Source organism: Rhizobium zaerense (assembly GCF_051810725.1).
Taxonomy (GTDB): Bacteria; Pseudomonadota; Alphaproteobacteria; order Rhizobiales; family Rhizobiaceae; genus Rhizobium; species Rhizobium leguminosarum_I.
In genome coordinates this window covers 168,402-226,072 of the sequence record NZ_JBPWQY020000002.1, presented here as the reverse complement: position 1 = coordinate 226,072, position 57,671 = coordinate 168,402, and the positions used below count along the sequence as shown (strand labels likewise).

44 protein-coding genes, 2 pseudogenes and 1 riboswitch (2 of these 47 cut by a window edge) are annotated in these 57,671 nt (G+C 61.8%); of the genes and pseudogenes, 24 read left to right on the top strand and 22 right to left on the bottom strand.

All coding sequences use genetic code 11. The annotated features are described in order from the left end of the window. The 7 genes and pseudogenes from ACS4RR_RS25455 to ACS4RR_RS25425 form a co-directional block, all read left to right on the top strand. Positions 1-1,882 carry the end of a DUF4082 domain-containing protein gene (locus ACS4RR_RS25455; RefSeq protein WP_456190183.1) on the top strand. It extends 3,056 nt beyond the left edge of the window, so 1,882 of the gene's 4,938 nt are visible here — the last part of the coding sequence; its start codon lies beyond the left edge, outside the window; its stop codon occupies positions 1,880-1,882. Positions 1,883-1,904: 22 nt separating this feature from the next. Beyond that, positions 1,905-3,125, top strand: coding sequence for a GTP-binding protein (locus ACS4RR_RS25450; protein WP_456190182.1), 1,221 nt, complete (start codon positions 1,905-1,907; stop codon positions 3,123-3,125). Between the two features lie 67 nt (positions 3,126-3,192). Beyond that, complete coding sequence (locus ACS4RR_RS25445; protein ID WP_018067994.1) at positions 3,193-3,501, top strand: hypothetical protein; 309 nt, start codon at positions 3,193-3,195, stop codon at positions 3,499-3,501. Positions 3,502-3,543: 42 nt separating this feature from the next. Next, positions 3,544-5,688 carry a peptidase domain-containing ABC transporter gene (locus ACS4RR_RS25440; protein ID WP_018067995.1) on the top strand — a complete coding sequence of 715 codons (2,145 nt, stop codon included), beginning with the start codon at positions 3,544-3,546 and terminating at the stop codon, positions 5,686-5,688. Next, positions 5,685-7,121 (top strand): annotated as a pseudogene (locus ACS4RR_RS25435) (HlyD family type I secretion periplasmic adaptor subunit). The gene ACS4RR_RS25440 and the pseudogene ACS4RR_RS25435 overlap by 4 nt, the downstream one beginning before the upstream one ends. Positions 7,122-7,317: 196 nt before the next feature. After that, positions 7,318-8,523, top strand: a complete 1,206-nt coding sequence (gene lhgD / locus ACS4RR_RS25430) for an L-2-hydroxyglutarate dehydrogenase (RefSeq protein WP_456190181.1) — start codon at positions 7,318-7,320, stop codon at positions 8,521-8,523. A gap of 215 nt (positions 8,524-8,738) precedes the next feature. After that, positions 8,739-10,541 (top strand): adenine deaminase, encoded by a 1,803-nt coding sequence (locus tag ACS4RR_RS25425; RefSeq protein WP_260111780.1) that lies wholly within the window; start codon positions 8,739-8,741, stop codon positions 10,539-10,541. 79 nt (positions 10,542-10,620) lie between these two features. Here ACS4RR_RS25425 and ACS4RR_RS25420 read toward each other — a convergent pair whose 3' ends face one another. Together ACS4RR_RS25420 and ACS4RR_RS25415 are read right to left on the bottom strand one after the other, a co-directional pair. Then, positions 10,621-11,826, bottom strand: a complete 1,206-nt coding sequence (locus ACS4RR_RS25420) for an MFS transporter (protein ID WP_456190180.1) — start codon at positions 11,824-11,826, stop codon at positions 10,621-10,623. A gap of 340 nt (positions 11,827-12,166) precedes the next feature. After that, positions 12,167-13,096 carry a TauD/TfdA dioxygenase family protein gene (locus ACS4RR_RS25415; RefSeq protein WP_222386080.1) on the bottom strand — a complete coding sequence of 310 codons (930 nt, stop codon included), beginning with the start codon at positions 13,094-13,096 and terminating at the stop codon, positions 12,167-12,169. A gap of 702 nt (positions 13,097-13,798) precedes the next feature. Between ACS4RR_RS25415 and ACS4RR_RS25410 the strand changes: the two genes are divergently transcribed. Beyond that, positions 13,799-13,945: a DUF1127 domain-containing protein gene (locus ACS4RR_RS25410; RefSeq protein WP_456190179.1), complete on the top strand. Its 147-nt coding sequence runs from the start codon at positions 13,799-13,801 to the stop codon at positions 13,943-13,945. 769 nt (positions 13,946-14,714) lie between these two features. Here ACS4RR_RS25410 and ACS4RR_RS25405 read toward each other — a convergent pair. Next, complete coding sequence (locus tag ACS4RR_RS25405; protein WP_456190178.1) at positions 14,715-15,173, bottom strand: helix-turn-helix domain-containing protein; 459 nt, start codon at positions 15,171-15,173, stop codon at positions 14,715-14,717. A 356-nt stretch (positions 15,174-15,529) separates the two neighbouring features. Between ACS4RR_RS25405 and ACS4RR_RS25400 the strand changes: the two genes are divergently transcribed. The 5 genes and pseudogenes from ACS4RR_RS25400 (at position 15,530) to ACS4RR_RS25380 (ending at position 20,621) form a co-directional block, all read left to right on the top strand. Further along, complete coding sequence (locus ACS4RR_RS25400) at positions 15,530-16,732, top strand: MFS transporter (RefSeq protein ID WP_456190363.1); 1,203 nt, start codon at positions 15,530-15,532, stop codon at positions 16,730-16,732. A 216-nt stretch (positions 16,733-16,948) separates the two neighbouring features. Continuing rightward, positions 16,949-17,509 (top strand): FMN reductase, encoded by a 561-nt coding sequence (gene msuE / locus ACS4RR_RS25395; protein WP_222386077.1) that lies wholly within the window; start codon positions 16,949-16,951, stop codon positions 17,507-17,509. A gap of 242 nt (positions 17,510-17,751) precedes the next feature. After that, positions 17,752-18,589, top strand: a pseudogene (locus ACS4RR_RS25390) (MetQ/NlpA family lipoprotein). Positions 18,590-18,898: 309 nt separating this feature from the next. Further along, on the top strand, positions 18,899-19,987 hold the full coding sequence (locus ACS4RR_RS25385; RefSeq protein WP_456190362.1) for a methionine ABC transporter ATP-binding protein: 1,089 nt from the start codon (positions 18,899-18,901) through the stop codon (positions 19,985-19,987). After that, on the top strand, positions 19,968-20,621 hold the full coding sequence (locus ACS4RR_RS25380) for a methionine ABC transporter permease (protein WP_222386074.1): 654 nt from the start codon (positions 19,968-19,970) through the stop codon (positions 20,619-20,621). The genes ACS4RR_RS25385 and ACS4RR_RS25380 overlap by 20 nt, the downstream gene beginning before the upstream one ends. A 1-nt stretch (position 20,622) precedes the next feature. On the opposite strand, the gene ACS4RR_RS25375 is transcribed toward ACS4RR_RS25380, so the two are convergent. After that, positions 20,623-21,981, bottom strand: coding sequence for an LLM class flavin-dependent oxidoreductase (locus ACS4RR_RS25375; RefSeq protein ID WP_456190361.1), 1,359 nt, complete (start codon positions 21,979-21,981; stop codon positions 20,623-20,625). A 233-nt stretch (positions 21,982-22,214) separates the two neighbouring features. On the opposite strand from ACS4RR_RS25375, the gene scpA reads away from it, so the two are divergent. After that, positions 22,215-24,353, top strand: a complete 2,139-nt coding sequence (gene scpA / locus ACS4RR_RS25370; RefSeq protein WP_456190360.1) for a methylmalonyl-CoA mutase — start codon at positions 22,215-22,217, stop codon at positions 24,351-24,353. A gap of 1 nt (position 24,354) precedes the next feature. Here the strand turns inward: scpA and ACS4RR_RS25365 are convergent, their stop codons facing one another. Further along, positions 24,355-25,515, bottom strand: coding sequence for a fumarylacetoacetate hydrolase family protein (locus tag ACS4RR_RS25365; protein WP_456190359.1), 1,161 nt, complete (start codon positions 25,513-25,515; stop codon positions 24,355-24,357). A gap of 366 nt (positions 25,516-25,881) precedes the next feature. Between ACS4RR_RS25365 and ACS4RR_RS25360 the strand changes: the two genes are divergently transcribed. Genes ACS4RR_RS25360 through ACS4RR_RS25350 form a run of 3 tightly spaced genes read left to right on the top strand, consistent with a single transcriptional unit; the run spans position 25,882 to position 28,429 of the window. Then, the gene (locus ACS4RR_RS25360; RefSeq protein ID WP_222386070.1) at positions 25,882-26,892 is read left to right on the top strand and encodes a Gfo/Idh/MocA family protein; all 1,011 of its coding nucleotides are present in this window, start codon (positions 25,882-25,884) and stop codon (positions 26,890-26,892) included. Between the two features lie 10 nt (positions 26,893-26,902). After that, positions 26,903-28,000, top strand: coding sequence for a Gfo/Idh/MocA family protein (locus ACS4RR_RS25355; RefSeq protein ID WP_170260282.1), 1,098 nt, complete (start codon positions 26,903-26,905; stop codon positions 27,998-28,000). Between the two features lie 18 nt (positions 28,001-28,018). Continuing rightward, positions 28,019-28,429 carry a VOC family protein gene (locus ACS4RR_RS25350; protein ID WP_222386068.1) on the top strand — a complete coding sequence of 137 codons (411 nt, stop codon included), beginning with the start codon at positions 28,019-28,021 and terminating at the stop codon, positions 28,427-28,429. 97 nt (positions 28,430-28,526) lie between these two features. Here the strand turns inward: ACS4RR_RS25350 and atzF are convergent, their stop codons facing one another. The 8 genes from atzF to ACS4RR_RS25310 form a co-directional block, all read right to left on the bottom strand. Further along, positions 28,527-30,332 carry an allophanate hydrolase gene (gene atzF / locus ACS4RR_RS25345; RefSeq protein WP_456190358.1) on the bottom strand — a complete coding sequence of 602 codons (1,806 nt, stop codon included), beginning with the start codon at positions 30,330-30,332 and terminating at the stop codon, positions 28,527-28,529. Between the two features lies 1 nt (position 30,333). Then, positions 30,334-33,873, bottom strand: coding sequence for an urea carboxylase (gene uca / locus ACS4RR_RS25340; protein ID WP_456190357.1), 3,540 nt, complete (start codon positions 33,871-33,873; stop codon positions 30,334-30,336). Between the two features lie 3 nt (positions 33,874-33,876). Then, positions 33,877-34,527: an urea amidolyase associated protein UAAP2 gene (locus ACS4RR_RS25335; RefSeq protein WP_222386065.1), complete on the bottom strand. Its 651-nt coding sequence runs from the start codon at positions 34,525-34,527 to the stop codon at positions 33,877-33,879. An 11-nt stretch (positions 34,528-34,538) separates the two neighbouring features. Then, positions 34,539-35,360 carry an urea amidolyase associated protein UAAP1 gene (locus ACS4RR_RS25330; protein WP_222386064.1) on the bottom strand — a complete coding sequence of 274 codons (822 nt, stop codon included), beginning with the start codon at positions 35,358-35,360 and terminating at the stop codon, positions 34,539-34,541. Then, positions 35,357-36,187, bottom strand: a complete 831-nt coding sequence (locus ACS4RR_RS25325) for an ABC transporter ATP-binding protein (protein WP_222386063.1) — start codon at positions 36,185-36,187, stop codon at positions 35,357-35,359. The genes ACS4RR_RS25330 and ACS4RR_RS25325 overlap by 4 nt, the downstream gene beginning before the upstream one ends. Then, entirely contained in the window at positions 36,184-37,002 is an 819-nt protein-coding gene (locus ACS4RR_RS25320; protein WP_456190356.1) for an ABC transporter permease, read from the bottom strand. The genes ACS4RR_RS25325 and ACS4RR_RS25320 overlap by 4 nt, the downstream gene beginning before the upstream one ends. A 65-nt stretch (positions 37,003-37,067) precedes the next feature. Beyond that, on the bottom strand, positions 37,068-38,141 hold the full coding sequence (locus ACS4RR_RS25315) for a putative urea ABC transporter substrate-binding protein (RefSeq protein ID WP_456190355.1): 1,074 nt from the start codon (positions 38,139-38,141) through the stop codon (positions 37,068-37,070). Positions 38,142-38,215: 74 nt separating this feature from the next. Then, positions 38,216-38,324: riboswitch (guanidine-I (ykkC/yxkD leader) on the bottom strand. A 213-nt stretch (positions 38,325-38,537) separates the two neighbouring features. Beyond that, positions 38,538-39,455 (bottom strand): helix-turn-helix domain-containing protein, encoded by a 918-nt coding sequence (locus ACS4RR_RS25310; RefSeq protein WP_020486320.1) that lies wholly within the window; start codon positions 39,453-39,455, stop codon positions 38,538-38,540. An 84-nt stretch (positions 39,456-39,539) separates the two neighbouring features. On the opposite strand from ACS4RR_RS25310, the gene ACS4RR_RS25305 reads away from it, so the two are divergent. The 5 genes from ACS4RR_RS25305 to ACS4RR_RS25285 all read left to right on the top strand — a co-directional run bounded on the left by ACS4RR_RS25305 (position 39,540) and on the right by ACS4RR_RS25285 (position 45,736). Beyond that, positions 39,540-40,814 carry an extracellular solute-binding protein gene (locus ACS4RR_RS25305; protein WP_456190354.1) on the top strand — a complete coding sequence of 425 codons (1,275 nt, stop codon included), beginning with the start codon at positions 39,540-39,542 and terminating at the stop codon, positions 40,812-40,814. 83 nt (positions 40,815-40,897) lie between these two features. Further along, positions 40,898-41,758, top strand: a complete 861-nt coding sequence (locus ACS4RR_RS25300) for a carbohydrate ABC transporter permease (protein ID WP_170278445.1) — start codon at positions 40,898-40,900, stop codon at positions 41,756-41,758. Beyond that, positions 41,755-42,591 carry a carbohydrate ABC transporter permease gene (locus tag ACS4RR_RS25295; RefSeq protein ID WP_222386059.1) on the top strand — a complete coding sequence of 279 codons (837 nt, stop codon included), beginning with the start codon at positions 41,755-41,757 and terminating at the stop codon, positions 42,589-42,591. Before ACS4RR_RS25300 ends, ACS4RR_RS25295 begins: the two co-directional genes overlap by 4 nt. 20 nt (positions 42,592-42,611) lie before the next feature. After that, entirely contained in the window at positions 42,612-43,694 is a 1,083-nt protein-coding gene (locus ACS4RR_RS25290; protein WP_222386058.1) for an ABC transporter ATP-binding protein, read from the top strand. A 38-nt stretch (positions 43,695-43,732) separates the two neighbouring features. After that, on the top strand, positions 43,733-45,736 hold the full coding sequence (locus tag ACS4RR_RS25285; RefSeq protein ID WP_456190353.1) for an aldo/keto reductase: 2,004 nt from the start codon (positions 43,733-43,735) through the stop codon (positions 45,734-45,736). A 42-nt stretch (positions 45,737-45,778) separates the two neighbouring features. Here ACS4RR_RS25285 and cydX read toward each other — a convergent pair whose 3' ends face one another. The 7 genes from cydX to ACS4RR_RS25250 all read right to left on the bottom strand — a co-directional run bounded on the left by cydX (position 45,779) and on the right by ACS4RR_RS25250 (position 53,715). Then, positions 45,779-45,901, bottom strand: coding sequence for a cytochrome bd-I oxidase subunit CydX (cydX, locus tag ACS4RR_RS25280; RefSeq protein WP_170256866.1), 123 nt, complete (start codon positions 45,899-45,901; stop codon positions 45,779-45,781). A 100-nt stretch (positions 45,902-46,001) separates the two neighbouring features. Then, positions 46,002-47,156 (bottom strand): cytochrome d ubiquinol oxidase subunit II, encoded by a 1,155-nt coding sequence (gene cydB, locus ACS4RR_RS25275; RefSeq protein ID WP_017969245.1) that lies wholly within the window; start codon positions 47,154-47,156, stop codon positions 46,002-46,004. A gap of 6 nt (positions 47,157-47,162) precedes the next feature. Further along, the gene (locus tag ACS4RR_RS25270; protein ID WP_456190352.1) at positions 47,163-48,743 is read right to left on the bottom strand and encodes a cytochrome ubiquinol oxidase subunit I; all 1,581 of its coding nucleotides are present in this window, start codon (positions 48,741-48,743) and stop codon (positions 47,163-47,165) included. Between the two features lie 74 nt (positions 48,744-48,817). Beyond that, a complete protein-coding gene (locus ACS4RR_RS25265) occupies positions 48,818-50,509 on the bottom strand; it encodes an amino acid ABC transporter ATP-binding/permease protein (protein WP_456190351.1) in 1,692 nt (563 codons plus the stop codon). Then, the gene (cydD, locus tag ACS4RR_RS25260; RefSeq protein WP_456190350.1) at positions 50,506-52,242 is read right to left on the bottom strand and encodes a thiol reductant ABC exporter subunit CydD; all 1,737 of its coding nucleotides are present in this window, start codon (positions 52,240-52,242) and stop codon (positions 50,506-50,508) included. The genes ACS4RR_RS25265 and cydD overlap by 4 nt, the downstream gene beginning before the upstream one ends. A 4-nt stretch (positions 52,243-52,246) precedes the next feature. Next, positions 52,247-52,825 carry a GbsR/MarR family transcriptional regulator gene (locus ACS4RR_RS25255; protein WP_222386053.1) on the bottom strand — a complete coding sequence of 193 codons (579 nt, stop codon included), beginning with the start codon at positions 52,823-52,825 and terminating at the stop codon, positions 52,247-52,249. 290 nt (positions 52,826-53,115) lie between these two features. Beyond that, complete coding sequence (locus ACS4RR_RS25250) at positions 53,116-53,715, bottom strand: HupE/UreJ family protein (protein ID WP_456190349.1); 600 nt, start codon at positions 53,713-53,715, stop codon at positions 53,116-53,118. Between the two features lie 278 nt (positions 53,716-53,993). On the opposite strand from ACS4RR_RS25250, the gene ACS4RR_RS25245 reads away from it, so the two are divergent. Beyond that, the gene (locus ACS4RR_RS25245; protein ID WP_456190348.1) at positions 53,994-55,025 is read left to right on the top strand and encodes a hydroxyacid dehydrogenase; all 1,032 of its coding nucleotides are present in this window, start codon (positions 53,994-53,996) and stop codon (positions 55,023-55,025) included. A 25-nt stretch (positions 55,026-55,050) separates the two neighbouring features. On the opposite strand, the gene ACS4RR_RS25240 is transcribed toward ACS4RR_RS25245, so the two are convergent. Beyond that, positions 55,051-56,046, bottom strand: a complete 996-nt coding sequence (locus ACS4RR_RS25240) for a Tim44 domain-containing protein (protein WP_456190347.1) — start codon at positions 56,044-56,046, stop codon at positions 55,051-55,053. Between the two features lie 84 nt (positions 56,047-56,130). Next, positions 56,131-56,589 carry a YbaK/EbsC family protein gene (locus ACS4RR_RS25235; protein ID WP_222386049.1) on the bottom strand — a complete coding sequence of 153 codons (459 nt, stop codon included), beginning with the start codon at positions 56,587-56,589 and terminating at the stop codon, positions 56,131-56,133. A 1,037-nt stretch (positions 56,590-57,626) separates the two neighbouring features. Between ACS4RR_RS25235 and ACS4RR_RS25230 the strand changes: the two genes are divergently transcribed. Beyond that, a protein-coding gene (locus ACS4RR_RS25230) for an extracellular solute-binding protein (RefSeq protein ID WP_017969236.1) crosses the window boundary here: on the top strand, positions 57,627-57,671 show its beginning. It continues 1,302 nt past the right edge of the window; only the first 45 of its 1,347 coding nucleotides appear in the window; the start codon lies at positions 57,627-57,629; the stop codon falls past the right edge of the window.

The window sequence follows — 57,671 nt, the reverse complement described above, 5'->3', positions numbered from 1 at the left end:
CGACGGCACTCTAGTCGCGACCGTCAGCTTCGCCGACAGCGGATCGGTGAACGGCTGGCAGACTGCGACATTCACCAACCCGGTGCATATCGCGGCCGGCACGACCTATGTCGCCTCCTACCACACGACAGGCTCTTATGCGGCGACGGGAAACTATTTCACGACAGCCCATACCAACGGCGCGCTGACGGCGCTGGCCGGCAGCAATGGCGTGTACGCGGTCGGGGGCTCAACATTCCCGACCTCCAGTTACCAGTCGTCGAACTACTGGGTGGATGTCGTCTACAATCAATCGACGGGCAACGCGGTGCCGGTCGCTGCCAATGACAACGGCTACACGACCTATTCCAACACCGCACTGTCGATTGCCGCAGCCAGCCTGCTTGCAAACGACACCGATGCCGATGGCGACCCGCTCAGCATCACCGGCGTCAACGGTGCGATCAACGGAACGGTGACCTTCAACAGCCAGACCAAGTCTATCACCTTCACACCAACGGCGGGTTATACGGGTGCGGCAAGCTTCTCCTATTCGATCTCGGATGGGTACGGCGGAACCGCCTCGGCCACGGTCAGCCTCACTGTCGGCACGCCGGGAGGCACGACGTCGAGCCTGTTCACCGGCCCCGACACCGCGGGCGTTACCGCGGCCAATGACGCCAACTCGGTCGAACTCGGCGTCAAGTTCATCGCTTCCGCCAGCGGCCAGATCACCGGGCTCACCTATTACAGGAGCGCCCAGGATACCGGCACTCATGTCGGCTCGCTCTGGACGGCGAGCGGCCAGGTTCTGGCTCAGGCGACCTTCATCAACGAGTCGGCGAGCGGCTGGCAGACGGTTTCCTTCACCCAGCCTATCAATGTTACGGCCGGCGCCACCTATGTGGCGAGCTACCATTCGAGCGGCTTCTATTCCGCGACGGCGAACTACTTCACGACGGATCATACGAGCGGGGCGCTGACAGCGCCGGCAAGTTCTCTCAGCGGCGGCAACGGCGTCTACGCTTATGGCACCGGCAGCCTCTTCCCAACCGCCTCCTACAATGCCACGAATTACTGGGTGGATGTCCTCTATCAGCAGGGCGTCGCGCAGAATACGGTTCCCGTTGCGGCGAATGACAGCGGCTTCTCGACCAACACAGGCACGCCGATCACCATTCAGGCCTCGGCGCTGCTTTCGAACGATAGCGATGGCGATGGCGATTCGCTTACGATCACTGGCGTCAGCGGTGCGGTCAACGGCTCGGTCACCTACGATGCCCAGACCCAAATGGTGACCTTCACGCCGACGGCAGGCTATTCGGGACCGGCGAGCTTCAGCTACGCAATTGCAGACGGCAAGGGCGGCGCGGCGTCGGCGCAGGTGGCACTCACGATCAATGGCGGCCAGACGGCAGGGCCGGAGCAGAATCTCTTTGCTGCCGATGCGACCCCTTCAATCGCCTCCGTCAACGACAACCAGCCGGTCAATCTCGGCATGAAATTCCAGGCCGATACGGCAGGCTGGGTCACCGGCATCCGCTTCTACAAGGGGACAGACAATATAGGCCCGCACAACGGCTATCTCTGGACCGCCTCGGGCACATTGCTCGGCGGTGTCAGCTTCAGCAACGAAACGGCAAGCGGCTGGCAGACCGCAACGCTCACCCAGCAGGTCGCGGTCGCCGCGGATACGACCTATGTCGTTTCCTACAGCACCAACGGCAATTATTCGGCGACCGGCAATTACTTCAGCACCGATGTGACGAACGGCGACCTGACGGCGCTCAGCGGCACCAACGGCGTCTATGCCTATGGGTCGAGCGGCTTGTTCCCAAGTGCCAGCTATAACAGCACAAACTACTATGTGGACGTAGCATTCAGACCGCAGCTCGCGGCGTAAAATAAGCGAGCGGGGAGTACCGATGATGAGTGCAGACAACAGACTTCCGGTGACGGTCCTTGCCGGTTTTCTTGGCGCCGGCAAGACGACGATCCTCAACCATATCCTGCGCAATCGCGAGGGGCGCCGGGTCGCCGTCATCGTCAACGACATGAGCGAGGTGAATATCGATGCCGATCTCGTGCGCGACGGGGGAGCGAACCTGTCACGGACGGATGAGACGTTGGTGGAGCTCACCAATGGCTGCATCTGCTGCACATTGCGCGACGATCTCCTGAGCGAAGTGCGCCGCCTCGCCGCCGCCGGCCGTTTCGACTATCTGCTGATCGAGGGCACCGGGATCGCCGAACCGCTGCCGGTCGCAGCGACCTTCTCCTTCCGCGACGAGAGCGGGGCAGCCCTTTGCGACGTCGCGCGGCTCGACACGATGGTTTCCGTCGTCGATGCGGTCAATCTTCTGGCCGATTATGCGAGCGCGGAGTTCCTGAGGGATCGCGGCGAGAGCCGGGACGGAGACGACGAGCGCAAGCTGGTGGAACTGCTCGTCGAGCAGATCGAATTTGCCGATGTCTTGGTCATCAACAAGGTGCAGGATGTGCCGCCTGCAGCGCTTGCCGAGGTTCGCCGCATCGTTGCCGCACTCAACCCCGATGCCCGCGTCATCGAGACCGGTTTCGGCCGGCTGAAGCTCGATGCCATCCTGAATACCGGCCTCTTCAGCGAAGCGAGAGCTGCCCGCCATCCGCTGTGGCACAAGGAACTCTTCGGTTGGGGCGACCATGTGCCGGAGACGGAAGAATTCGGCATTTCGAGCTTCGTCTACCGCAGCCGCCGGCCGTTCGATCCCTCCAGGCTGCGGGATTTTCTCGACAGGAAATGGTCGGGCCTCATCCGCGCGAAAGGCCATTTCTGGCTGGCGACAAGGCCCGACGAGATCGGCCTGCTGTCGATTACCGGGACGCAGTGCCGCATCGACACCAAGGGCTTCTGGTGGGCATCCGTGCCGAAGGCGCAATGGCCGCGTTATCCGCAGTTCCACCAGCTCATGAACCGGCATTGGGATGAGGTCTGGGGCGACCGCCGCCAGGAACTCGTTTTCATCGGCGCCGACTTCGACGAAGACGCAATCCGCACCGCGCTCAACGACTGCCTGACCGGTGAGGAGACGGGCTTCGATCCGCAGACCGCCGCCGGGCTTCGGGACCCGTTCCCGGCCTGGCAGCACGCACATTCAAATAGTTAGGGCATCCTAATGGACGTAAGACGCCCTGAGATGAAGACGTTTTGATTATCAACCGGAGGAGAGAACAATGAGCAACGAACTTTACGCAGATGGCATCGGCGAAATCACCATCACGGGAACCATTGTGCGGATCGACCTGATGTCGCTCTCGGCAACCGATCGTGACGCCAACAACAATCCGAAGCCGGTTTTCCGCCAGCGCATCATCATGCCGGTCGATGCCTTCGCCAATGCGGTCGATCTCATGCAGAAGGCGCTTGGCGGGTTGGTGGAGGCGGGTGCGGTCCGTCGCATCGGCGATATGTCGACTGCGGCGGCTGCCGATATCCAGTCGGTGCAGGCCGGCGCTTCGAACGCCTCGCCGAACTTCAACTGATAAACAAATATTGCCTCGGTCTCGTACTGTTTCGGGTGGGCCATGAGTGGTTTTCTGCATACCAATCTGCACTGTCTTGCGCTGGTCGCGCGTCATCACGGCGTCGATCTTGCTCCTGAACGATTGCAGCACGATTATGCCGTCGGCAACGATCCTGTTGCCGTGCGGCAGTTGCTGCGCATGGCCAAGGATGCCGGCCTTAGGGCAAGGCATCTGACGCTCGACTGGCGATCCCTGTTCCAACTTGGCGAGGCATTCCCGGTGCTCGCCGAGCTGACGAACGGCAACTGGGTGGTCATCGCCGGCGCTATCGGGAGCGGGGAGGATGAGAGAATCCGCGTTCTCGACCCGCTGGCATCACGCGCCGAAGTGATGATGCTCAGCGAAGAGCAGTTCACCAAGGCCTGGCTCGGATCGGTGATCCTGCTGAAGCGCAACTATCGCATGTCCGATGAGGACCGGCCCTTCGGCTTCCGCTGGTTCGTCCCCGAGATCATCAAGCAGCGCAGCTTCTTCCGCGACGTCGCGCTCGCCGCCTTCGTGCTCTACGGGCTGGGGCTGACGACGCCGATCTTCTTTCAGCTCGTCATCGACAAGGTGCTGGTGCATCAGAGCTATGCGACGCTGACGGTTCTGACGGTGGGCATTGCGATCGCGCTCGTCTTCGACGCGACCTTCACCTTCCTGCGCCGCTATCTGCTGCTCTATGCAACGAACAGGATCGACATCCGTGTCGCGACCCGCACCTTCGGCCATCTGCTCAACCTGCCGATCGCGCTCTTCGAGCAGGCCTCGGCCGGCGTTCTCGTCAAGCATATGCAGCAGACGGGGCGCATCCGCGAATTCCTGACCGGCCGGCTGTTTCTCACACTGTTGGACGGCGTTTCGCTCCTGGTCTTCGTGCCGATCCTTCTTCTCTACAGCGTCAAGCTGACGCTTGTCGTGCTCGGTTTTGCCGCCCTCGTCGGGCTCGTGGTGATGATGCTCGTCGGGCCGTTCCAGCGCCGGTTGCAGGCGCTCTATCAGGCCGAAGGCGACCGGCAGGCATTGCTGGTGGAAACCGTGCACGGCATGCGCACCGTCAAATCTCTGGCGCTGGAGCCGCGCCAGCGCAAGGTGTGGGACGATTATTCGGCCCAGTCGATCTCCGTGCGTTTCCGGGTCGACAAGATCTCGACCATCGCCCAGGCGATGACCGGACTGCTGGAGAAGCTGATGAGCGTCGCGATCATCGGCCTCGGCGCGCTCGATGTCTTCAGCGGCGCGATGACGATCGGCGCGCTGGTTGCCTTCAACATGCTCGCCGGCCGGGTCTCGGGACCACTGGTGCAGATCGTCACCATGGTGCACGAATATCAGGAAGTCGCGCTCTCCGTACGCATGCTCGGCGAGATCATGAATCAGCGGCCGGAGCAGGCGGGCCGCGGGCGAGGTGTTCGGCCGCATCTGCAGGGTCGCATCGAATTCGACAGGGTCACCTTCCGCTACGGCCCGGATAGCGCGCCGGCGCTCGACAATGTCTCCTTCGCCATTCCGACGGGCTGCCTCTTCGGCGTGGTCGGCAAGAGCGGCTCGGGCAAGACGACGATCACAAGGCTCATCCAGGGCCTCTATCAGAGCCAGGAAGGCCTCGTGCGCATGGATGGTTATGACAGCCGCGAGATCGACCTCGTGCATCTGAGAACGAGCATCGGCGTCGTGCTGCAGGATAGTTTCCTGTTTCGCGGCTCGGTGCGCGAGAATATTGCCGCCGCCAAGCCCGATGCCAGCATCGAGGAGATCATGGAAGTTGCCCGTATCGCCGGCGCCGAGGAGTTCATCGAGCGCCTACCGCGTGGCTTTGACACGATGCTGGAGGAAAACGCCTCCAACCTGTCAGGCGGCCAGAAGCAGCGGCTTGCCATTGCCCGCGCGCTGATCACCGATCCGAAGCTGTTGATCTTCGACGAGGCGACGAGCGCGCTCGACCCCGACAGTGAGGCGATCATCCGCGAGAATCTGAGCCGCATCGCCGCCGGCCGCACCGTCATCATCGTCTCGCACCGGCTTTCGACGCTCGTCGATGCCGATGCCATTCTCGTCATCGATCGTGGCAAGGTCGCCGATATCGGCCGGCACGATCAGCTTGTATCGCGCTGCATGACCTATCGCCACCTGTGGTCCCAGCAGATGAGGCAGGTCGCATGAACGCGCACACCAGAAAACCCAGCGAGAACCTGCCGGTCCCTTCAGGCAACGGCCCTTCAGACAAGGCGCCCTCAGGCAAAGGAAGGGAACTGACCGCCGCCCCGCCGCTGCCGCCGGCAATTGCGGAGTTCCAATCCGATGCGGTCGAGCTCGAGGAACGCGCGCCACCTAGAGTTGCGCGCATGACGCTCTATTGCGTGACGGCGCTGATTGCTTCGGCGATCACCTGGGCCTCGGTCTCGTCGATCGACGAGGTGGTGATCGCGCCCGGCAAGCTCGTCACCACCCAGCCGACCATCGTCGTCCAGCCGCTCGAAACCTCGATCATCCGCACGATCGAGGTGAAGGCCGGCGAAGTGGTGCATGCCGGCCAGACGCTCGCGACCCTCGACGCTACTTTCAGCCAGGCCGATGTCGACCAGCAGCAGGCGAAATTCTCCGCGCTCGACGCCCAGGTGCGGCGCATCGAGGCCGAGCTTGCCGGCAACGATTACACGGGGCGGGAGATACGCCCGACCAGATGCTGCAGGCGCAGCTCTTCGGCCAGCGACGGGCCTTCTACACGGCGCAGCTGCAGAATTTCGAGCAGCAGATAGCCGGCCAGTCGGCCGCTCTTCTGGCGAGCAAGAACCAGGAGGCCGTGCTCAACGACAGGCGTGATGGGCTGTCGCAGATCGAGGCAGCGCGGGAGCGGCTCTATAACAAGCAGAGCGGCTCGCTGATCACGCTGCTCGGCTCGCGCGACGCCCGCCTCGACGTCGAGTCCGATCTGACGGCCGTTCGCGGCCGGGCCGACGAGGCCGCGCACGCCTATGCCAAGCTGACGGCCGACCGGCAGGCCTTCATCGAGGATTTCCGCCGGGCGGCGATGGAGCAACTGGTGGAACTGCGCGGCCAGCGTGACATGGCGGACGAGGAACTGAAGAAGATGGCGCTGCGCCGCAACATGGTCGCGCTGACGGCGCCGGCCGATTCCGTCGTGCTCGACCTGGCGCAGCGCTCGGTCGGCTCGGTGGTGCGGGAGGCGGAGCCGGTGGTCACACTCGTGCCCATCAACGTGCCGCTGGAAGCGGAAGTCTCGATCAACACGCGCGATATCGGCCGGGTGGCCGTCGGCAAGGAAGCCCGTATCAAGCTCGATGCCTATCCGTTCCAGAAATACGGAACCGCGACAGGCGAGGTGAGGACCATCAGCCAGGACACCTTCCTCACGGGCCAGCAGGAGGACAGCCCCGACCAACCAGCCGGCCGCTCCCTTCTTCAAGGCGCGGATCCTGCTCGCCGATACCCGGCTGAATGCCACAGATGTGCCGGTGCGGCTGCTTCCCGGCATGACTGTGACCACGGAAATCAAGGTCGGCAACCGTACGGTGATCTCCTATTTCCTGTATCCGCTGCTGCGTGGCCTCGACAACGCAATACGCGAACCGTAGGACGTGATAGATCAGTTTGCCCCGAACGAGATCCCGAGCGAGGTTCAAGGCAGATATTTCGCGTCCCATAGCTGAGGCCCGCCCGCATGTTCGTGAAAAGCGGATTTGCCCGGATTTCGGCGGCTCGCACTCAACGAACCGTCGATCTTTCGCTCAGCGGCAAGCCGTCGTTCGGCGTTAACTTCGATCGATTGGAATGAGTGTCGCAATGATTCACGACGTCTGCATCATAGGCGGCGGCATAGTTGGCCTTGCTACCGCCATGGCCGTTCTGGAAAAGCGCCCCGGCGCAAGCGTCGTTCTCCTTGAAAAGGAGCCTGGCTTGGCCGTCCACCAGACGGGGCATAACAGCGGCGTCATCCACGCGGGAATATACTATGCGCCAGGCAGCTTGAAAGCGCGCCTCTGTCGGGAGGGGGCCGATGCCATCAAGGCGTTCTGCAGGGAGAAAGCTGTACCCTATGAACAATGCGGAAAGCTGGTGGTTGCCACTAACGAGTTCGAACACCGCCGCCTGAAGGACCTGGCCGAACGGGCAAGGATCAACAGCATCGATATAGAATGGCTTGATCGGAATACGCTGAAACAGCGGGAGCCCATGGTCGAAGGCGTCGCGGCAATTTGCGTTCGGGCGACGGGTATCGTCGACTACAAGGCTGTGTGCGTCGCCATGGGCGCTCATCTGGCCGCTCAGGGCGTGGAACTCGAATTGAATACGCAGGTTTCCGCGATCCGCGAAACCTCGGATCTCGTGGAGATTGTAGCGGGTGAGCGCCGATGGCGGGCCAGACAGCTGATCGCCTGCGCCGGCCTGCAATCCGACCGCATCGCCAAACTTGCGGGCCTCAAGATCGATCATCAGATCATACCGTTCAGGGGCGAATATTTCCGTCTGCCGCCGTCGCGGAATGGACTGGTCAGGCACCTGATCTATCCGGTGCCCGATCCGTCGCTTCCGTTCCTCGGCATTCATGTCACCAAGATGATTGACGGCAGCCTTACCGTCGGACCCAATGCGGTTCTGGGAATGGCGCGCGAGGGGTATCCGAAATTCAGCATAAACATCCGGGATCTCAGCGAGTGTCTCTCGTTTCCAGGCCTATGGCGGCTTCTCTGGAATAACGCAGGGGGTGCCGTGAACGAATTCAAGGACTCGCTGTGGCGGAAAAACTACCTGGAAGCGTGCCGCAAATACTGCCCGTCGCTGACACTCGAAGACCTTCAGCCGATGGAAGCGGGCATCCGGGCCCAGGCCGTGATGCGGGACGGGCGCCTGGAGCATGATTTCCTGTTCCTAAGGACGGGTCGCATGCTGCACGTCTGCAATGCGCCGTCGCCAGCGGCCACGTCGTCGATCCCGATCGGCCGGGATATTGCCGACAGGTGCTTTTCCGCCGGCTGAACGAAGTCGTGAGGGAAACCGCATTACGTTCAAGACAAGATTTCTCGAAGCCGGAATGAACGATGTCGGTCAGGGTGCCCTGAGCGGTAGGGCATCCCTGTCTGTTGCCTCGTTCGGTAGGCCTACGCCAGAGACAAGAACTATTGGTGCTTCCTTCCCTCGACGGCGTTCCTTACAATCTTGCCTGTTCTCCCCGCCCTGGAAATGAGGTTTTCATGAGCACGCTTACCCGCTTCTCCGTTCAGCCGCTCTCGACCATGACCCGCCGTCTTGCGGATGTCGCCTCCGCGCGTCGCCAACCCGACCTGGTCATCCAGGGCGCACGCGTCTTGTCCACTTATTCGGAGCGCTTTCTCGACGGACGGGAAATCTGGATTTCGGGGGGCCGCATTGCGGCCGTCAAGCCGGCCGGCAGCTACAGGGGTGCGAGCGCTAAACTCTACGACGCCAAGGGCGGCATCATCGCGCCCGGTCTGGTCGATCCGCATATCCATATCGAATCCTCGATGGTGACGGCCTGCGCCTATGCCGAAGCGGCGCTCCTCAACGGCACGACGACGATCTTTTGCGACAGCCACGAGATCGGCAACGTGATGGACGTCGCCGGCGTCGAGGCCATGCTCGAGGATGCACGGCAGGCGCCGCTGTCAATCTTCCTAACCGTACCGAGCACCGTGCCGGCGACGACGCCGGATTTGGAGACAGCCGGCGGCGACCTGACGCCGGACAAGATCGCCGCCCTGTTCGACAAATGGCCGGAAGCCGTGGCTCTCGGTGAGAAGATGGATTTCGTCCCCGTTGCGATGGGCGACGAGCGCAGCCATGCGATCCTGGCTGCGGCGCTCGAGCGCGGCAGGCCGGTATCGGGCCACGTCTACGGACGAGAGTTCGTTGGCGCCTATGCCGCATCCGGCGTTACCGACACGCACGAAGCCATAGACCGCGACATTGCCGACGACCTGCTGGAAGCCGGCGTGTGGATCTTCCTGCGCGGCGGCCCGCCGACGACACCCTGGCATTCGCTGCCGCAAGCGATCAAGACGATCACCGAGCTCGGCGCTTCCCACAAGCGCGTTGCCGTCTGCACCGACGACCGTGATGCGGAAGATCTGCTCGCCTTCGGCCTGGACTGGGTGACTCGCGAAGCCGTGAAATACGGCATGAGACCGGAACAGGCCTGGGCGATGGGTTCGCTGCACGGCGCAACGCGGTTCGGCATGGAAGGCGAAATCGGCGGTCTGGGCGGCGGACGCCGCGCCGACCTGGTGCTTCTCAGCGACGACCTTACGCCGGTCAGCACCTGGTATGGCGGCGAACTCGTCGTCGACGGCAAGAAGATCACGCCGATCCTCGACGAAGCCCTGTCGAAACCGTACCGCTATCCGGATGCCGCCTACCACACGGTCAAACTGCCAAAGAACCTCAAACTGACACCGGACCTGCCGACGGAGACGGTCATCGCTCATACGATCAAGACGGAGCTGCCTGGCATCACCCTCGGCCATGTCACCGTCACGCTGGAGCCGGCCAATGACTGGAAGACGCATTTCGACAAGCACGATCTCTGCTTCGTGACGGTGGTGGAGCGTCACGGCAAGTCTGCCGGCAATGTCGCCCACGGGCTGCTAAACGGCTTCGGCCTCAGACAAGGCGCGGTCGCATCGTCGGTCGGCCACGACAGCCACAACATCATCGTCGCCGGCACCAATGCAGCGGACATGCAGGTGGCGCTCGACGCGATCGAAGAAAAACAGGGCGGCGTCTGTGTCGTCATGGACGGCAAGGTGACGGCGATGGTGCCACTGCCGATCGCCGGGCTTTTGTCCGACAAGCGCGTGCACCAGGTCGCCGACGAGGTAAGGGCCTTGAAGCTCGAATGGGAAAAGGCAGGCTGCACCATCGCCTATATGGGCTTCAATCTCATCCCGCTCTCGGTCATCCCGGAAATCCGGATAACCGACAAGGGCCTAGTGCTGGTGCCGGAAATGGTCATCTCGCCGCTCTTCGAAAAGGCCTGATCGGCAAAAAACAGCCGGCGCGTTCGGCGAGGATGCCAACATATAATAGCGTTTGCGCCAAAGGCAGCATCGGCAGCCGTTACTCGGCCTGCACCCTTTGATCCTTCGGCAGCAAAATCGTCAGCGCCGCCGCGACGGCGGCCGTAACTGCAACGGCAAGATAGATGCCGCCGAAACTCTGGGTCGTTGTCTTGATCACGCCGCCAAAGAAGTTCCCCGTCGTGCCGCCGATGCCTTGGAAGACGGTGCAGATGCCTAAGACGGTCACCGCGAGGCGGGGCGTGGCGCGATGTGAGACGTAGGCCGGCAGCAGGCCATAGATCGGATAAAAGCCCAGCGAAAAGAAGATGCCTGACAGGATCGAGAGTTCCATCGAGGGATCGAGGACGACGAGGGCGCCGGCGGCGAGGAAGCTTGAGTAACAGGCGAGCATGGCATAGCGTGATCCGAGGCGTGAGGATATTGTGCCAATGGCGAAGCCTGCGCCGATCCCCACGGCCCCGATCATTGCCCAGAGCCACGAGGCAAAGCCGACGGAATAGCCGAGTTCCTCGCGCAGGAAAGGCGACAGATAGGTGAGATAGGGATAGGGCATCAGGCCGTTGATGAAGCCGAGCGCGAAGATCAGCACCACCCATGGCATGATGGAGCGCATGCTTGCGGAAGCGCCGGCAGTTGACGCGAGCGTTTCGTGACTTGCCCCGCTGTCGAAGAGGCCGGCCCGCCCGAAGAGGATGTGGGTGACAACGGCCAGTGTGATCGTGGCGGCGCCTGTGAGGTGCCAGACCATCTGCCAGTGACCGCTTCCGGCATATGCCGCCACGAGTGCGCTGTTGATGAGGACGCCAAAGGCCGGGGCGCTGGAGATCAGGCTCATGGCAAAGCCGCGTTGTTCTGCTCTCACCACCCGCGAGGCGAGGTTAATCATCGGCACGAAGGTCGATGCGCCCGTCGCGCCGGCGACCATCAGCAGGCCGGCAACAACGTAGAGATTGTCGATGATGGGAATGCCCGACAGGCAAAGCCCACAGAGCGACACGGACGCCACTACCGTCCGTGCGGCACCGATGCGATGGACGAGCCAGGTAGCGAGCACGGCGAATGCCACCGTGGAAAACTGGACCAAGCCGGTGACAGTGCCGACGAACGCATAGTCGAAGGCAAGATCTTTCCGCATGTCGGGGATGATCTGGGGAAACAGGCTGAGGCCGAAGCCGTAACACGTGGCGACGCAGGCGATCATGACGGCGACGAGAACGTTACCCGGGAGACGCACGCTAGTCATGATGATCGGCCTCTGTTGGCAATCGCGGTCACGCATGTTCGACACGATGATCATCTAGCATGTGCAGCCGGCGGACTGTCGGGACTGCGACGCCAGCTGCCAATATTGCCGGCACTCGAGCAGCACGTCGTCAAGCCGGCGACGTGTGAGAGTTATTGTCCCAAATTGTGAATGGATGGCAACAGCTGAGCCATGCTGCATCGCCGCGCTGGGCGATGCAGCGGGTCGCGAATGGGGCGCCGTCAGGCAGTTGGCGATGCCTGGATGACTGTCGGTGGCGCAAGCGGCGGCAAGCACCGCGCGATATAAAATTGCAAGGGCGCCCCCTGTCCGGCCGCGCTCACGCGGCCTTTGCCTTCGGTTTGGCGGCCTTGACGTGGGTTATGCTGTGGCGGCCATCGACGCTGACGGGGACGTCGCCGTCAACGGTGGCGCGGCGCACGACCCGGTGCTGGTCGCCGTAGTCGTTGACAGCATAGTGCTGGGTCGCGCGATTATCCCAGATCGCCACATCCCCGGCTCTCCAGCGCCAGCGCACGGTATTTTCCGGGGCGGTAACGTAGGACTGGAACACCTCGTAGAGTTTCGCGGAGTCGCTTTTCGACAAGCCGACCAGGCGCTGAACGAAATTGCCGAGCAGCAGCGATCTTTCGCCGGTTTCGGGATGGACACGCACGACTGGATGCTCGGTCTCGTAGATAGTCGAAGTGAAAACGTCCTCGAAATGCTTCTTCTCTTCAGCGGTGGCACGAGGGCGCACGGCTGCGTAGTCATAGGCATTGCTGTGAATGGCCCATAAATTGTCCGCCAGCAATTTGAGCGGTGCTGGCAGACTTTCGTATGCGGCATGGGTGTTGGACCAGATCGTATCACCCCCAGCTTCCGGAATGACGACGCCGCGAAGGACCGAGAATTTGGGATAGGCATCCACGAAGGTGACATCTGTGTGCCATTGGTCCGCCCTGCCGCCGCCGCGGCTGGAATCGAGATTGAGGATGGACGCCGTGCCGTTCACCGGACCCTGGGTTGGATGAGGCACAAGGTCGCCCAGGCGGCGTGCGAATAATTCCTGTTGGGCATCGTCGAGATGTTCCTGGTCGCGGAAGAAGACGACTTTGTGTTTCAGGAGAAGCTGGTTGATGGCCGCCACCGTTGCGTCCGAAAGGTCTCCGCCGAGGCGGACGCCCCTGATTTCGGCGCCGACGCGGCCAGTCAGCAGCACGACATCGGACTCGGGAATGATCTGATTGACGAGAACTGGATTGCTCATGGAAATCTCCTGGTTGATCTTGGAAGAAGACGGCAAGTCACATGGGCCCAGCGAAGCATCCGCTGGGCGTTCGAAAATCTCATTGTCAAATTCGACAGGGCTATGGAACGATATAACCTAGATAGAATTTTCTAATTTTGTCCGTTTGCCCGAAACAGCCGCCTTCGATAGCCCCTTCTTCCCAACGAATTCCTCACTTGGGGCCTTCAGCGATGCATCGTTTCATCGAAGACGCTGGTGCGCTTCCGCAAACCAGGGTCCGCAGACCAGCCGTGCCTTGGCCAACCGATTTTGTTCAGCAGGGCGCTCAGCGTGGCAGGGATCCTGCTTGTTTCTTCGGAGAATTTGGACCCCGATGTCGTCACGCCGTGGCGTTAGGATATGCCGCCAAGCGCTTCCGTCCGGATAGGCGGATACTTCGGGCGCTCGGAACTCAACACGTGTCATTAAGTACTGTTCGCAGCATTGGATTCACTCTGTGACGCGAGATACGAACCCGACGATCCGATGGCTTTCACCTCCGCGGCTTAAAAAGACAGAATTTCGCCCAAAAAAGAAACACCCCATGCGTCCATCGCATAGCTGAGATGAGAGATTGTCGCTGTTTTAAACCGATTGAACCGCCTATATTCCAACCATCGAAACGACGCCGGAGCCAAAAAGGTTGCTGACGTCAGACAGCCCTCAGGAAAGGGGATTATCATGAACGTAGCACGCTCTTTCAACAACTGGCGCAAGTTCCGTCAGACCGTCACCGAACTCGGCCGCATGTCCAGCCGTGAGCTGCAGGACCTCGGTATCGACCGCGCTGACATCCGCAGCGTTGCCCGCGCATCGATCGGGCGCTAACCGCACAGCGCGTAGTATTGAATACTTGCTTGACGCCCGCTTCCGACGCGGGCGTTTTTGCGTCGAACTCCGTGGCGGAACTCGTTGGGATCCTCGTTCGTATTGTAAGCTTTCCGCCTTGTAGTCCTTGCATAGCTGCAGTGCAGCATAAGACATTGGCACCATCCGTGGTCGGTCTATGATCAACACTATCGAAGCAATGCACCTCCTCCCAGTCGCTGTTCGGTTTTCAGAAAGCCTGCCGCACCTCCTCCCGTGGCAGGCTTTTTCGTATCCTGAGCCTTCCCTGCTAAAGATCGAGATCGAGTGCGGCTGTTCCCACGTCGAATATCGGGGAGAGAAAGCCGCTTCATATCCCGCAGACCAACAAGGTAGCTGTGATAGGCGGCCGAATTGCCTCGAAGGAGTGGCGCTTGGTTTCATACCGGCGAACTTGGCCGGCAAGCTCCCTGGCGGTCCGCCGCGCCATGTCGCGCCGGTGACTTACCAAATCATATTTCTCGGGCTGAAACGCTTGGCCCAGATGACCTCATCGCCAGGTTGGCCACGATGTCAGGATTGTCATGGCTGTTCCATAGGAACCACGCCAACGCCGAGCGCGGATATTAGCTCCCGGTCCCGTCCTGCAGATACCGATCCAGCAGATAGCAAATCGCAAGCAGACCCTTTCCGGGAACGCCACAGGTTGCCCTGTCAGATCGATCAGCTGCAACTCACCAAATGACTCGGGCCTGAGTTTCATGCGGATACTGCCTGCCGATATCCCCGGCTATTCTCCGAGCGGAAGAGTGATATCCGCTCCGGAGGCTTCCAATGCTACGCCGTGACTTTCCGCCTGCGCCATCGCCTTTACCAGCGCGATGACCGTATCGCGGATATTGCGGTCGGCAATTTTAAGAAAGGCGCGATTGAGCACCAATCCCTCTTTTGTTCGCAGGAATTCAGCGACCGGGTCGGCATTCGCCGACAGATCCAGGCCCTGCAGTGTCAACGGCTCGGAATTCTCCTGTTCGAAGAAGAAGCTCACCGACGTGTGAAGCACCTCGGCGATCCGCTGCAGGCGGCTCGCGCCGATGCGGTTGATTCCCTTCTCGTATTTCTGAACCTGCTGAAAGGTCACGCCGATCTGCTCGGCAAGCCGTTCCTGGCTCATCCCGAGCAACTGCCTGCGCATTCTTATGCGCGCTCCGACATAGCTGTCTATTGCATTCGCTGTCTTGACATTCATCGTGTGTTTTCAGCCTCGATCGCATTTTTCAATCGGGGAAGCTGTAGTATCCCCTGCATGGCTTTTCCATGGTTGTTTTCACATAGCATACTGGATATGCGATGATCGCGACCGACTGTGGTATGAAAGCCCGCCTGGAAAGACGTTAAGCCAGGCAGAAATCACTGGTTCGGAGAAAAAATCGAACAAAAGCCGTACCAATACGGATAAAACCGGGCTGTAATTGCGTCTCCGCTTACGCTAAATGCACTTCAGCGACCGTCGCAGGAGTGTCTTCCCAGCCCCGATCGCCCGAAAATCCATCGAACAAAGCGACGTGGCGCGGCACCGGCCGTGCCTGTGCAGGAGAAGTATTGATGGCAACCGTTGCCGAGAGCGCGCCCCGTTTCGAAAAAACAACCATCTCCATCCTCATGGCGGTCAGCTTCTGCCATATGCTGAACGACATCATGCAGTCGTTGCTCGCCTCGCTCTATCCGCTGTTCAAGGCGAACTACGATCTCGATTTTGTCCAGATCGGCCTCTTGACCATGACTTTCCAGGTCACGGCTTCGCTGCTGCAGCCGCTGGTCGGTATCGTCACCGACCGCTGGCCGATGCCCTATTCGCTGCCTGTGGGCATGGCGAGTACCTTTTGCGGCCTCATTCTGCTCGGCAATGCCGGCAGCTTCGAACTGCTGCTGGTTGCCGCCAGCCTGATCGGCTTCGGCTCGGCGGTCTTCCACCCCGAATCGTCGCGCGTCGCCCGTCTTGCCTCCGGCGGTCGCCATGGTTTCGCGCAATCCTTCTTCCAGGTCGGTGGCAATGCCGGCCAGGCGATCGGTCCGCTGCTTGCCGCCTTCATCGTGCTGCCGCTCGGCCAGCACAGCGTCTCCTGGTTCGCCGCCATCGCCATGGTCGGCATGATCGTGCTGAGCTGGGTCGGCAACTGGTACATCAGCCACAGGCGCCAGAATGCCAGCAAGCCGGCAATCAGCCGGACCCTGCCGCTGCCGCAGAACCGGGTCATCTGGGCGCTGCTCATTCTCGTGGTGCTGACGGCGACGAAGAATGTCTACATGGCGAGCGTGTCGAGCTACTTCACCTTCTACGTCATCGACAAGTTCGAGCTCAGCGTGCAGCAGGCACAGCTGATGCTCTTTCTGTTCCTCGGTTCGGTTGCCGTCGGCACTTTCCTCGGCGGGCCGATCGGCGATCGCTTCGGCGCGCGTTTCGTCATCTGGTTCTCGATCCTCGGCGTCATTCCCTTTGCGCTCCTGCTCCCCTATGCGAACCTTTTCTGGACGGGTGTGCTCAGCATCGTCATCGGCCTGATCTTCGCTTCGGCCTTCTCGGCAATCGTCGTCTTCGCACAGGAACTGGTGCCCGGGCGCGTCGGGCTGATTGCCGGCGTCTTCTTCGGCTTCGCCTTCGGGGCAGGGGGGCTTGGGGCGGCGCTGCTCGGCGATTTCGCTGATACCCACGGCATCGATTTCGTCTACCGTATCTGCTCCTACCTGCCGCTGCTCGGTCTCCTGACGGTCTTCCTGCCGCGCATTCCCAAGCAGAAACCGGTCTGAGGCGACATCGCTTACGGACAATCGATCGAGCCGGAATGTCACCGGGACTCCGGCTCGATGCTCCCAGTTTCGCACGTCGCAACCGCCCATTGGCTCGAACGTATTTTTCTCCTCCTATGGGGAAGAGGGATCGCCATACCTTTAATCCACTATTTTTATAGATAATATTCATCCAATAATGACGTCGATTTCGGCACGATATTGGAAGGAAATGGCATGTCTGCTCCCAAATTGGTCGGCCTTGCGGGTAGTTTCAACCGCCCGTCCAAGACCTTTGCGCTTGTTGAAAACATTGCTGGTCTCGCCGCTGAGAAATACGGCTTCGACAACGCAATCTACGACCTGACCGACGTCGGCCCCTCGCTTGGTTTGGCGCTGCGCCGTGCCGATCTCGACAGTCGCGCCAGGGAAGTCATCGACGACATCGTCAATGCCGATGTGCTGGTCATCGGAGCGCCGACCTACAAGGGCAGCTATCCCGGCCTCTTCAAGCATCTGATCGACCTGATCGACCCGCATGAGCTGCGCGCCAAGCCAATCATCATCACCGCGACCGGCGGCGGTGACCGCCATGCGCTGATGGTCGAGCACCAGCTCCGCCCGCTCTTCGGTTTTTTCATGTCTCACACGCTGCCGACCGCGGTTTATGCATCCGACCGCGACTTCACCGATTACCGTGTCTCATCCGACCCGCTTTGCAATCGGATCGGGGAGGTCATCGGCGAGCTCGCGGCCTTCTTTCCCAACCGGACTCAAGCGCTTATCGCCGCCGAGTGAAGCGTGCAGGATAGACTTGAAACGGCGCCGCTAAGGCGTCGTTTTCGCTTTCGCGCCATCCTCGCGGCCAAGTATAATCCACTAATTTAATGGAAATTTATCCTGCCGATATCGATGGCAGGGCAAGAGTTTTTCCGAGCCTTGCTCCACATCAGATATTCGTGCTTCGCTCGCGATCTGCGCATTTGCCATGATCGGCCTGCTCGGGGCGTTCGGCCTCATTCAGTCAGACGGGATATAAAATGACCAAGAACAAAAATCTTCACGGCCTCCACCTTTCGCGCCGGGCGGCTCTTGCCGCCGTGGCCGTTTCCGCTGCCGCACTCTTTCTTTGCAGCACCCACTCCTTCCTTTGCCGAGGACAAGTCGATCAAGGTCGGCATCATGGCCGGCGAGGAGGAGGACATTTGGCGCGTTGTCGCAAGCGAGGCGGGCAAGAAGGGTCTCAAGATCGAGACCGTCATCTTTAACGACTACACCCAGCCGAATGAAGCGCTGGAACGCGGCGAAATCGATGCCAACGCCTTCCAGCACCAGCCCTATCTCGACAACCAGATCCAGCAGCACGGCTATCACATCATTCGCGTCGGTTATACCGGGGTCTGGCCGATCGGCCTTTACACCAAGAAATACAAGTCCGTCGCCGAGATCCCGGAAGGTGCCGTCATCGGCGTGCCGAACGATCCTTCGAACGAAGGCCGTGCGCTGCGCGTTCTCCAGAACGAAGGCCTGATCAAACTGAAGGAGGGCACCGGTATTCTCGCGACCGTCGCCGACGTCACCGACAATCCGAAGAAGATCGAGATCAAAGAGCTCGACGCCGGCATCGTCGGCCGCTCGATCGACGATCTGGATGCCGGTATCGTCAACACCGACTGGGCGTTGAAAAGCGGTCTTTCTCCGGCCGAACGCATCGCCCAGGAGCCGATCACTGATAATCCATACCGCAATTTCATCGCCGTCAAGGACGACAACAAGGATGCCGACTGGGTCAAGACGCTTGTGTCTTCTTATCAGAACGACACCGTCAAGGCCGAGTTCGATAAGGTCTACAAGGGCACCGGTCTCAGCGCCTATTGATCCGAGGCGGGGCCGGGGTTAGAGCCTTTCCGGGTTAGATTGCAGCATTCTGTTGGCTCAAACGGAGTCGGCCGGTCGATCAGCCGGCCCGTTTCAGCCAACCCGAAGGGCCGGGCATCTTTCCGCCAGGGCAAAGGCGATCGGCTCGGACGTACCAAGGGATATGCCCGTCGCTAATCGCCTTTGCCCTGACGAAAACCTGCTCCGGCAGAATGCTTCAATCTAACCCGGAAAGGCTCTAAGGCCTGCCGAGAGGCGGTCTGGGCGTTCTCTGCCCGGACCGCCTTCAGTATTTGTAAGGAAAACGATATGAACTCCCTTGTTTCCACCACGGTGATCGAGGCGCAGTCTCAAGCGCCGGCTTCCGAAGAGGTGGTGAGGCTGACCGACGTGAAGCGACGGTTCGGAACCACTGCAGCCCTCGACGGCATTTCGCTGACAGTGAAGAGAGGCGAGATCCTCGGCATCATCGGCCGCAGCGGCGCCGGCAAATCGACGCTGATCCGCTGCCTGAATGGCCTGGAGCGCGCCGATGGCGGCGAGATCCTCATCGAAGGCCGAGACATCACCGGACTTTCAGAACAGGACCTGCAGCCGCTGCGCCGCCGCATCGGCATGATCTTCCAGCATTTCAATCTGCTTTCCGCCAAAACCGTCGAGGAAAACGTCGCGCTGCCGCTGAAGATCGAGGGTCTTGCAAAGGGCGAGCGCCTGAAACGAGCCCATGAGCTCCTCGAGCTCGTCGGCCTTGCAGACAAGGCGAAGACCTATCCCGTATCGCTGTCCGGCGGCCAGAAACAACGGGTCGGCATCGCCCGGGCGCTGGCGGCACGGCCGGCACTGCTGTTGTCCGACGAGGCGACATCGGCGCTCGATCCGGAAACAACCCGGTCGATCCTGGCGCTGCTCAAGGATATCAACCGTAAGCTCGGGCTGACCATTCTGCTGATCACGCATGAGATGGAAGTGGTCCGCGGCATTGCCGATCGCGTCGCGGTCATCGATGCCGGACGGATCGTCGAGGAAGGGCAGGTCTGGTCGGTCTTCGCCAATCCGCAGACTGAAATCACCGGGAGCCTGCTCGGCGGCATCCGCCCGCAGCTTCCTGCGCATATCGCCGGCCGGCTGTCGGCGACGGCGGGCAACGAAGCGATCCTCAGCGTCGATCTCGCCGGGCCACAGGCGCAGGGCGCGCTATTTGCCGAACTCTCGGCAGCATTGCCGCATTCCTTCCGCCTCGTCCATGGCGGCATTGACCATATCCAGAACCAGCCGGTGGCGCGGTTCTTCATCGCCGTTCCCGCGCGTGACCCCGCGCTTGCCGGAAATGTCGAACAATTCCTGACGGCCCGGTCCGCCCGGGTGGAGGTGCTTGGTTATGACGCCGATCATGTTTGAACTGCTTATTCGCTCCCTTTGGGAGACGGTCCTGATGACCCTCGCCTCGGGGGTGATCTCGCTCGTCGCCGGCCTGCCGCTCGGCCTGGCCCTGCTTGCGACGGCGCGCGGCGGCATCGCCGAAAACCTTTGGATCAATCGCGTGCTCGGCGCAGTCATCAACGGCTTCCGCTCGGTGCCCTTCATCATCCTGCTGGTGGCGCTGATCCCGCTGACGCGGCTGATCGTCGGCACCGCGCTCGGCACCTGGGCGGCCATCGTGCCGCTCGCCATCGCCGCAACGCCCTATTACGCCCGCATCGCCGAAGTGTCGCTGCGCGAAGTCGACCGCGGGCTGATCGATGCCGTGCGCGCCATGGGCGGCAATCGCTGGACCATCATCCGCGAGGTGCTGGTGCCTGAAGCGCTGCCAGGCATCGTCGCCGGTTTCACCGTCACGCTGGTGACGCTGATCGGCGCCTCGGCCATGGCGGGCGCAATCGGCGCCGGCGGCCTCGGCGATCTCGCCATCCGCTATGGCTATCAGCGTTTCGAAACCAGTGTGATGATCGCGGTGGTGGCCGTCCTCATCGTGCTCGTCTGCGGCATCCAGTGGCTTGGCGACCGGCTGGTTGCCGGGCTGGACCACCGATAACTCAGCGCCGGAACTGGGCGGCGGGATGAGCAGCGGGCAACCTGCCGTTGCCGCCGCCGAAAAGCTTCTGCCGCAAGGGTCCTGCAGCATAGTCCGCCTTAAAGACGCCGCGCTCCTGCAGAACCGGGACGACCAGATCGACGATATCGCGCAGGCTTTCCGGCGCCACCGTCCGCGCCAGATTGAAGCCGTCGATGCCGCCCTCTTCGATCCATGTCGTGAGATGATCGGCGATCTGCTCAGGTGAGCCGACCACCGGTTTCATCCGGCTGCCGAGTATCATCTGGTCGATGATGTCACGCAGCGTCACCGGCTTCGCTGCCTGTTTCGTGATGGCCGCAAGTGCAGACTGATTGGCGTTGGTCGAGCTCTGGTCGATGACGTCGTCAAATTCATACTTCGAAAAATCGACGCCTGTCGAAGCGGAATAATGTGCAAGCGAGGCCTCGACGCTCGCGTGGCGGCGATAATCCTCGAGCTTGTCCTGTGCTTCCTTCTCCGTCCGCCCGACGACAACAGTGATCAGGCTCAGGATCTTCAGTGCGTCGGCGCCACGGCCGAATTCCTCCGCCTTCGCCCGCAGCGCATCGACGGTCGGCTTGGCCGCCTTGGGATTAGGCCCGGCAATGAAGACGCATTCGGCGTGGCGAGCGGCAAAGTCCTGGCCGCGGGCCGAGGCGCCGGCCTGAAAGAGCAGGGGCGTGCGCTGCGGCGAGGGCTCGGAAAGATGGATGCCTTCCATCCGGTAATATTTGCCGTCGTGACGGACAGAGCGCACTTTGGAGGGATCGGCATAGGTGCCGCCCGCCTTGTCGCGCAGCACCGCATCGTCGTCCCAGCTTCCTTCCCAGAGCTTGTAGAGAATTTCCAGATATTCTTCGGCTGCGTCGTAGCGCGCATCATGTTCCGGCAGCGTGTCGAGACCCATGCTGCGGGCGGCACTGTCGAGATAACCGGTGACGATGTTCCAGCCGATCCGTCCCTTGGTCAGGTGATCGAGCGTCGACATGCGGCGCGCCAGCAGGAAGGGTGGCTCATAAGTCGTGTTGACGGTGACCCCGAAACCCAGATGTTTGGTGACATAGGCCATCGCCGAAATCGGCATCAGCGGATCATTGACGGGAATCTGCGCCGCCGTTTCGATCACCGGTGCCGGACTGCCCCTATAGACATCGTAGACACCGACGATGTCGGCCAGGAAAATGCCGTCCAGCTTGCCGCGTTCGGCGGTCTTGGCAAACTCCGTCCAGTAGTCGAGATCGGTATAGTCCGCTGAGCGGTCGCGCGGATGCGTCCACAGGCCGTGGTTGATATGGCCGACGCAGTTCATGTCGAAGGCATAGATCTGCATGGTCTTCATGAGGCGGGTCCCAAAGCCGGCAATAGAAATCAAGGATTTGCCGCATTAACTATCCTGGAGCATGATGCCGAAAAGTGTGAGCGGTTTCAGGACGACATCATGCTCTAACTATATAATATAGAACAGGATTCAGATTTTTGGCCAGCTCGGCCTAAAATCATCCTGTTCGGGCTCTATCGCACGAGGAGCCGGTGAAATGGTAGGGTGGAGATGAAAAAAGCCGGAGGAACTGTATGACGAAGAAGACGCTGTCGGATTGGGCGGAGCTTGCGCAAAAGGAACTGCGCAGCTCGCCCGAAACGTTGACCTGGCAGACGCCGGAAGGCATTGCCGTCAAGCCGCTCTATACGGCCGAGGATCTCGACGGCGCCGGGCACCTTGGTTCGCTTCCCGGTTTTGCCCCCTTCACTCGCGGCCCGCGGGCGACGATGTATGCCGGCCGGCCCTGGACGATCCGCCAATATGCCGGCTTCTCGACGGCAGAGGAATCGAATGCCTTTTATCGCCGCAATCTGGCGGCCGGCCAGAAGGGCCTGTCGGTCGCTTTTGATCTTGCCACCCACCGCGGTTATGACAGCGATCATCCGCGCGTCGAGGGCGATGTCGGTAAGGCAGGTGTGGCAATCGACAGCGTCGAGGACATGAAGATCCTGTTCGATGGCATTCCGCTCGGCGAAATGTCGGTGTCGATGACCATGAACGGCGCCGTCATCCCGATCCTTGCCTCCTTCATTGTCGCCGGCGAGGAGCAGGGCGTTCCACGGGCCGAGCTCTCGGGGACCATTCAGAACGACATCCTCAAGGAGTTCATGGTCCGCAACACCTATATCTATCCGCCCGAACCCTCGATGCGGATCGTTGCCGATATCATCGACTATACCGCCCGCGAGATGCCGAAGTTCAACTCCATCTCGATCTCCGGCTACCACATGCAGGAAGCCGGCGCGACGCTGGTGCAGGAACTGGCCTTCACGCTGGCCGACGGCCGCGAATATGTCCGCGCCGCCATCGCCAAAGGCCTGAGCGTCGACGAGTTCGCCGGCCGCCTTTCATTCTTCTTCGCCATCGGCATGAACTTCTTCATGGAAGCGGCCAAGCTGCGCGCCGCCCGCCTGCTCTGGACGCGGATCATGGAAGGGTTTCATCCGAAGAAACAGTCCTCGCTGATGCTGCGCACCCATTGCCAGACCTCCGGCGTCTCGCTGCAGGAACAGGACCCCTATAACAACATCATCCGCACCGCTTTCGAGGCGATGTCGGCCGTGCTCGGCGGTACGCAGTCGCTGCACACCAACTCCTTCGACGAGGCGATCGCGCTGCCGACGGAATTTTCCTCGCGCATTGCGCGTAATACGCAGCTGATCCTGAGCCACGAAACGGGCGTGACAAAAGTGGTCGATCCCCTGGCGGGCTCCTACTATGTCGAAAGCCTGACGGCCGAGCTTGCCGATAAGGCCTGGGCCTTGATGGAGGAGGTCGAGGCTCTGGGCGGCATGACCAAGGCCGTGGCCGATGGCCTGCCGAAACGGCTGATTGAGGAAGCGGCCGCGCGCCGCCAGGCAGCTGTCGACAAGGGCGAGGAGGTCATCGTCGGCGTCAACCGCTATAGGCTCGACAACGAACAGCCGATCGACATTCTGGAGATCGACAATAGCGCAGTACGCAAAGCGCAAATAAGAAGGATCGAGGAAACCAAGCGGCGGCGCGATGGCGGAGCCGTGCGCGAGGCGCTGGCGGCCCTGGCAGAGATCGCACAGAGCGGCAAGGGCAACCTGCTGGAAGCCGCCATCGCGGCGGCGCGAGCCCGCGCCACGGTCGGCGAAATATCGGATGCGATGCGCGCTGCCTTCGGCGATCATGCCGCCATTCCTGAAGTTATCAAAGGCGTCTATGGCGAAGCATATGAAAACGAGCCGGAGCTCGCTGTCTTGAGGACCCGCATGACCGAAGTGACGGAAGCCATCGGTCACCGGCCGAAGATCATGGTCGCCAAGCTCGGTCAGGACGGACATGACCGAGGCGCCAAAGTGATCGCTTCGGCCTTCGGCGATATCGGCTTCGATGTGCTCGCCGGTCCCCTCTTCCAGACACCGGAGGAAGCTGCCGGCGTCGCGCTCAGCGAAAAGGTCAATGTTGTCGGCGTCTCGTCGCTGGCGGCCGGTCACAGGACGCTGCTGCCGCAGCTGATCGACAGGCTGAGGGAACAGGGCGGTGGCGATATCATCGTCGTCTGCGGCGGCGTCATCCCGCGTCAGGACTATGAATTCCTGCACGAACACGGCGTTGCAGCCGTGTTCGGCCCCGGGACAAATGTTCTCGAGGCGGCAAACTCCGTCCTCGACCTGCTGCAGGGCAGGCGCCGGAATCAGTAGTTTAGAGAAGACCGCGCTTTGCGAGGTTGCTCATCAGCGCCGAAATACCGAAGGTCCAGGGCGGGCATTCGGTGGAGAGCCGAACGGTGTTGACGAGCGCGCCGAGCCCTGCCGAGGAAATCTCGACGACATCACCGATCTTGTGGGTGAAGCCTTGCTTTGGCGCGTCGCGGTCCTGCGTCGGCGCAAACAGCGTGCCGAGAAAGAGCATGAAACCATCGGGATATTGGTGATGGGCGCCGACCGTCTGCTTGACGAGATCGGTCGGGTCGCGGCTGATCTTTGACATCGAACTTTTGCCGTGCAGCACGAAACCGTCCTGACCGGTGACTTTCAGGTCGAGTTCGGCGTTGCGGACGTCATCGAGGCTGTAGCCGGCATCGAACAGGCGGATGAAAGGACCGATCGAGCAGGAGGCGTTGTTGTCCTTGGCCTTGCCGAGCAGCAGTGCCGAGCGGCCCTCGACGTCGCGCAGATTGACGTCGTTGCCGAGTGCCGCCCCCTTGATCTCGCCGCGGCTGTTGACCGCGAGCACGATTTCCGGCTCGGGGTTGTTCCACGTCGAGATCGGATGCAGGCCGATAATGGCACCCCAACCGACCGAGGAGAGCACCGGCGCCTTGGTGAAGACTTCGGCGTCCGGCCCGATGCCGACCTCGAGATATTGCGACCACATGCCCTCGTCGATCAGTGCCTGCTTGACCTTGGCCGCCTCCGGCGAACCGGCCTTCAGATTGGTGAGGCTGCCGCCGATCAGCGTGCTGACGCGCTCGCAGATCGAGGCGGCCCGTTCCGGACTGCCGGCAGCCTTCTCCTCGATGACTCGCTCGATCATCGACTGGGCGAAAGTGACGCCGCAGGCCTTGACTGCCTGCAGGTCGACGGGTGCAAGGAGATAGGGACGCACTTCATCCGGCGTTCCCGTACTGTTGGCGGCAATCTGCTCCAGTGAACCGACCGCCTTGCCACTTGCGGCGCGGACGAAGCCGGCGGCATCCGGCCGCTCGAGCAGGGCGCTCAGCGTCGGCGCCTCGCGCGACGTGATGTCGACCAGCACGCCCTCGCGTGATGTCACAATGCTCGGTCCGGCAACCTCGGGATTCCAGACGCGGCCAACGAAAAGACCATCGGAAGCGGCGACATCGAGAAGAGCTTGAGACATGGTGATCTTCCGTCAAGACGAGCGAGAAGCGCTCTTTTGAAAATTGCGGGGTGTTGCCGCCCTCCAACCCGGCGGCGACCAAAATCGATCACATTCATGAAGACGGGGCAAGATGCGTTGGGGAAAAAGACTTTTTCTCGATCGGCTCAAGCGGCGGGCTTCCTCGGGAATCCAATCGCAAAAGCCCTCAAAATAACTATTTAGATACAAAATAACTGTTAAATTTCAAATATTTAAATACAGGCTGTGACGATTTTGCCCTCCATCTCGCCTTGACAGGAGCCGGCTTTCGTTATCTGTTTTGCCCAACATGGAGGAGGCTGGCATTACCCGGCCACACGAAAATCCCAGGAGGATATTGCAGCGATGTTGAGATTTGCCGTCGTCGGAATCGACCATGGGCACACGTTCGATCACGTGAAGGGATTGCTGGCCGCAGGCGGCGAGTTCGTCGGCTATTGCCCTCAGACCTCGGTGCCGGCATTGCGCGAGGCCTTTGAGAAGACCTATCCTGACGCGCCGCAGATCGACCGGGGAAAGCTGTTCGACGATCCGTCAATCGATGTCATCTGCATTTCCGCAATCCCCCGTGACCGTGCCGGGCTTGCCATCCGCGCGATGAGATCGGGCAAGGACGTGATGACCGACAAGCCCGGCGTGACGACCTTCGCCCAGCTCGAGGAGGTCAGGCGCACCGTTGCCGAGACCGGCAAGATCTTCTCGATCTGCTTTTCCGAACGCCACTGCGTGCGCTCCGCCGTCAAGGCCGGCAAGCTCGTTGCCGAAGGCGCGATCGGCAAGGTAATCCAGACGCTCGGTGTCGGTCCACACCGGCTGCAGCTGCCGACCCGACCGGACTGGTTCTTCGACCCGGAAGCCTTCGGTGGCATTATCGTCGATATCGCTTCACACCAGATCGACCAGTTCCTGTTTTATACCGGCTCGACCACAGGCGAGGTCATCGCGAGCTCGATCGGCAATTTCGGCATGCCCGACAAGCCCGCCTTCGAGGATTTCGGCGAGGTGCTTCTGCGCTCCGAAAAGGCGGCGGGTTATGTCCGTGTCGACTGGTTCACGCCGGAGGCGCTGCCGACCTGGGGCGACGGGCGCCTCACTATTCTCGGCACCGAAGGCTACATCGAACTGCGCAAATATATCGACATTACCGGCCGGCCGGGCAAGGATCATCTCTTCCTGGTCAACGGCAAGGAAATGACCCATATCGATTGCAGCGGCGAAAAGCTCGACTATTTCGACGCCTTCACCGCCGACGTCGGCAACCGCACGCAGACGGCGATGACCCAGGATCATGTTTTTGAAGTCTGCCGTCTTTCGCTGGAAGCCCAGACGAAAGCCGCGCGCATCGGCGCTCGCTGAGGAGGATATCATGACCAGGAAATTGCGCGTCGGCGTCATCGGCGCAGGCATCGCTGCGCGGCATCTGGCCGGCTTCGGCTGGAACAAGGAGCTTTTCGAGGTTCCTGTGCTCTGCTCGCTCGACGAGGAACGCGGCAAGGCGCTGTGCGAGGAATACGGCATTGGCGAATATGCGCAGGATGCGGATTCGCTGTTTGCCCGTGACGATCTCGACATCATCGACATTTCGACGCCGCCGAGCTCGCATTTCGAACTCTGCCGCAAGGGCATCGAATCCGGCAAGCATGTGATCTGCGAGAAGCCGCTGTTCGGCTCGATCGCCGAGGTCGACGAGATGGGCCGCATTCTTGCCCGTTACCCCGGCAGAAAGCTGATGCCGATCTTCCAGTACCGCTACGGCTCCGGCCTGCAGAAACTGAAGCTGCTGATCGAGCGCGGCCTTGCCGGCAAGCCGTTCCTGACGACGATCGAGACACATTGGTGGCGCGGCCCGGATTATTACGCCGTGCCGTGGCGCGGCAAATGGGCGAGCGAACTCGGCGGTGGCCTTCTCGGCCACGCCATCCACGCCCATGACATGCTGAACTATGTGCACGGTCCCTGCGCCGAGGTGTTTTCCTATGGGGCGACGCTGGTCAATCCGATCGAGGTCGAGGATACGGCAGCCCTTTCGGTGAAGATGCAGAACGGCTCGCTGGCGACGCTGTCGATGACGCTCGGTTCGCGCAAGGAGATCTCGCGGCTGCGCTTCTGCTTCAACGACCTCGTCGCCGAAAGCATCATCGAACCCTATACGATGGGCCGTGATCCGTGGACGTTCGTCGCCGGGACCGAGGAACATCAGGCGCGGATCGATGAGGCGCTCGCCGCCTATGTGCCTGGCGAGGATGGCTACACCCGTCAGTTCGAGCTCTTCCACAAGGCGATCATCGAGGACACCGACCCACCGGTGACATTACAGGATGCCCGCAATTCTTTGGAACTGGTAACGGCCGCCTATTTCTCGCAGCGAACCGGACAACCGACGCCGATGCCGATCGCCGCCGATCATCCGCTCTATCGCTCCTGGCTTCCGGCAGGGGAATGGCGTGCTGCGGCCACCGTCTGAATCGGGAAGGGCTCTCGCATGCTGAAATCCTTCGAGCATGTCGGCATGACCGTCAGCGACATGGACCGCACCGTCGATTTCTACTGTGGCCTGCTCGGCCTCAGCCTCGTGCTGCGCAAGACGATGGCGAATGGCGTGCAGGTCGCGTTCCTCGATGCAGGCGGCGGCATGCTCGAGGTCTTTGCGCCGCCCGGCGGCGCGTCGAGGGCGGTCGATGTGCCTGAAGATACGGCCGGCATCCGGCACCTCACCTTCCATTTCGACGATGTCGAAGAGACCTTCGCCCGCCTTGAACAGGCGGGCGTCGAGATCAAGGAGCGGCCGCGCTTCGCCGTCCGCTCCGAGATGCTGAACAAGATCGCTTTCGTTCGCGATCCTGACGGCATCATCGTCGAACTTGCCGAACGCTCTCAGAGCCGCCAAGGCTGACACAGGTGCTGCCGATCGCTTCGCTGCGGGCGGTCAGACCGTCCCGCAGCAGATCGATCAGGTGCCGGATGAGTTTTGCCGCCATGCAAGACTCTCTTCAGCTCGCCAGCTTGGCGCTGATATAGTTGCGCCAGCCGCCAAGTGAGGTGATTTCCTCGGCACCTTTCACTGCATGGGCCTCGCAGACAAAGCCGGAGACGCTGGAACCGTCTTCGAGCGTCAGCTTACCGATGCCGAGGGGTGCCGGAATCTTCTGGACGAACCTGCCGAAAGCATCGGCCGGCAGTGCCCAGACCTCGACCTCCAGCCCCTGACCCTTATGGCCGGGTTCGCGCAGCAGCCCCGGTTTCGCTGGTGTGGTATTCGGCAGAACGAAGAGGCGATAGTCGCCTGATGTGCGGCAGGTCTTGACCAGACGCCCGCCGGAGCCTGCCAATTCGTGATTGAGCGGCATGCCGGTCAGATGCGCACCGACGACTGCGATTTCGATGAAACCGTTATCGCCAGGTGCAACACGGCTCGCCTCGGGGATCCCCGCCTGCCGGTCGATACCCATGCCGGAACCTGCTGCGCGGTGCAGCGCATCGGCAAGCGGCGCCAGCGCATCGTCGGTGAAGGCAGGTGCGATAACGGTGACGCCGCCCGGCAGCCCACCTTTGCCGAAGCCGGCCGGAACGGCGATCGCTGCGCAATCGAGCAGGTTGACGAAATTCGTATAGCGGCCGAGGCGGCCGTTGAGCACGACGGGATTGGCCAGCATGTCTGCTACGGTGTAGCTGGTCGGTGCGGTCGGAAGCAGAAGCACGTCGGCCTTTTCCCATTCGGCCTCGGTCTTGCGACGCAATTCTTCCAGCCGGTATCGGCCGTTGAAAGCCTCGACCGCGGTCTTGCCCTTGGCGCCTTCGATAATCCCCCTGACCGTCGGGTCGAAATCGGCTGCGTTCGTGGCGAGGAAGGTCTCGACCGCCGCCAGACGTTCGGCGACCCACGGCCCGTCATAGAGAAGGGCCGCCGCCTCGCGGAATGGCGCGTAATCGAAAGGCACGATGGTCGCTCCGAGCCCTCTGACTCGGTCGATTGCCTGGTCGTAGAGCGCCTCCACCTCCTTGTCGCCGAAGAATTCCCGCTCGGCATCGGTGAGAACGCCGATGCGCAAGCCCGATACCGGCAGGTTCGCCGGCATGGCGCGACGCGAGAAAGCATCGGCGGCATCGAACCCTTCGGCGACCTTGCGGATCGTAACGCCGTCGCCGACGGTCGCGGCGAAGATCGTAATGCAGTCGACGCTCTTGCAGGCCGGTATGGCGCCGGTATTCGGCAAGAGACCCGGCGTCGGCTTGATGCCGACCAGATTGTTGAAGGCGGCCGGCACGCGGCCGGAGCCCGCCGTATCGGTGCCGAGCGCGAAGGCGGCGAGGCCGGAAGCCACCGTGACCGCCGATCCAGAGCTCGAGCCGCCGGAGACATAGGCCGCATCGAAGACCGAACGCGGCGCGCCATAGGGCGAGCGCGTGCCGTTAAGGCCGGTCGCGAACTGGTCGAGATTGGTCTTGCCGATGATGATGGCGCCGGCCGCCTTCAAGCGGGCAACGACGGTGGAGTCCGCTTCCGGCCGATACGCATAGGCCGGGCAGGCAGCAGTCGTCGGCAGGCCGGCGGCATCGATATTGTCTTTCACGGCAAAGGGAATGCCCCAGAGCGGCAGGCTGTTTGCCTCAGGCGCGCGTGCCATTAAGGCTTTCGCGGCGGCCCGCAGATCGTCATCCGGCACAGGGGTGATGAAGATTGCCGGATCTCTCGAGGCGGCACGCCGCGCGATCACCTCTTCGATGGCGTCGAGCGGCGTCAGGCCGGATTGATAGGCGGCGCGAAGGCTTGAGAGATCGAGGATGGTCGGCAGCATGTCAGCATTCCTCCAGAACGACGATGATATCGCCGGCTTTGACGTTTCTCCCCGGCCCGGCGCGCAGGTCGCGGACGCGGCCTGCCGCATGGGCGGTGACGTTGATTTCCATTTTCATCGATTCGATGATGGCAAGTGTATCGCCGGCCGCAACCGGGGAGCCCGGCTCGACCAGAAGTTTCCAGATATTGCCGGGCACGGCGCTGGCAACCCCGAAGCAACCGTCGGGAATATCCCCATCGGGACTTTCGCTCGCGCCTGCATCGGTGACGAAGCTGTCGAGCCCGGCTTCCTTCCAGCGCTGGCGTTCGGCATCGAAGGCGGCCTGCTGGGTTGCCTTGAAACGGCCGATCGACGCCGAATTGATCTGCAATTCTTTCTCATAGGCGGCATAGGAGAATTCCGTCTCCTCGATCCGGATGGGATAACCGCCGTGCGGGAAGGCGGCGCGCGCCTCCGTCAATTCTTGATTGCTGACCGGGAAGAAACGGATCTGGTCGAAGAAGTTCAGCAGCCAGGGCTTGCCCTTGGCAAAGGCCGGCGTCTCCCGCCATGTGTTCCAGACCTGGATGGTGCGGCCGAAGAGCTGGTAGCCGCCCGGTCCTTCCATGCCGTAGATGCACATATAGGCGCCGCCGATGCCGACGGCGTTCTCAGGCGTCCAGGTGCGGGCGGGATTATACTTCGTCGTCACGAGGCGGTGACGCGGATCGGTCGGGGTCGCAACCGGCGCGCCGAGATAGACATCGCCGAGTCCCAGCACCAGGTAGCTGGCATCAAAGACGATATCGCGGACGGCCTGTTCGTCGGGAAGACCGTTGATGCGGCGGATGAACTCGATATTCGACGGGCACCAGGGCGCATTCGGGCGCACCAGCTCCTGATATTTGCGCATCGCAAGCTCCGCATCCGGATCGTTCCAGGAAAGCGGCAGATGCACGATGCGGCTCGGCACCGTGACCTCCTGGGCTGCCGGAAGCGTCGCCTCGATCTCGCAGAGCAGCCCCAGCAGGCGCCGGCGCGTCAGCTGCGTGCCGTCATAATGGATCTGCAGCGAGCGGATGCCGGGGGTAAGGTCGACGATGCCGGGAAGGCGAGCCTCGACAACGGCCTGCATCAGCAGATGCACCCGCAGCCGAAGCGCGATATCAAGCGTCATCGGCCCATATTCGACGAGCAGGTTGTCGTCGCCCTGGCGGCGATAGACGACCGAAACCGGGCCATCCTCGCTGATGCCGAGGATCGGCGAGCCTGTTTCTTCCGCAACCCGCCGCACCGCAGGGCCGGCGATCGGGTCTTCCGGCCGCGCTACTGCGTGAAAACGGATACGGTCGCCGGGCTTGAACTGGCCCATCTTCCACTGCTCGTCGCGGGCAATCACCGCCGGGCAGACGAAGCCGCCAAGGCTCGGACCGTCAGGACCGAGAATGATCGGCATGTCGCCGGTGAAATCGATCGCCCCGATCGCATAGGCATTGTCATGCAGGTTGGAGGGGTGCAGCCCCGCTTCGCCGCCATCGTGGCGCGCCCAAACCGGGGCGGGGCCGATGAGCCGCACCCCGGTGCGGGCGCTGTTGAAATGCACCTCGTAGGCCGTCGAAAACAGCGTCTCGATATCGCTGTCCTCGAAGAAATCTGGCGCGCCGTGCGGGCCGTAGAGCACGCCGACATCCCATTCGCGCGTCAAGGCGGCCGGCTCCGTCGCCGGTATCACCGGTTCGGCCGGCCCCTGGCGGGCAAAATGCAGCACATGTCCTGTCTTCAGCGTACCGGTGGCGTTGCCACCGAACTGGCCAAGGCCGAAGGTCGCGCGCGAGCCGAGCACAACGGGAGCGGCAAAACCACCGGCGACGGCGAGATAGGCGCGCTGTCCTGGTCCTTCGATCGTACCAATCGACAGAACCTGACCGGCGCGGATCAGTACTGGCGCATCGTGCGGCAACTTTATGCCGTCACATGTCATCGCCATCCGGGCGCCGGCAAGCGCGATCCTCTGGTCGGCATAAAACCGCAGCGTCGGGCCGGAAACCGTCAGTTCGAGTGCCGCCGTCACGTCGGCATTGCCGACCAGCCGGTTGGCATGGCGGAAGGAGCGCTCGTCCATCGGACCGCTCGGCGGCAAGCCGACATGCCAGAGGCCGAGCCGGCCCGGCAGTTCCTGAATGCTTGACTGCGCGCCGGGCGCGAGAACCTCGACGACGTCGGGAACGAAGGCGAAGTCGCGCAGCGCCGTCGTCTTGACCTTGGCGCTGGCCAGCAATTCGGAAGCGGCGATCGTTCTCAAATAATCAAGATTGGTCTCGATGCCTGATATCGCCGTTTCGGCGAGTGCTGCCTTCAGTTTTTCGATCGCCGCGGGGCGGTCTTCCGCCGCCACGATCAGCTTGGCAAGCATCGGATCATAGAAGGGCGTGACCTCGGTTCCCGTCTCGATCCAGCCGTCGACGCGGGCGCTTTCCGGAAAAATGACTTCGGTCAAAAGGCCGGCACTCGGGCGGAAATCGGCGTGCGGCATCTCGGCATAGATCCGCATCTCGATCGCCGCACCTTTCGGCGTCAGGGTCTTACCACCCGAGAGCACGTCTTCGCCGGCCGCCTGCCGGATCATCCATTCGACGAGGTCGATGCCGAAGACGGCTTCCGTGACGGGGTGTTCGACCTGCAGGCGGGTATTGACCTCAAGGAAATAGAATTCCTCACGCTGGGGATCATAGATGAATTCGACGGTGCCCGCCGATTCATAGGAGACCGAGCTCCCCAAATCGATCGCCGCCTTGTGCAGCCGCGCCCGTATCTCCGCGGAAAGGCCAGGTGCAGGGGTTTCCTCGACGACCTTCTGGTTCCGCCGCTGCAGCGAGCAGTCGCGTTCGCCGAGCGCAATCACGCGACCCTTGCCGTCGCCGAAGATCTGCACCTCGACATGGCGTGCTTCGGCGACGAAGCGCTCGATATAGACACGCGCATCGCCGAAGCTGGCCCGCGCCGTCCGCTGCACGCTTTCGAATGAGGCCTTGAGGCCGGCTGTATCGGCGCAGAGCTGCATGCCGATGCCGCCGCCGCCAGCCGTGCTCTTCAGCATGACGGGATAGCCTATAGTTTCTGCGGCCGAAAGCGCCTCTTCGACGCTCTGCAAGAGATCGGTGCCGGGCAGCAGCGGCACGCCGCTGGCTTTCGCCAGTTCGCGGGCCGTATGCTTCAGGCCGAAAGCCGACAGATGTTCCGGCCGCGGGCCGATGAAGGCGATACCTTCAGCGGCAAGCCGCTCGGCAAAGCCGATGTTCTCCGACAGGAAGCCATAGCCCGGATGCACGGCCTCGGCTCCCGTCGCCTTGCAGGCGGCGATGACGGCATCGACGTTGAGATAGCTCTCGGCGGCCGGCGCCGGACCGAGGCGCACGGCCTCGTCGGCGCTCAGCGCCGGCTTCGAGAACCGATCGGCATCGGAATAGACGGCAACCGAGCCAATGCCCATCTTCTTCAATGTGCGGATAACGCGGACGGCGATTTCGCCGCGGTTGGCGATCAGGACCTTGGTGAACATCGATCAGTCCTCGCCGTCCCAGATCAGCACCCGGATCGGCGTCGGATCGAAACCGTTGCAGGGATTGTTGATCTGTGGGCAATTGGAGATGACGCAGAGCACGTCCATGTCAGCGACCAGCTCGACATAATCGCCAGGTGCGGAAATGCCGTCGACAATCGTCATCTCGCCGTTCGGCTTGATCGGCACGTTCATGAAGAAGTTGATGTTCGGCACGATGTCGCGCTTGCTCATGCCGTGTTTTGTCACCTCGAGCACGAAATTGTCGCGGCAGGCATGCAGGTATTTGGTGCCGTGGCCGAAACGCACCGTATTGCTTTCGCAGGAGCAGGCTCCGGCTGATGTATCGTGACGGCCGCAACTGTCGGCCGTCATGACAAGCATGACGTTGCCTTCGTTCGAAACGATCTTCGTGCCGGTGCCGATATAGGCGCCACCCTGCGCCCGCATCGTATCCTGGTTGGAATAACGCTCGGCAAAATCATCGGCACGATAAAACAGCGTGTCGATCGCCTGCTGGCCGTAGCTGTCCTCGATGCGGATCGTCTGACCCTTGCGGACGATGCCGGACCATGGCGCTTCGGCCGCGATGAAATGATCCTGCACGGCGGTTTCGAGGCTGCGCGAAGCTGAAGTCTTGATGAAATCGGTCATCGTATTCTCCCTCAGGCCAGCATCGCGGCGTTGTTCTCGAAGCCGCGAAGGGCTTCAGCGGTCGCCGTGCGCGCGAGGTCGTCGACAGCGGGTGCGGGCGCGCGAAAACGCGTGACGATCACCGGCTTCGGCGCATAGACCGGGTCGGGATCGCGCGGATGCGGGCAATTCGAAAAGCCGACGATCATGTCCATCTCGGCGCGCAGCTCGGCGTAATCGCCGCTGTTGGAGAGTTTTCCACGCCAGTGGAAGCCACCGTCATCGTCGACGCGGACGGGGGCGAAGAGATTGAGAATCGCCGGGATGTCGCGCCTCGTGAGACCAAGCTTGCCGGCGACGAGCACGAGATTGTCGCGGGTGTTGCGGGTCTTGACGCCAGGATATTTTGCAGCGTTCGAAGCTGCCGTCGAGCCGCCCATCAGGCAGTCATGGGCGCCGGAGCTATCCTCGATCAGCGAAAACATCACCCGGCCCATATCTGAGAAGATAACGCGGCCCTTGCCGAGGGCGGTCGTCCACTGCACCTTGACCGTATCGACGAGATTGAGCCTTTCACTGGTGTCGGTGGCGTTCCAGGCAACGAGCGCTACGGTCGATGCGCCTTCGCCCTGGTCGATGCGGAGCGCCTCGCCACGCTTCAGCGCAGTCGACCAGTACCAGCCGCCGGGGATGGTTTCCTGATGGATGATCGCGGCAGCATCGATTGCGGGAGCGGGCAGGGGGCTCGGCGCCGGCAGGGCCTTCGGGGCAAATTCCAGCCCCTTCTTCTGATGTTCCTCGTAGCGCTGCCGGTTGGCGGCAATTTCTTCGGGCGAACGTCTGACATGCATCATGGTTTTTCTCCTGACGGACTGGAAGCCGGGTCGTCCCGGCAAAGGCCCAGAGAAATGACCGGGCCGTCCCGGTCGGGGCTGAAGATGCTGGTCGCGCCGGCAAGCCTGGGCGGCCAGATCGAAATGTCCTTGGTGACCGTCGCGCCGTAGCGCTCCTTTTCCTCCGGGCGATCACGCTTGCGCTCGAAGGCGACGACGCGCGTCGCCAGCGTGAAGGCTTCGCGCATGTCGTGGGTCACCATGACGACGGTCATCTGCGTTTCGTGCCAGAGCCGCTTCATCAATGTGTGGATCTCGGCGCGGATGCCGGGATCGAGCGCGCCAAAGGGCTCGTCGAGCAGCAGCACCTTCGGCTTCATGATCAGGGCCTGCGCCAGCGCCAGGCGCTGCTGCATGCCGCCTGATAGTTGTGCCGGATATTTGTCCTCGGCGCCGGAAAGGCCGACTTCGGCAATCAGCCGCCGGGCTTCGTCGACGGCACTGCGGCGGGCGGCGCCGAAAAGCTTGGCCTTGTAGCGGGACCTTGAGAGTTCCCGCCCAAGCAGCACGTTGCCGAGGACGGTCAGATGCGGAAACACGGAGTAGCGTTGGAAGACGACGCCGCGATCCGGGCCTGGCTCCTGCGGCAGGGCTTCGCCGTCGAGCAGGATCGTTCCTCGTGTTGGTCGCTCCTGGCCGAGCAGCATGCGCAGGAACGTCGACTTGCCGCAGCCTGACGGGCCGACGAGGGCGACGAAGGCGCGCGAGGCGACCGTCAGCGACACGTCTTCGAGCACAATCTGGTCGCCATACTCTTTCCATACCTTTTCGATCACCAACTCGCTCATGCCTGCTTCTCCAGCTCAGACCAGGGGAAGACGGCGATGCGAATGCGATCGAGGATATAATTCATGATCACGGCGAGCAGCGTGATCCAGACGACATAGGGAAAGATGACGTCCATCGAGAGATAGCGGCGGACGAGGAAGATGCGGTAGCCGAGGCCGGAATCCGACGAGATCGCCTCGGCCGCAATCAGGAACAGCCAAGCCGGACCGAGCTGAAGCCTGAGGCAGGTGATCAGCCGCGGCAGGATCTGCGGCAGCACCACGCGAAGGCCGATCTGCCAGGAGGAGCCGCCGAGCGTTTCAGCCTTGACGATCTGTTCGCGCGGCAATTCCAGCGCCTTCAGCGCAAGGTCGCGGATCATCGTCGGCGCAACGCCGATGACGATGAGCGCGATCTTGGAGGCTTCGCCGAGCCCCATGGCGATGAAGAGGATCGGCAGCAGCGCCAGCGGCGGCACCATGGAAATAACCGCAACGAAAGGGGAGAGCAGCGCCCGGAGATAAGGCAGCATGCCGATCAGCATGCCGATGACGAGCGCAATGATCGTGGAGATGCCGAGTCCGGCAAACAGGCGGACCAGGCTCGCGCCCGTATCGGACCAGAGCAGATATTGTCCGGTGCGCGGATCGGCGATGAAGGCCAGGCGATCGACTGCATCGGCAAAACCGGCAAGACCGGGCAGCAGCTTGTCGTTGGCGTTTTCCGCCAGCCGTGCTGCCGAGCCGAAAGTGTAGGCAACGATCAGCAGCACGAAGGGCAGCAGCATCAAGGCAAGCTGCGCGCCCCGGCTCGGCCTCGTGTTGATCCAGCGCATGAGGAAAGCTCCGCTGATGAAGGTTGGGCGGCGCGGTCAAAGCCGCTCCGCTGCTTGGACATCGCTCAGAGCGAACCGTCGGCGGCTGCCTTCATGTAGGTCGCGGTGAAACGCAGTTTGACGTTGCCACTATCGCCGAGGATCTTGCCATCCGGCATTTCGATGCCGATGACGTCGGCCGACGGCGCACCATTGCCGAGCAAGCCCTTCTCGAACAGGAAGTTACGAACGAGATCCATGGTCTTCGGCAGGCTGCCCGAGGCAGTGAAGGCAACGGCTTCGGCCGGCTTGGCAAACAGCTTGGTGGCGGCGAGCTGGGATTCGAAGCCCTTGAGATCGGTGCCCGATGCCTGGCCCATCGCCTCGCGTGCGGCCTTGCCGTCGGCGCTGTCGGCGGTCAGCAGTGCCGCGGTTTCATACCAGATGCCGGCGAGCGCCTTGCCGAAATTCGGATTGTCCTTCAGCACACCTGAATTGGCGACCATCAGGTCGATGATTTCGCCCGGCACCTGCGAGCTGTCGAAGACCTTCTTGGCCGTGGGATCCTCGAGAATGGTCGAGACCAGCGGGTTCCAGGTGACGACAGCGGTCACGTCAGCCGTTTTGTAGGCGGCGACCATATCGGCGTCGGACGTGTTGACCACCTTGACGTCACGCTCGGTCAGCTTGATGCTTTCGAGCGCGCGGGCAAGCAGATAATGCGAGACGGAAAATTCGACGAGATTGACGTTCTGGCCCTTGATGTCGGCAAGGCTCGTCTTGTCCTTGAGGATGACGGCATCGTTGCCGTTCGAGAAGTCGCCGACAATAACAGCTGTCGTATCGACGCCGCCAGCAGCCGGGATTGACAGGCCGTCCATGTTGGTGAGGGTCACGGCGTCGAAGGCGCCGGCCGTATACTGGTTCATCGATTCGACATAGTCGTTGAACTGGGTGACTTCGATCTTGATGCCGTATTTGTCGGCCCATTTCTTGACGATGCCGTGATCGGCGGCGTAGCCCCAGGGCATCCAGCCGACATAGATCGACCAGGCGACCTTGAAATCGGTTTTCTGTTCGGCCTTGGCGATGGAGCCGAGTCCCAGCGCCAGGGAAGCCGTCAGTGCGGCAATCGATAGAATCTTCGAAAAAGTCTGCATTGAAATTCCCCTTTTGCTTTTCTTCAAAAGGGATCGGCAATGACCATCGTGCCGCCAATCCCTTGGCTTACGAGGTCTCCCGGGCTTTTGTCCCGCCGTGCACCCGGCGGGATGTCTCCCCTGCCGGTGGCAGCTCTCGGACCAGCCACGCCTTGCGACGCCGGAACCCTAGCCACCAACTCTGCAAATGTCGAAGCAAAGGGTGTGCCAGTATTATAAAGCATTGATTTCATTGAGAATGCGATGGCATCAATTCTCCCGGAGATGCATAGTGCATGCACTTGCACATAAAATGTGCGCATTCTGCCGCCAGCTTAGGCGTTGGTTCTTTTTTGCCCAGTGAAAAACAAGTCGCAGGCAGACGCACCAGAACGCCGAATTGCGGCTGGCCCTGAGCTAGTTGCGGAAGGCGCCGGCGGGCATCGTCGTCACCAGCCGGATATCGCGGCGGAAATTCGACGGCGACATGCCGGCGATGTGGCGGAAGGACTTATTGAAGGCGCTGATCGAGCCGAAGCCGCTGTCCATCGCCACCTGCAGCACATTTGCGCCCTCGCTCATCAGCATCGCCTGGGCGCGCGACAGCCGCAGCAGTGTCACATATTTGCTGAGCGTCATGCCGGTCGATCGTTTGAACAGGTTCATCGCATATTTCGGATGCAAGTCGGCGGCACGCGCGATGTCGACGGAATCGATGTCGTGCAGGAAATTGGCGGCGATAAAATCGCACATGCGAGCCACGCTGCGCGAGGAATGCGGATGCGGGTGATCCCCTTCGAGATTGACGGTTGCCTGCGACGTCATCGAATAGGGTTCGAGCGCGATGCGCTCGATGCGCAGCAGCAGCTCGTCGACGGCGTGCTGGGCCTTGGCGGGGTCGCCTGAGTTGGCATAGCGGAACCAGCGGGTGAAGTTCTCGTTGTCGGCGGCGTCTGTTGCCGATGTCAGCAGCGTCTCGCCCTTCATCAGCCGGCTAGAAACGCTGATCGGCAGGCGCAGCCGGAAGAAATAGACGAGCGGCAGATGGGCGCCGGCATAGAGCGAATCGTCTGAGGATTCATCCATCTGATGCGGCTGGCCACCCCAGAAAAGGCACATTTCGCCGGCGTTCAACCGGAATTCATGGTCGCTCATGCGGTAATGAACGGTGCCGCGAATCACGTAGTTGACCTCGACCTGCGCGTGCCAGTGCGGCATGGCCATAACAGGCGGATGAGCGTGAAATATTTGCAGCGCCGTCGGCAATCCCTCGATGCTGCTTGCGCCGGGCTGATAGATTGCACGCGTACCGATCTTACTTTCCGCCAAATCCATATTCCCTTTTTAGGAGACAGCCGCTCCCTTGCAGATAGTTTAACCGCGTTCGTAAGATCGGCAATTGAAAAGGGAGGATTTTCAATGCGCTTCAAACTTCTCGCTGCGACCGCAGCTGTCGCAGTGCTTGCTTCCGGCTCCGCATTCGCGCAGTCGGCCAATCTCACCATCTGGAGCTGGAATGTCGCTGCATCGGCATTGAAGTCCACGCTTCCAGGCTTCAACAAGCAGTTTCCCGATATCAAGATCACCGTCGAGGACCTCGGCAACAGCCAGGTCTTCGACAAGACGCTGGCAGCGTGTGCTGCCGGCGGCGACGGCTTGCCCGACATCGTCAGCATCGAGAATTTCGAGGCTGAAATCTTCTGGAGCCGTTTCCCGGATTGCTTCGCCAATCTGAAGGAGCTCGGCTACACGGCCGATATCCAGGCGAAATTCCCTGACTTCAAGCGCACCGAGCTCGAGGTCGGCGATGTTGCTTACGCGATGCCGTGGGATTCCGGCCCCGTCGCCGTCTTCTACCGCCGCGATCTCTACGAAAAGGCCGGCGTCGATCCGAGCACGATCAGCACCTGGGACGATTTCATCGCCGCCGGCAAGAAGATTTCCGCCGCCAATCCCGGCGTCGTCATGGCCCAGGCCGACTTCAACGGCGACAGCGAATGGTTCCGCATGATCGCCAATGAACAGGGCTGCGGCTATTACTCGACCGACGGTCAGAATATCACCATCAACCAGCCGGCCTGCGTCGCCTCGCTGCAAAAGGTGAAGGAAATGAAGGACACCGGCACGCTGACGGCGGCAAACTGGGACGAAAAGATCCAGGCCAATACCGCCGGCAAGGCTGCAAGCCAGCTGTATGGCGGCTGGTACGAGGGCACCGTGCGCTCGACCTCTCCCGATCTGAAGGGCAAGTGGGGCGTCTACAGAATGCCGAGCCTGACGGCCGATGGCCCGCATGCGGCCAATCTCGGCGGTTCGTCGCTCGCCATTTCGGCGACATCCGCGAATAAGGAAGCCGCCTGGAAATTCGTCAACTACGCCCTCGGCACAGATGAGGGCCAGATCACCATGCTGAAGGAATTCGGTCTGGTCCCGTCACTGCTTTCGGCTGAGAAGGATCCATTCGTCAACGAGCCGCAGCCCTATTGGGGCGGCCAGAAGGTCTGGGCGGATATTCTGGCGACACTGCCAAAGATCGTGCCGAGCCGCGGCACCGCGTTCCAGAGCGATGCCGAAGCCATCTTCAAGGCAACGCAGACGAAGTTCTTCGCTGGCGGTTATCCCGATGCAAAGGCGGCTCTCGACGATGCCGCCAAGCAGATTGCTTCGGCGACCGGTCTTCCGATCGCGCAATGAATGACGATGCCGGGCGCTTCATGCGCCCGGCTTTCCCCCGGTTTGCAAAGCGGCCGGTCATTCGTTCGTGAGGAGGAGGCTTGATGCCGTTCAGAACCCGGAGCGCCTATGCGTTCCTCGCCCCCTATCTGCTGGTCTTTGCCACCTTCTGGGTCTGGCCGATTATCAATTCGTTCCTGATTTCGTTTCAGAACACGCGAATCAATCCGTGGAAATTCAGTTTCCAGGCCAATTGGGGCCGGCTCTTCTATGACCCGGCTTTCTACAACGCTCTCTACAATACGCTGATCATCCTGGTGATCCAGGTGCCTGTGATGATCGCGCTTGCGACTGTTATGGCCGTGCTGCTCAATTCGCCGCTGCTGAAAGCGCGGCCGCTCTTCCGCTTCGCCTTCTTCGCGCCTGTCGTGGTCGGCGAGGTCGCCTATGCTGCCGTCTTCCGGCTGATGTTCAGCCTCGATTTCGGCATCATCAACAAGCTGATCTCGGCTGTTGGTCTCAGCCCGGTCTCCTGGTTCGACAATGCAAATGCAGCCATGGCGCTGATCATCCTCGCCGTCACATGGCGCTGGGCCGGCTACAACGCCATCATCATCCTCGCCGGTCTGCAGTCGATTCCCGACGATGTCTATGAGGCGGCGACGCTCGACCGGGTGAGCAAGGTCCAGCAGTTCTTCCACATCACCCTGCCGCTCCTCAAACCGATCATCCTCTTCTGCGTGGTGCTCTCGGTGATCGGCACCATGCAGCTGTTCGCCGAGCCCTTCCTGATCACCAATCGCGGCGGTCCTGGCGGCGGCACCGAGACGCTCGGCCTGCTGCTTTATCGCCAGGGCTTCACCTCGCTGAACTTCGGCTATGCCTCGGCCATCGCCTATACGATGGCCGCCCTTGCCGTGGCGATCTCGCTTTTCAATCTCTGGGTCGGGAGGGATCCGAAATGAAATCCAAATCGCAATCCCTTCTGCTGCGCCAGATCGCGTTGCATGCCGCACTGGCGCCGCTGGCGCTCATCTGGCTGTTTCCGCTCTGGATGATGTTTGTCTTCTCCACGATGCCCGACAATGGCATCTTCAGTCCTGACATCGTGCTGTGGCCGTCGACCAACTTCGTTGAGAATTTCAAAAACCTGCAGGCCGATACCGATTTCATCGGCGCAATGGTGATCTCCATCGGCGTCGCGCTCATCTATACAGTCCTCTCGGTACTGCTGACCTCGATGGCGGGCTGGGCGCTGGCGCGTTACCGTTTCGTCGGCCGCTCCGTCGTCATCGCCATCATCCTCGGCACGATCACGCTGCCGTTTTCGGTGGTCGTCATCCCGCAATTCATCATGGTGGCACGCGAATTCAAGCTGGCAAACACCTGGGTGGCGCTGATCGTGCCGCCGCTGTTCAATTCGCTCGGCGTGCTGTTCATGCGGCAGTCCTTCTCGATGATGCCGGGCGAGCTCTTCGATGCGGCCCGCGTTGAGGGCGTCAAGGAATGGCAGATCTTCCTGCGCATCGCCCTGCCCTTAGCGCGCCCGACCATGGCGGCATTGGCGATCATTCTGTTCCTGCACTCGTGGAACAACTACCTCTGGCCGCTGCTGATCAATTCCAGACCGGGGATGATGACGGCACCGGTGGCATTGGGAACGCTGATCGGCCTCACCAAGGTCTCCTGGGGCGGCATCATGGCCGGCGCGGTACTGCTGACGGCGCCGATCCTCGTCGTCTTCGTGGCTCTCCAGCGCCATTTCATCGCCGGCATCGCGGCCGGCGCAATCAAATAATCGAACAATAGGGAGGCCGCATGGCAGAGCTTTCACTCAGCAACATCGTCAAGCGCTTCGGCGGCTTTGAGATCATTCACGGCGCCAATCTGGAGGTGAAGGACGGCGAATTCGTCGTCTTCGTCGGCCCCTCCGGCTGCGGCAAGTCCACGCTGCTCAGGATGATCGCTGGCCTCGAGGACATTACATCAGGCGAGCTTCAGATCGGCGGCAGGGTCGTCAACGACGTCGAGCCGGCCGACCGCGGCATCGCCATGGTCTTCCAGTCCTATGCGCTCTATCCGCACCTGACGGTCGAGGAAAACTTGAGTTTCGGCCTGCGCATGAACGGCAACCCGAAAGCCGACACCGAGCGGCGCGTGCGCCACGTCGCCGAGATCCTGCAGATCACCGAACTGATGAAGCGCCGGCCAAAGCAGCTTTCCGGCGGTCAGCGCCAGCGTGTCGCGATCGGCCGCGCCATCGTCCGCGAACCCCAGGTCTTCCTGTTCGACGAACCTTTGTCGAACCTCGATGCAGAACTCCGCGTGCAGATGCGCGTCGAAATCTCCAGGCTGCACAAACAGCTCGGGACGACGATGATCTACGTCACCCACGACCAGACGGAGGCTATGACGCTCGCCGACAGGATCGTCGTGCTGCGCGCCGGCAATATCGAGCAGATCGGCGCACCGCTCGACCTTTACGACGATCCCGCCAACCAGTTCGTCGCCGGTTTCGTCGGCTCGCCGAAGATGAATTTCCTCAAGGCCGTGGTGGTTGAGACGCAGCCGGGCAGGGCGGTGATTGCGTTGGAAAGCGATGCCAATACCCGTCTGACGCTGCCGGTCGCCGATCCCATCGAAGCCGGCGCAAAGGTGACGCTCGGCATCCGTCCCGAACATTTCGTCGATGCGGGCGCCGGCGATACCGACCTCACCGTCACCATCGACGTCGCCGAACATCTTGGCAATACCAGCTACATCTACGCCACCATCGGCCCCGAGCAACTGATCATCGAGCGGCCGGAATCGCGCGTCGCCGGCAATCGCGAAACGCTGACAGTCGGCCTTCCCGCAAGCCGCACATTCCTTTTCGACGGCGCCGGCAAGCGGCTTCGCTAAACTAAATCCCAGGACAGAAAGACGAAAGAGGATTTTCCATGACTTCAGATCAACCGATCCGCTGGGGCATTATCGGCCCCGGCACCATCGCCCGCACCTTTGCAGACGGCGTCGCCCATTCTCGTACGGGGAAGCTGGTAGCGATCGCTACCCGAAATCCGGCAAAGCCGGGCCTTGCCGAAGGTTTCCCCGGCGCCCGCATCGTCGATGGTTATGAGGCGCTGCTCTCCGATAAGGAGATCGATGCGATCTACATCGCCGTCCCTCACACCGGCCACGCCGAATGGGCGATCAAGGCGGCACGCGCCGGCAAGCACATACTGGTGGAAAAGCCGATCGCGCTCTCGGCTTATGATGCCGAAGCCGTTTACTACGAGGCAAAAAAAGCCGGCGTCTTTGCCGGCGAGGCCTTCATGTACCGCGTGCATCCGCAGACGCAAAAGCTGGTCGAACTCGTCAAAAGCGGCGTCATAGGCACCATTCGGATCATCCGCTCGAGCTTCGGCTTCAATATGGGCAGCTACAAGCCGGAACACCGGCTTTTCGCCAACGATACCGCCGGTGGCGGCATTCTCGATGTCGGCGGCTATCCGGTCTCGATGGCCAGACTGATATCAGGCGCCGCGGAGGGCAAGGCCTTCCGGGAACCGGAGAAGGTTTCGGGCGTCGCCCATCTCGGAGAGAGCGGCGTCGATGAATGGGCATCTGCCGTGCTCAAGTTCCCGAACGAGATCATCGCCGAAGTCTCCTGCTCGATCATGGCGCAGCAGGACAATGTCCTGCGCATCATCGGCTCCGAGGGCCGGATCGAGGTTTCGGACTTCTGGTTCGCCTCAGGCCACAAGGGCGGCGTCGGCAAGATCGAGATCTTCAAGGGCGGCAGCCGAGAAACCGTCGAACTGAGGGAAGACCGCTGGCTCTATTCCTTCGAGGCGGATGCGGCGGGTGATGCCATCCGCGCCGGCAAGACCGAATTCAGCTCTCCCGGCATGAGTTGGGCAGATCTGATCGGAAACCTGCGTGTACTCGACAAGTGGCGGGCCTCCGTCGGCCTCGAATACGGCGTTGAAAAAGCCAGCAAGCGCACGGCAAACATTGCCGGCGGCGCGGTCGTGCGCGGCAACAGCGTTCCGCAGCGTCAGATTCCCGGCATTTCCAAGCCGGCCTCGGTCGTGACACTCGGCTTCGAGTTCTTTCCGAACTTCGCCTCTGCCACGCTGACGCTCGACGCCTTCTACGAGGCCGGCGGCAATGCCTTCGACACGGCCTATGTCTATGGCGGCGGCAAGACGGAGGCGATCTTCGGCGACTGGCACACAAGCCGCAAGGTGCCGCGCGAGGAGATCGTGCTGATCGGCAAGGGCGCGCATTCGCCGCTCTGCTATCCCGATATGATCGCAAAGCAGCTCGACCAGTCGCTTTCCCGGCTGAAGACCGACTATGTCGACATCTATTTCATGCATCGCGACAATACCGACGTTCCCGTCGGCGAGTTCGTCGATGCCATGGATGCCGAGGTCAAGCGCGGACGCATCCGCGGCATATTCGGCGGCTCGAACTGGACGCGGGCCCGCTTCGACGAAGCGATCGCCTATGCCGAAAAGACTGGCAAGGCGGCGCCGGCAGCGCTTTCCAACAACTTCTCGCTCGCCGAGATGCTCGATCCGATCTGGGCCGGCTGCGTTGCCGCTTCTGATGACGACTGGAAGAAATGGCTGAACGAGAAGCAGATCCCTAACTTTGCCTGGTCGAGCCAGGGCCGCGGCTTCTTTACCGACCGCGCCGGCCGCGACAAGCGAGATGACGAGGAGATCGTCCGGGTCTGGTATTCCGAGCGCAACTTCGGACGCCGCGACCGCGCCATCGAGCTTGCCAACAAGCTCGGCCGCAATCCGATCCATATCGCGCTCGCCTATGTGATCGCCCAGCCTTTTCCGGTTATTCCGCTGATCGGGCCGCGCACCGTCGCCGAACTGGAGGACAGCCTCTCGGCGCTCGACATCAAGCTCACACCCGATCAGGTGAAGTGGCTGGAAGGCTGACGCAACACGAAAGGGCGCGGTTTGAGCCGCGCCCTTGCATTTCTACTTGCGCGGCTCGGAAGCTTTCTTCCTGGACGCGTCGTCCATCAGCTCATACCACATGGCGTTGAGGACGGCGAAGGCGGCGGCCAGCGGCAGGCCGAGGATCCATGCGAAATACCACATCGTTTCATCTCCCTCAGAGCAATTCCAGGAAAACTGCGAAGCGGTTTTCCGTCCGGAATTGCGTAAAAACAAAAGGTTAGAGCGGTTCTGCCGAACCGCGCTAGTATGCGTGGCTATTTTTATCGGTGACGGACTTCTCATCGACCTTGCCCCACAGAACCTTGTAGACCCAGGCTGTGTAGGCGAAGATAATCGGCAGGAAGATCACCGTCACTACAAGCATGATGAACAGCGTCATGTGGCTGGAGGATGCATCCCAGACCGTCAGGCTCGATCGCGGATCGAGCGAGGAGGGCAGGATGAATGGGAACATCGACAGCCCGACCGTCGAAATGATCCCAAAGATCGCCAGTTTGCTGAAGAGCAGCGTCATGATCTCGCGCCTTGCACGCAAGGCAGTGAAGGCCAGTGCCGCGCCCACGAAGCCGAGGACGGGCGCGACGATCATCCACGCATGGGTGGCATAATTGGTAAGCCATGCGCCTTTCTCCAGCGCCACAGTCTTCAGCAGCGGATTGGACGGGCCGATCGGACTGATATCGCTGGTGATGCGATAGCCACCGACGCCGATCCACAGGAAGAGGCCGCCGAGTGCGAAAAGCACGATAACGGCAAGGGCGGCGATGCTGCCATAGCTTCTGGCACGCTCGGCGACCGGGCCACTCGACTTCAGCACCAGCCAGGCCGCACCATGCATCGTCAGCATGGCCAGGGAAAGCAGTCCGCAGAGCAGCGCATAAGGGTTGAGCAGGGCGAAAAACGAACCTTCGTAGAAGATCCGCATATCGTCGGCAAAGCGGAAAGGCACGCCCTGCAGCACATTGCCGACGGCAACGCCGAAGATCAGCGACGGCACGAAGCCGCCGACGAAGAGTGCCCAGTCCCAGCCATTACGCCAATTGGCGCTTTCCCGCTTAGACCGATATTTGAAACCGACCGGGCGCAGGATGAGCGCGAACAGGATCGCGAACATCGCCAGATAGAAGCCCGAGAAGGAGACCGCATAAAGCGGCGGCCAGGCGGCGAAGATGGCGCCGCCGCCGAGGATCAGCCAGACCTGGTTGCCTTCCCAGGTGGCGCCGATGGTGTTGATCGCCACGCGCCGTTCCGGATCGGTCCGGGCAACGAAAGGCAGCAGCGTGCCGACGCCGAGATCGAAACCGCCTGTCGTCGCAAAGGCGATCAGCAATACGCCGAGCAGCAGCCACCAGATGAGACGCAGGGTTTCATAGTCGATGAGTTCGTGAAGGATCATGGCAGGTCACTCCGCGGCCGGGACGAGGGTTTCGGAAATCAGAACCGCTTCCGGCTCGTCGTCCGGCTCCGGCCCTTGCTTGATCGCCTTGATCATCAGGCCCATCTCGATGACGATCAGCGTCGTATAGAGTGCCGCAAAACCGATGATGGTCAGAAGCACGGTGCCGGCGCCGAGGCTGGAGACGGCGGCGGCCGTCGGCAGAACGCCTTCGATCACCCAGGGCTGGCGGCCAAACTCGGCGACGACCCAGCCGAGTTCGATGGCGACCCAGGGCAGGGGGATCGCCAGCACGGCAATCCTCAGAAGCAGCGGATATTTGTCGAGATGGCGGCGCGCCGACAGCCAGAAGAAGGTGGCGGTCAAGAGGATGAAGAAGATACCGAGGCCAACCATGATGCGGAAGGACCAGAAGAGCGTCGGCACGTGCGGGATGGTATCACGTGCGGCTTGAACGATCTGCTCGTCGGTCGCCTGGCGCGGATCGTCGACGTAACGCTTCAGCAAAAGAGCGTAACCGAGATCGTGGCCGAGATCCTCGAAGGAGCTGCGCACTTCCTGCGCAACCTGGTCCTGTGCCGGTGCCGAACGGATCTGCAGCAGCGCGTCGTAAGCCTTGATGCCGTCCCGAATGCGGGTTTCTGCCTGCTGTTCGAGCTTGTCGATGCCGGGGATTTCGGTCGTCAGCGAGCGCGTGCCGATCAGGCCCATGACCCAGGGAATGTGCACGGCAAAATGCGTTTCGCGCGCCTCCTGGTCGGGGAAGCCAAAGGCGGTGAAGGCCGCCGGCGCCGGTTCCGTCTTCCACATGCCCTCGATTGCCGCGAGCTTCATCTTCTGGTTCTCGGTCGCGAGATAACCGCTCTCGTCGCCAAGCACGACAACTGATAGTGCCGATGCGAGACCGAAGGAGGCGGCGACCGTCATCGAGCGCTTGGCAAGTTCGATATGCCGGCCTTTGAGGATATACCAGGCAGAAACGCCGAGCACGAAGATCGAGGCGCAGACGTAACCTGCCGACACCGTATGGACGAATTTCGCCTGGGCAACCGGGTTGAAGACCACGTCGAAGAAGCTTGTGATCTCCATGCGCATCGTCTGCGGATTGAGCGCCGAGCCGACGGGATTCTGCATCCAGCCATTGGCGATCAGGATCCAGAGCGCGGAAAAGTTCGAGCCGAGCGCCACCGCCCAGGTGGCGACCAGGTGCCCGACCTTCGACAGTTTTTCCCAGCCGAAGAAGAACAGCCCGACGAAGGTCGCCTCGAGGAAGAAGGCCATCAGGCCTTCGATCGCCAGCGGCGCGCCAAAGATGTCGCCGACATAATAGCTGTAATAGCTCCAGTTCATGCCGAACTGGAATTCCATGACGATGCCGGTGGCGACACCGATCACGAAATTGATGCCGAACAGCGTGCCCCAGAATTTCGTCATCTGCCGCCAGATCTGGCGGCCGGTCATGACATAAACGGTTTCCATGATCGCCAAGAGCACGGACAGGCCGAGCGTCAAGGGCACGAACAGAAAGTGGTAAAGCGCCGTCAGCGCAAATTGGAAGCGCGAAAGTGCTACGATATCTAGTTCCATTGTCTTTCTCCCACGGTCCCACGGGATACAAGCGTTCCTCAGCGCCGATCAGCGCTCAGGGCATGCGGTCTCGCTCAGTCCGGCCGAAGCCGGTCGAGCGCCTTTTCGAACGCCGCCTCTCCGCGGCGCGAAATTTCTGTGATGCGACCGCCTTCGATGACGGCGATGCGGTCGGCAATCGCAGCCTCGCGGCGGATATGCGTGGCGATCACCAGCGAGCGGCCCGCCGCCATCGCGGAAAGACGGGCGAGCACGTCGCGGGCGGTGACACCATCGAGGCCCTCGGTCGGCTCGTCAAGCAGCCAGAGCGGCGTGTCGCGCAAGAAGAGCCGGGCAAGCGCCAGCCGGCGCGACTGGCCACCGGAAAGGCCGAGCCCGCCTTCGCCGAGCGGGGTATCGATCCCCCGCGGCATGGCCTCGATATCGGCAAGCAGCCCGGCGGCGGCGAGCGCTTCGCGAAGACGGGCCTCGTTCGCATCCGGGTTTGCAAGGAGCAGGTTGCCGCGCAGGCTGTCCTCGAAGAGTTCCGTCCGTTGTGTCAGCAGCGTCGCCGCCATCGCGGCAACACTTCCCGTCCTTGCCGGCAATTCACCGGAAAGGAGGGTAAGCAGGCTCGACTTGCCGGCGCCGCTGCTACCGATGACGGCGAGGCATTGGCCCGGTTGAAGGGTGAGTTCGATATCCTCGAGCGCCGGCACAGCGGAGTTTTCATGGAAGGCCGACACCTTCGCCAGCGAAAAAACGCATCCCGGCACCGGCACCGCCAATGGTTCGGGTGCTGCCGCGGTGGCAAGCCGCGGCGCGATGCGCTTTGCCGCAAGCAACGTCCTGCCGAGTTCCAGGGCACCACGGCGGAGCGCCGCGAAGGGTTCGACTGCCGCAAAGGCGACGAGCAGGCCGAGTGCGGCGACAGGAGCGGCAATCACCTTCGTTTCCGCAACCGCCGCAACGGCAAGCAGCGATGCCGTCAGCAGCAGGGTCGAGACAAGGCCGAAGCCGAATGTCAGGCCGGTTTCGACACGGTTCAGCCGGTCGTCGGCGAGGGCCGAGTAGGCGTCGGCCGCAGCGATGGTACCTGTCTGCGCGGCAAGGCGGCCGGCCATCAGCAGATCGGTCTGGCCGGCAACGAGATCGATCGTTCGCGACCGCAGCGCCTCGATGCCACGGGCACGTCGGCGGGCATGTTTGCGCGCCGCCCGCCCGGCGATGACAGGCAGGCCGAGGCCGGCACCGGCGAGAAAAAGGCCGAAGCACAGACCGAACAGGGGATGCATCAGCCCCAGCACGACGCTTGCCGCCAGGGCTGCACCGATCGCGACTGCAGCCGGCACGAGGATGCGCAGGTAGAGGGAATCGAGCGCATCGATATCGGCCGTCAGCCGGAAAAGCAGCTTTGCGGGTCGATGCAACAGCGTGCGAGCCGCACCCGGTTCGGCAAAGCCGCGAAACAGCCTTTCGCGCAGGGCGGCGAGCACGCCGAGCGTTGCGTCATGGGTCGCCAGCCTTTCGCCGTAGCGCGCGGCCGTACGGATGATGGCGAGCAGGCGAATGCCGGCTGAGGGCGCAAAGACGTCGAAGGTGATGGCGGCAGCGGCCGAAAGCCCGGCGAGCGAGGTGGCGGTGATGAACCAGCCGGACAGGCCAAGCAGGGCGATGCCGGCTGTCACCGTCGCTGCCGAAAGTGCTGCGCCAAGCAGCAGCGCACGCCGGCGCTCGGCAAGGAACAGACGCAGGATCGGCTTGAGGTCTGCAGCAAATCCGCTCATTCGGCGGCCTCCCTCATAACGATGTCGGCATCGATGCGCATGGCGCGATGCATGCGGGCGGCAAGCAGCGGATCATGGGTCGCAACGAGCAAAGTGCGGCCCCTGGCGAGCGAAAGCAGGCTGTCGGTCACCTCGGCGGCGGTGGCTGCGTCGAGATGCGCGGTCGGCTCGTCGGCCAGGATGATTCGGAGATGCGGATTGCAGGCTGCCCGCGCGATCGCAAGCCGCAGCGCCTCCCCGCCGGAAAGCCCGATCCCGCCTTCGCCGAGCGGCCGGTTGCCATAGGCGGCGGCGACTTTTCCGAGCCTGGCGGCGTCGAGCGCTTCCGTCACGTCGCTGCGCAGGAGACCGGGCCTGCCGAGCGTGATATTGCCGGCGATGGTGCCTGCGAAAATATGCGGTCTCTGGCCGATCCATACCATGCTGGCGCGCAAGGCGTGGGCGCTGTCTTCCGCAAGTTCGATGCCGCCGATGACGATGCGGCCAGCGGTGCAGGGCGCCAGTCCTGAAATCAGCGAAAGAAGCGTCGACTTGCCGGAACCGCTGGCGCCAAGAAGCGCCAGATGTTCGCCGGCCGCGATATCGAGGTCGAAATCGTCGAGGATCAACGGTTCAGTGGCGGCGTAGCGGAAATCGACATTCTCAAGACGGATGGCCGGCGTCTCGGCGACGGCAGAGACCGCTGGCGCGACATCGACTGCTCCTCGAATGGACAGGCCGCCGGCAGCGAGGGTGTCCAGGGCCTTCAGCGCCGCTTCGCCCGCCGCTCGATCATGCCAGACGGCCGAGAGTTCGCGAAGAGGCTCGAAGAAGGCAGGTGCGAGCAGCAGGATGAACAGTCCCTCGGTCAGGTCGAGCCGACCTACCCAAGTGCCGAAGCGGATCTCGCCGAGCAGGCTGAAGCCGACATAGACGGCAATCATCGCCACGCCGAGCGCGGCGAAAAGCTCAAGCACCGCCGAGGACAGAAAGGCGATCTTCAGCACCGCCATGGTGCGCACACGCAGCGACTCCGCCTCCGACCGCAGGCGCAGTGCCGTTGCATCCACCGCGTCGAGCGCACGGATTGTCGCCAGTCCGCGCAGCCGATCGAGCAGGAAGCCGTTGAGGCCGCCGGTCGCGACGAGTTGCCTTTCGCTGGCCGCCTGGGCGCGCCAGCCGATCAGCGCCATGAAGATGGGGATCAGCGGCGCGGCAAACAGCAGAACCAGCGCGGCGATCCAGGAGACCGGCAGGATGAAGGCAAGGATGATGAGCGGCACGAGGCTCGCCTTCATGCGTGCCGGCTGGAAACGGGCGAGGTAAGGCACGATCAGTTCGGCCTGTTCGCCAAGCACGCTTGCGGCTTTGCCGGAGGCTGGCCGGTCGCGATCGATCGGCGACGATGTGGAAAGCGCCATGGTGGCGATCTGCCGCCTGCGGCTGAGCTCGGTGCGGGCGGCATGAAAGGCCAGGCGGCCGCCCGCCGCGTCGAGACAGCTTTTTGCGATCCCGAGGGCGAGGATACCGAGGGCGGGCCAGAGAACGTCATGCAATCCGCCGCCATCGGCGATGCGGCCGAGCGAGATGGCCAGCAAGCCGGCTTGCGGAATCCAGAAGGCGGCGGCCAGCGCCTGCAGCATCGCCGCCCTGCGCAGCCCGCTTTTCGCTGTGTCACGGCCGGGCGAAACGGCACCACCATCCCGGGGCCGAGCCTCTGATCTGTCTCTTGCGTCGAAAAAAGCAGTGCCCATGGCGCTAACTCTTGTTCGCAGGATTCGGCCGGCGGCTGCGGCCGAGCGAAACCACCCGGTCCTTGGCCTCCAGAAGCTTCGTCACTTTCGCGCCCAAAGAGAGTAGCGTTGCAAGCCTTTCTGTTTCAAGTTGTTTTACATCTTCATACCAATGCGTCAGCTGCTCGATCAGCGTGTGCATCTCACCCATGCGCTCCTGCGCATAGCGCTCGGCGTCGCTGGCCGGCCGCTGCATCAGGATTTCGCGTAAGACAGACAGCGTCGGATCGACTTCGCGCTTCTTCCGTTCCTCGGCGAGCGTCCGCAAAATGTACCAGACATCATCAGGCGTGGTGAAGAAATCGCGGCGATCGTCAGGCTTGTGTTTCAGGATGACGAGGTTCCAGGCCTGCAACTCGCGCAGGCTCATCGACACATTCGAGCGTGAGATGCCGAGAGAATCGGCGATCTCCTCGGCACAGACGGGTGCTGGCGAAACGAAGAGCAGGGCATAGATCTGACCGACCGTGCGGTTGATTCCCCAGCGCGATCCCATTTCGCCGAAATGGAGAACGAAGGACTGGACGAGAGGCGGAAGGTTCATGGTCGTTTCCGTTGAGTCTGTGATTTCAGAAATTTCTGAAATCTCTATACTGACCTTTGCGTCCCTCCGGCAATCGGCAAGGCTGGCCTGCGTCAATTTGGATGTCCCTTCGTTGATCCTTGGCTAGATATAGCCGGACGCGACGTGGCTGAATTTGACTTGGATCAAATCCTTAGCGCTTTGCAGCGACGACGCAAAAACGCCCGGCGATGCGTTACGCATGCCGGGCGTTCTGTCGAATTGAGATGTCTAGGCCGCCGCCTGGTTTTTGTTCAGAAATGCCGTCAGGCTCAGATCAAGCCGGCCAGAAGGCCGATACCTGATATGGTGGCAAGGCCACCGGCCGTGCGCGCCACGAAAACGCCCTGACCTTCACCGGCGCGGCCGATGACGTAACCAAGCGCAAGGCCGGCGATATGCAGCAGTGCGGTTGCGATCATAAAGCCGGCGGCATAGGCGGCGCCGGCCGCATTTTCCGGCATTTCGGCGCCATGTGCGTGACCGTGGAAGATGGCGAAGACGCCGATGACACCAAGTGCTGCGGCCAGCGGCGCCTTGACGTTGAGCGCGACGACCGCGCCGAGGACGACGACGGAAAGCGCGATGCCAATTTCAACGAAGGGAACAGCAATGCTGGCAGCGCCGAGGGTACCGCCGAGCGCCATCACCAGGACGAAGGTCGTCGGCACGAGCCAGGTGGCGCGGCCACCGAGCTGAAATGCGAAAACACCGACCATCACCATGGCAAAGGCATGATCGAGGCCAGACATCGGATGGGCAAAGCCATGGCTGAAGCCGGCTGCTTCGCCGATTGCAGGATGGGCGGAGGCGACGGCTGGAAGCGCTGCGGCAGCCAAGGCAAGCAGGCCGCTCTTGATTGCTGATTTCATTGCTCATTCCCCTAGTGAATTTTCGAATATCCCGCGGCCGCCGAACACAGACATGGTTCCAGGTCGCACAGATCACGCTAGTTCAAAGAATTGGCGCCGTCAACGAAAACTCCATGGAATACTAAGTCAATTCAAGTGCTTATCTGATGGGCAGATGCCGCTTTCGATAGCTCCTCTCAGCGCCCAGCGACTCAAGATCGAACTGGAAACCGTTCTCCACAGGGTTTATCAGTCGTCCAGCGGAGACGGTGCAAATCGCTGCGATGGAGGAGACACCCATGACGAAGACCGAACGGCCGCTGGCGATCAGCGCGCCCGAGCCGCGCACGCTCGATCTGATTTTCAGCGACAAGGCGCGCGCCGAACTGCATGCGAAATACGAGATCGTCGAGGCCGATCCCGAGAATGTCGCCGGACTCGGCGACGAGATCCTCGGAAGCGCGCGCTACATCATCGGCCAGCCGCCGCTTTCGGCCGAAACGCTGGCCAGAATGCCGGCCTTGCGCTCGATCCTCAACGTCGAAAGCAATCTTCTCAACAACATGCCTTACGAGGTGCTCTTCCAGCGCGGCATCCATGTCGTTACCACAGGGCAGGTCTTTGCTGAGCCGGTCGCCGAAATCGGCCTCGGTTTCGCGCTGGCCCTAGCGCGCGGCATCGTCGACGCGGATGTCGCTTTCCGCCATGGCACGGAACTCTGGGGCGGCGAGGGGAATGCAAGCGCGCGGCTGATCGCCGGCTCCGAGATCGGCATCGTCGGCTTCGGCGATCTCGGCAAAGCGCTGCGCCGGGTCCTGTCCGGCTTCAGGGCGCGCATCCGGGTGTTCGATCCCTGGCTGCCGCGCTCGATCATCGAGGAAAACGGCGTCGAGCCCGCAAGCCTTCAGGACGTCCTGACGAAGAGCGATTTCGTCTTCGTCGCCGCCGCCGTCACCAGCGAAAACAGCAAATTTCTCGGCACCGAGGCCTTCGCCAGCATGCGCCGGGGCGCCGCCTTCATCCTGCTCAGCCGCGCCGATGTCGTCGATTTTGATGCGCTGATGGCGGCCGTCTCGTCAGGCCATATCGTGGCGGCGAGCGATGTCTACCCTGAAGAACCGTTGCCGCCCGGCCATCCGGTGCGCAATCTGAAGGGCTTCCTCCGCTCGGCGCATCGGGCCGGTGCGCTCGACAGCGCCTTCAAGAAGATGGGCGACATGGTGCTCGAAGATATGGACCTGATGGACCGCGGCCTGCCGCCAATGCGCTGCAAGCGGGCGGAGCGCGAAACGGTTTCCCGCATGCGCTCCAAGCCGGTCGTGGTGAATTAAGGGAAGGCCAATTTGGCGCACCGCGCTAGGCGGCGCGCTGCTCGGTGCCCTGGATGGCGGCGAGCTTCCAGTCGGCGCCCGGCATGCGCACAAAGGTCCACACCTCGGTGCTTTCGCTCGGGCGGCGGTCGTCGCCTGAAACGACTCGGCCGCTTTCGCGTTCGACCATGGCATCGATCGAGGAATAACGCATGGCAAGGGTTGCATATTCCTGGCCATCTTCGCGCCAAGCTTCGGCAATATCGCCCTGCAGCAGCTTGACGTCGGAGACGCGGTTGCGCACTCCGTTGGTGGCGTTTTCGCCGAGTTCCTCGGCAAGATAGGACATCGCTTCGGGCGTCGTCAGCCTGCGCAGCGTGCCGTAATCCTCGGCGCCGTAAGCGGTCTGCACTTGGGTCAGCAGTTCCTCGAACTTGTCGAGATCGGTCTTCGCCAATCCGATCTCGTCGCTAGAGCGGTTGCCGCGCGAGGACTGGAGGGAACCAGCACCCGAACCGATCGCCGGGATCTGGAAAGACGAATTGTTGGCGGGCGACATGCTATAGGACTGGCTCTGGCCGCCGACGCCGTAGGAAGGCTGGCGGCGGTTGGCGAAATAACGCATGGCGAGCATGACGGCGCCGCCGATCAATGCGATCTGCAGCAACATGCCGAGGAAGCCGAAGCCGCCGCCGAAACCGTGGCCGAGCAGCATGCCGAGAAGGCCACCGGCAATCAGGCCGCCGATCATCGAGCGGCCGAAGCCGCCGAAGAAACCGGGGCGCTGAGCGCCGAAAGGCTGCTGAGCGGTAGCAGGTGCCGTCGTCTGCGGACGCGGCGTCATCGACCTTTCGATCGGCGCTGTCGGGGCAGGTGCGGTGCGGGTGACAGGCGGCGCCTGAAAGGTGCGCGTGCCGCGGCTTCCGAAACCGAAGCTGCCGGCGCGGCGCGCCTCGGCATCGTCGAGGGAAGCAAAAACGGTGGCGCTCGTCAGTGCGGCAATTGCCGCGATCTTGGCAAAACGCGAAACGGCACTCGGCATTCCTGATCTCCTGTCATGCACAATCACGGCATGTCGGGACCTAATATAGGTAGTCTTTCCCCCGTGTGAAGTTCTTCGGCTGCGTTACTGGCAGACGTCGACCCAACTGGCGCCGGTCAGCTCGGCCAACCGCCCAGTTTTGATCCGCACGGCCGAGTTCGTCGAGCCGGCCGCCGGCACGACTTCATCGAAGCGTTTCAGCGAGATGTCGCAATAGATGGGCAGCGGCGAAGGCAGGCCGAAGGGGCAGACGCCGCCGACCGGATGGCTGGTGATCGCCACGACCTCTTCGGCGCCGAGCATGCGCCCCTTGGCGCCAAAGGTGTCCTTGAATTTGCGATTGTCGAGCCTTGCCGTACCGCCGGCTACGACCAGCATCATCTGCTCGCCGACGCGTAGGCAAATCGTCTTGGCGATCTGCGCGGGTTCAACGCCGTGGGCTTCGGCGGCAAGCGCCACCGTCGAGGAGCTCTCGGCGGTTTCGATGATTTCGATATCGGGTGCATGGGCGCGGAAGTAGGCGCGGACGGATTCAAGGCTCATGGAACGGATGTGCAAAATGATGATCGGAAGATGCGGGATGCGATGGATGCAAAACACCAAGGATGATTCCGTAACTCAAAGTTCCAGGCGTTTCAATCAAAGCGTGGCGATCAATTGCGTTTGGAAGATGGACCTCTTGGCCGCTGTAGAGATCCGTGATGGCATAGTCGGAAGCCTGGTGCCTTCACGGCGGCAAGCCGGCCGGGATGATTTGCCTTGAAACCATCCCGGCCGGATATTCTCCGACAACATTAGCGAGGCGTCGATCTATTCATCGGACAGAGCGAGGTCCCGGCGCAGCCATGATGGAAAAGAGTCGAGGCTGCTCACCATGCGACGACGTCTCCATCGGGCAATGATGCTTGCGACGAGAATCTCTCGAAAGCTAAATCGCGAGCAAAGCTCGCTCATGGATTTCGCCAGGCTCTCGCCGGCGTGCTGATTGTTCATGATCAATTGCGGTCAGAATTCTGAACCGCCCTTCTCTCAAACCTGAAGATCGCAGCGCCATGGCGCGCGGACGTTGCCGCGCCCAGGCGCTGCAGGCGAAACGGGTGCCGTCTTCGGATGGTGAAGCTTGAAAGGTCTCGGATTGAATCGAGGGTAAGGAGCTTCGGAAGCCTATGCCAAAGAGGCGTTGGACGAGGAAATATCTGTCATTGCACGCCTCCATTCTTGAAACTGCTCCAGCGCAACCATTAGCTGATCGACAAAAGACAGGCAAGAGCGGAATGTCGGGGCTTTGAGGCTGGGGGTGCCCTTGTGGCAAGGCCGCTGTTGCGACGACGGACTTGACCTCAGCGCTGTCGATGTCGAATTTCACTTTCAGCTGAACTGATCTTTGCATCGGCAATTGACCACGTCGAGAACATCGTCATAATAATTTTGCACACGTGCTCAATTTTGTCATTCGGCCGTTACGTTCAACCCCTAGAGCGGGATACGCCACGTTTTCGTGGGGTTTTCGGAACGGCCGTCACGCAACAGTGATGACCCGTCAAGAGGACTCACACTGCTCTTCTAGGGAGACGAAGAAGATGACCATTTTGCCGACATTGAAATCGCTTGCCGTCGCAGCCGCC

Bases quoted from the DNA above. Each gene is read 5' to 3' on its own strand.
- ACS4RR_RS25450 (WP_456190182.1), top strand. From the start codon at position 1,905: ATGATGAGTGCAGACAACAGACTTCCGGTGACGGTCCTTGCCGGTTTT.
- ACS4RR_RS25445 (WP_018067994.1), top strand. From the start codon at position 3,193: ATGAGCAACGAACTTTACGCAGATGGCATCGGCGAAATCACCATCACG.
- ACS4RR_RS25440 (WP_018067995.1), top strand. From the start codon at position 3,544: ATGAGTGGTTTTCTGCATACCAATCTGCACTGTCTTGCGCTGGTCGCG.
- lhgD (WP_456190181.1), top strand. From the start codon at position 7,318: ATGAGTGTCGCAATGATTCACGACGTCTGCATCATAGGCGGCGGCATA.
- ACS4RR_RS25425 (WP_260111780.1), top strand. From the start codon at position 8,739: ATGAGCACGCTTACCCGCTTCTCCGTTCAGCCGCTCTCGACCATGACC.
- ACS4RR_RS25420 (WP_456190180.1), bottom strand. From the start codon at position 11,826: ATGACTAGCGTGCGTCTCCCGGGTAACGTTCTCGTCGCCGTCATGATC.
- ACS4RR_RS25415 (WP_222386080.1), bottom strand. From the start codon at position 13,096: ATGAGCAATCCAGTTCTCGTCAATCAGATCATTCCCGAGTCCGATGTC.
- ACS4RR_RS25410 (WP_456190179.1), top strand. From the start codon at position 13,799: ATGAACGTAGCACGCTCTTTCAACAACTGGCGCAAGTTCCGTCAGACC.
- ACS4RR_RS25405 (WP_456190178.1), bottom strand. From the start codon at position 15,173: ATGAATGTCAAGACAGCGAATGCAATAGACAGCTATGTCGGAGCGCGC.
- ACS4RR_RS25400 (WP_456190363.1), top strand. From the start codon at position 15,530: ATGGCAACCGTTGCCGAGAGCGCGCCCCGTTTCGAAAAAACAACCATC.
- msuE (WP_222386077.1), top strand. From the start codon at position 16,949: ATGTCTGCTCCCAAATTGGTCGGCCTTGCGGGTAGTTTCAACCGCCCG.
- ACS4RR_RS25385 (WP_456190362.1), top strand. From the start codon at position 18,899: ATGAACTCCCTTGTTTCCACCACGGTGATCGAGGCGCAGTCTCAAGCG.
- ACS4RR_RS25380 (WP_222386074.1), top strand. From the start codon at position 19,968: ATGACGCCGATCATGTTTGAACTGCTTATTCGCTCCCTTTGGGAGACG.
- ACS4RR_RS25375 (WP_456190361.1), bottom strand. From the start codon at position 21,981: ATGAAGACCATGCAGATCTATGCCTTCGACATGAACTGCGTCGGCCAT.
- scpA (WP_456190360.1), top strand. From the start codon at position 22,215: ATGACGAAGAAGACGCTGTCGGATTGGGCGGAGCTTGCGCAAAAGGAA.
- ACS4RR_RS25365 (WP_456190359.1), bottom strand. From the start codon at position 25,515: ATGTCTCAAGCTCTTCTCGATGTCGCCGCTTCCGATGGTCTTTTCGTT.
- ACS4RR_RS25360 (WP_222386070.1), top strand. From the start codon at position 25,882: ATGTTGAGATTTGCCGTCGTCGGAATCGACCATGGGCACACGTTCGAT.
- ACS4RR_RS25355 (WP_170260282.1), top strand. From the start codon at position 26,903: ATGACCAGGAAATTGCGCGTCGGCGTCATCGGCGCAGGCATCGCTGCG.
- ACS4RR_RS25350 (WP_222386068.1), top strand. From the start codon at position 28,019: ATGCTGAAATCCTTCGAGCATGTCGGCATGACCGTCAGCGACATGGAC.
- atzF (WP_456190358.1), bottom strand. From the start codon at position 30,332: ATGCTGCCGACCATCCTCGATCTCTCAAGCCTTCGCGCCGCCTATCAA.
- uca (WP_456190357.1), bottom strand. From the start codon at position 33,873: ATGTTCACCAAGGTCCTGATCGCCAACCGCGGCGAAATCGCCGTCCGC.
- ACS4RR_RS25335 (WP_222386065.1), bottom strand. From the start codon at position 34,527: ATGACCGATTTCATCAAGACTTCAGCTTCGCGCAGCCTCGAAACCGCC.
- ACS4RR_RS25330 (WP_222386064.1), bottom strand. From the start codon at position 35,360: ATGATGCATGTCAGACGTTCGCCCGAAGAAATTGCCGCCAACCGGCAG.
- ACS4RR_RS25325 (WP_222386063.1), bottom strand. From the start codon at position 36,187: ATGAGCGAGTTGGTGATCGAAAAGGTATGGAAAGAGTATGGCGACCAG.
- ACS4RR_RS25320 (WP_456190356.1), bottom strand. From the start codon at position 37,002: ATGCGCTGGATCAACACGAGGCCGAGCCGGGGCGCGCAGCTTGCCTTG.
- ACS4RR_RS25315 (WP_456190355.1), bottom strand. From the start codon at position 38,141: ATGCAGACTTTTTCGAAGATTCTATCGATTGCCGCACTGACGGCTTCC.
- ACS4RR_RS25310 (WP_020486320.1), bottom strand. From the start codon at position 39,455: ATGGATTTGGCGGAAAGTAAGATCGGTACGCGTGCAATCTATCAGCCC.
- ACS4RR_RS25305 (WP_456190354.1), top strand. From the start codon at position 39,540: ATGCGCTTCAAACTTCTCGCTGCGACCGCAGCTGTCGCAGTGCTTGCT.
- ACS4RR_RS25300 (WP_170278445.1), top strand. From the start codon at position 40,898: ATGCCGTTCAGAACCCGGAGCGCCTATGCGTTCCTCGCCCCCTATCTG.
- ACS4RR_RS25295 (WP_222386059.1), top strand. From the start codon at position 41,755: ATGAAATCCAAATCGCAATCCCTTCTGCTGCGCCAGATCGCGTTGCAT.
- ACS4RR_RS25290 (WP_222386058.1), top strand. From the start codon at position 42,612: ATGGCAGAGCTTTCACTCAGCAACATCGTCAAGCGCTTCGGCGGCTTT.
- ACS4RR_RS25285 (WP_456190353.1), top strand. From the start codon at position 43,733: ATGACTTCAGATCAACCGATCCGCTGGGGCATTATCGGCCCCGGCACC.
- cydX (WP_170256866.1), bottom strand. From the start codon at position 45,901: ATGTGGTATTTCGCATGGATCCTCGGCCTGCCGCTGGCCGCCGCCTTC.
- cydB (WP_017969245.1), bottom strand. From the start codon at position 47,156: ATGATCCTTCACGAACTCATCGACTATGAAACCCTGCGTCTCATCTGG.
- ACS4RR_RS25270 (WP_456190352.1), bottom strand. From the start codon at position 48,743: ATGGAACTAGATATCGTAGCACTTTCGCGCTTCCAATTTGCGCTGACG.
- ACS4RR_RS25265 (WP_456190351.1), bottom strand. From the start codon at position 50,509: ATGAGCGGATTTGCTGCAGACCTCAAGCCGATCCTGCGTCTGTTCCTT.
- cydD (WP_456190350.1), bottom strand. From the start codon at position 52,242: ATGGGCACTGCTTTTTTCGACGCAAGAGACAGATCAGAGGCTCGGCCC.
- ACS4RR_RS25255 (WP_222386053.1), bottom strand. From the start codon at position 52,825: ATGAACCTTCCGCCTCTCGTCCAGTCCTTCGTTCTCCATTTCGGCGAA.
- ACS4RR_RS25250 (WP_456190349.1), bottom strand. From the start codon at position 53,715: ATGAAATCAGCAATCAAGAGCGGCCTGCTTGCCTTGGCTGCCGCAGCG.
- ACS4RR_RS25245 (WP_456190348.1), top strand. From the start codon at position 53,994: ATGACGAAGACCGAACGGCCGCTGGCGATCAGCGCGCCCGAGCCGCGC.
- ACS4RR_RS25240 (WP_456190347.1), bottom strand. From the start codon at position 56,046: ATGCCGAGTGCCGTTTCGCGTTTTGCCAAGATCGCGGCAATTGCCGCA.
- ACS4RR_RS25235 (WP_222386049.1), bottom strand. From the start codon at position 56,589: ATGAGCCTTGAATCCGTCCGCGCCTACTTCCGCGCCCATGCACCCGAT.